This window comes from Actinoplanes sp. NPDC051411 (assembly GCF_040682075.1).
Taxonomy (GTDB): domain Bacteria; phylum Actinomycetota; class Actinomycetes; order Mycobacteriales; family Micromonosporaceae; genus Actinoplanes.
Genome location: NZ_JBFBAD010000005.1, coordinates 1 through 55938 on the forward strand (window position 1 = coordinate 1; position 55938 = coordinate 55938).

A 55938-nucleotide genomic window follows, 5' to 3' on the forward strand; every position below is an offset into this window, starting at 1 on the left:
GCCGGCGGCAGGCATCGCCGAGGTCGGAGCTCCATAGCCCGGCGCGCCGGCGGCAGGCATGCCGGAGGTCGGAGCTCCATAGCCCGGCGTCCCGTAGCCCGGCGTCCCGTAGCCCGGCGTCCCGTAGCCCGGCGTCCCGTAGCCCGGCGTCCCGTAGCCCGGCGTCCCGTAGCCGGGAGCGGCGCCATAGCCCGGCGTGCCTTGGGCGCCCGGCGTGCCGTAACCAGGCGAGCCCTGACCCGACGCGTCATAACCAGGAGCGCCATAGTTCGGCGGGCCGGAAGCCGGCATGCCATAGCCCGGGGTGCCCGACGGCGGCATCCCGTAAGCCGGGGTGTTCGAAGCGGCCGCCCCGTAGCCCGGAGTCGGCGCGCCATAGTTCGGTGCTCCATAGGAGGGCGTGCCATAGGCCGGCGTGCCCGAAGCCGGAGCTCCGTAGGACGGCGCTCCGTAGGACGGGGCCGGTGCTCCGTAGGAAGGCGCGCTCGGCTGTGGATAGCCGTAGCCCGACCCCGGCGCCCCGTAATTGGGCGTCGGGTAGCCCATCGCCGCCGCGTAGCCCCCGCCCGGTGTGACGCCGTAACCCGCGTAGGCCGCCTGGGCGAACTTGATCGGCACCGGCACCACCGGTTCTTCCGGCGGGCCGACCGTGCGGACCACGCCGTCGGGGAAGGCGATCTGGTAGAGCTCGCCGTTCCAGAAGGCGTGCGGCATCTGCGGGTCGCGGCCGGCGAACGACGAGCGGTAGTCGACGATCGCCGCCAGCAGGCGCTGCTCCTCGGCCTCGGCGCGCTGCAGGGCCACCGGCGTGCGGTGCAGGCCGCGCTGCATGCCGTCGCGCAGCAGGGCCAGCTGGGTGGACGCGAACTGGAAGCCCTTCATCGCCCGCTGCCCGGCCGGGCCCGCGACCCGCTTGGCCCACTGCCGGGCCGAGTAGCGCCGGCCCAGACTGCCCAGGGCGGCCACCTCGGGCGGCGCGAACCAGCCGGTGCGCACGTAGAACGGCAGGATGCGCTCGGCGATCCGGCCTTCCCAGCCGCGCAGGGCGATCGCGAAGCCGACCACGGCGAAGAAGAACGGCACCATGAAGCCGAGGTAGCCGTACAGCATGATGAACGGCTGGCTCAGGCTCACCGACAGCGTGGGCAGCAGGTTGAACGTGCCGTGCAGCATCATCGCGACCAGGATGCCGGCGATCGGGGCGAGCCAGCGCACCCGGCGGTCGCCGGAGCGCGACGAGATGCCGAGGCCGATGCCGGTCATCGAGGTGAACAGGGGGTGCGCGAAGCCGGTGAACAGGATGCGCACGATGAAGATGGCGAAGACGTTCTGCAGGCCGGTGGCCGCGCCGTACTGTTCGGCGCCCGCCGCATAGCCGTGGCCGCCCAGGTAGAGGACGTTTTCCACCATCGCGAAGCCGAGCGCGGAGAGACCGCAGTAGACGATGCCGTCGGTGATGCCGGACCACTCCTCGCGACGCCGCCAGAACAGCAGCAGCGGGCCGCTCGCCTTCATCGACTCCTCGATCAGCGGGGCGATCAGCACCGCGACCAGCGACTCGGAGAGGCCGGCCTTGTCGAACAGCCAGGCCGCGCCGGTGTTGACCAGCAGGGCGACCGAGGTGGCGACGGTGGCGCCCCAGGCGAAGCAGAAGGCCAGCAGGTGCCACGGCTCGGGTTCGTAGCGGTCGAGCCAGAGGAACGCGGCGACCAGCAGCGGAACCGGGATGACCGCCGCGACGATGCCGACGACCAGGGCCACGCCGCCGTAGTTGGCGCCGAGGAACAGCAGCATGCCGACCGCGCCGGCGAGGATCAGGGCGGCCACGCCGCCGATCGGCAGCCAGCGCCGCCAGCCGCTGCGGGCCCGCCCGGTCACCGGGTCACGCCAGGAGTCGGGCGCGCTCGCGGCCGCCTCGCTGGGTGCCGGCATGAAAGGAGACGCCGTCGTGAAGGGGGGCGCCGGCGTGAAGGAGGGCGCCGGCGCGAAAGCGGACTCCGGATAGGCCGAGGACGGGTCGGGAGCGCCGGGACCGGGGGCCGACAGGCCGATCGGAGCGGTCTCACCCACCGGAAACGCCGGCGCGGCAGGCTGGGGGGCAGAAGCGGAGGAGGCCGGAAACGCCGAGGTGGGCGCCTCCGGGGCAGGCGGAGTGGCGCCCTGGTCGGGCACCCCGCCCGGTGAAACGTCGGCCATGCCCGCCAGCGTAGTCACCCGGCGCGCGCGAGGCGGCCCCGAGGACCACCAAGAAGATCAAGACCGGCTGGGAATCAGCTCACGGCCGGAAAGTCGGTCACGGCCGCCGGGTGGCTCGGCGGCGGAGCGTACGCGGGTGAGCGTGCCGCCCGACGGCCTGGCGCACCATCCGTACGGCCTCGGAGCTCTCCACCCCGGTGGCGCGCAGCAGGTCGGAGACCGTGGTCCGCACCTGCGCCACGACGACCCCGCCGGAGAAGCCGACCCCGTCGTCGTACCCCCGCATGGCCTCCACCGCGGCCCGCAGGGCCCGTTCCCGGGCCGCGAGTGGCTCGGCGCCCTTGGCCCATTCCTGTCTGAGCAGCGCGACCGCGTCGCCGAGCAGTCCGATCGCATCCGGCAGGCACGGCGGCACCGTCTCGTCGTCGTCCAGCGCGGTCTTCACCCGCCGGATCATCACCCGCACGTTACGCAGGGCATATGTCATGTGGGGCGCGCCGTCGACGTATTGCGCGAGCGCGCCCCGCGTGTGCCACCGGGCGGGCGCGAACGCCACGTTTTCGCGGGCCGCCGTGACCGCCGACGCGAACCCGGCGAACGCCCCCTCGGCCGTCCGCAACCGGGCCAGCGCCGCGGTGACCCGGTCGCCGTCGCGGACCCGCAGCGCCGCCGAGATCTCGTGCAGCCCGTCGGCCAGGGCCTGGAGGGCCGGGTCGGCGGACCGCCGCACCACCGAGAGCGGGTTGAGCGGCAGCAGCACGGTCATCACGGCCAGGCCGATGCCGCCGCCGACCAGCGCGTCGAAGAAGCGGGTCCACGGCTGGCCGGTAGTCGACGTGAGGGTCGCGACCAGCACGGCCGAGGAGGCGGACTGGGTGACCAGCGGGGGCCCGCCGCCGACCCCGGTGGCGATCAGGACCGCCATGATCACGACGAGGCCGATCTGCCACGGCCCGGTGCCGATGAAGTGGATGATCGTGTCGCCGATGCCGATGCCGAGGGCGACCCCGATGACGAGTTCGGTGGTGCGCCGCACGCGCTGCCCGACCGAGGAGGCCAGGGTGATCACGGCCGAGATGGGCGCGAAGAACGGGGCCGGTCGCCCGATCAGGTCGTGGGCGACGAACCAGGCCAGGGCTGCGCCGACGCCGGCCTGGAGGGCCAGCGTCAGGCCGCCGCGTACGCGGGCGAGGACGTCCCTCATGAATAGAGGACCCTACCGGCGGGCGTGACAGGATGGCGGTCGTGACATCCCTGGTTGACCAGTTCCGTGACGCCGCGCGGCAGGCCGGTGCGACCGCCGGCGACGACGATCTGCGGGCGGCGGGTGGCTACCTGCTCGGGCGGTGGTCGGAGCCGCAGCGCCACTACCACACGGTCGACCACCTGAGCGCCGTCCTGGCGGTGGTCGACGAGCACGCCGCCCTGGCGCCGCACCCGGAGCGGGTGCGGCTGGCGGCGTGGATGCACGACGCGGTCTACGACCCTCGCGCGCTCGGCGACGCCAACGAGCGGGACAGCGCCGAGTTCGCCGCGGGCCTGCTGACCACGCTGGGGGTGCCCGGCGCGGCGGCGGCCGACGTGGCCCGCCTGGTCGGCCTGACCGCCGGGCACGCGACCGGCGACGACGACCCCGACGGCGAACTGCTCTGCGACGCCGACCTGGCCGTGCTGGCCGGCGACGAGCAGCAGTACGCGGCCTACACGGCCGCGATCCGCCGGGAATACGCGCACGTCAGCGACGACGACTTCCGGGCCGGCCGGGCCCAGGTGCTCAAGGCCCTGCTCGAGCTCCCGGCGATCTATCGCCTCGAGCCGCTGCGCGAGGCCTGGGAGCAGCGGGCCCGGACAAATCTAGAACGAGAGGTGCTTGGGCCGCCGCAGCCCTGACGCGCGGAGCCGGAACGCCAGCTCGCGGGAGGGCAGCAGCGTCGCCCCGAGCCAGAGCGCGCTCGCGAACCGCGCGTCGGGGATGTCGTAGTGATCACGGTCGAACGCCCGGCGCGGCGCCCCCAGGATCTCGGCGAAGACGTGCAACTCCTCGTATGACAGGTCGCTGACCAGGTGCGACCAGAGCCGCCCGCGAGCCGGCCAGCGCGGCTCGTCGACGAGGATCAACGGTCTCCGGCCGGTAACTCGGCGACGAGGTCGATGCCGCGGTCGGCGGCGAACCCGCGTACGTCGGGAACCCCGATGCGGGCCGCATCGGCGGTGAGATCGTCGGGCATGGTCTGCGACTGCCGCTCGGCGTCGACCCGGGCCCGATAGTGCTCGATCTCGCGCTCGCGGACCGCTTTGTCCCAGCCCAGGACGTCGCCCATCAGTGTGGCCGCGTGCTCCATCGTCTCGGTGCCGCGGTGCGCGGTCTCGATCGAGATGCGGGTGCGCCGGGTCAGCACGTCGTCGAGGTGCAGCGCGCCCTCGGCCAGCGCCGCGTAGGCCACCTCGGCGGCCAGGTATTCGGGGGCACCGGTGAGCGGGGTGGCCAGCTCGCGATCGGCCGCGATCATGGCCAGCAGGTGGACCGACAAGGTTCCGTACCGCTCCAGAAGGTGCTCGACCACTCCGGCGGTGACGCCGTGCCGCCGGGCCGTGTCCTGCCGATCGCGCCAGGCCGCGGCGTAGCCGTCGGCGCCGAGCAGCGGAAGCTGGTCGGTGTGCGAGGGCCGCCGGGGACCGCCGAGCCGCTGCATGGCCCGGTCGATGACGTCGGCCGCCATCACCCGGTAGGTCGTGTATTTGCCGCCCGCGACCAGGATCAGCCCGAGCATCGGCTCGAAGACCGCGTGCTCGCGGGAGAGCTTCGAGGTCGAGTCGGCCTCGCCGGCCAGCAGCGGGCGCAGGCCGGCATAGACGCCCTCGATGTCGTCGGTCGTCAGCGGCCGGTCGAGCACCGTGTTGACCTGGTCGAGGATGTAGCGGATGTCGCGCGCCGAGGCCGCCGGGTGCGACCGGTCGAGCTGCCAGTCGGTGTCGGTCGTCCCGATGATCCAGTGGCCGCCCCACGGGAGCACGAACAGGACCGACGTGGGGGTCCGCAAGATCAAGCCGGCCTCGCCCGTGATCGCCGAGCGGGGCACCACCAGGTGGACGCCCTTGGAGGCGCGCACCCGCATGCCCGGGCGCACACCGACGTCGCTGAGCATGCGCGACATGTCGTCGCTCCACACGCCGGTCGCCGCGACGACCGTGCGGGCGCGGACCTCGAACTCGGGCTCGTCGGGCGCCTCCAGGTCGCGCACGCGCACGCCGACGACCTCGCGGGCCTCGCGCAGGAAGCCGGTGACCCGGGCGCTGGTGACCACGGCCGCACCGAGGCTGGCCGCGGTGCGGGCCAGGTTGACCACCAGGCGGGCGTCGTCGACCTGGCCGTCGTAGTAGCGGATCGCGCCGGCCACCGCGTCGGCCCGCAGGCTCGGGAACAGATGCCGGGCGCCGGCGCGGCTCAGGTGCTTGTGCAACGGCATCCCCCGGCCGGTGCCGAAGACACCGGCGAACACGTCGTACGCCGCGACGCCCAGCCCGTAGTAACCCCGGTGCCAGACGCGGGCGGCCGGGTTGGCGGGCGGGAGCGGCACCAGGATCGGCACCGGGCGCACCAGGTGCGGGGCGAGCCGGGTCGACAGCAGCCCGCGCTCGGTGAGCGCCTCGTGCACCAGGTGCAACTCGAGCTGCTCCAGGTAGCGCAGGCCGCCGTGGATCAGCTTGCTGGAGCGGCTGGACGTGCCGGCGGCTAGGTCGCGGGCCTCGACGAGGGCCACCTTGAGCCCGCGGGAGGCGGCGTCGAGGGCGGCACCGGCACCGGTGACACCGCCGCCGACCACCAGGACGTCGAACTGCTCGTCGCGAAGCCGCCGCAGATCGGCGACGCGGCGAATCGGGGACAGCCGACCGGCTGAGTAGCGGGAGACCGAGGGATCGCGCACCCGTCCCACGTTAGCGCCCGCGCGTGTCACTCCGGCGGGGGAATGTGGCGCGGTCCACGGCGTACGGAAAAGGGCGGGTCGCCGAAGCGACCCGCCCTTTCCTGTTGCTCAGGGGACTGGACTCAGAAGTCCATGTCTCCGCCGCCCGGGGCACCGGCCGGAGCCGGGTTCTTCTCGGGCTTGTCGGCCACGACGGCCTCGGTGGTGAGGAACAGCGCGGCGATCGACGCGGCGTTCTGCAGCGCCGAGCGGGTGACCTTGGCCGGGTCGATGATGCCCGCGGCCAGCAGGTCGACGTACTCACCGGTCGCGGCGTTCAGGCCCCAACCCGCTTCGAGGTTGCGCACCTTCTCCACCACGACGCCGCCCTCGAGGCCGGCGTTCACGGCGATCTGACGCAGCGGGGCGTCGAGCGCGACCTTGACGATGTTGGCGCCAGTGGCCTCGTCGCCGACCAGGTCGAGCTTGTCGAAGGCCGACTTGCCGGCCTGCACGAGCGCGACGCCACCGCCGGGGACGATGCCCTCCTCGACGGCCGCCTTCGCGTTACGAACGGCGTCCTCGATGCGGTGCTTGCGCTCCTTGAGCTCGACCTCGGTGGCCGCGCCGACCTTGATGACCGCAACGCCGCCGGCCAGCTTGGCCAGGCGCTCCTGCAGCTTCTCACGGTCGTAGTCGGAGTCCGACTTCTCGATCTCGGCCCGGATCTGGTTGACCCGGCCCTGGATCTGCTCGGCGTTGCCGCCGCCGTCGACCACGGTGGTCTCGTCCTTGGTGATGACGACCTTGCGGGCGGTGCCGAGCAGGCTCAGGTCGGCGCCGTCGAGCTTGAGGCCGACCTCTTCGCTGATGACCGCGCCGCCGGTGAGGATGGCGATGTCTTCCAGCATGGCCTTGCGACGGTCACCGAAGCCGGGGGCCTTGACGGCGACCGACTTGAAGGTGCCACGAACCTTGTTGACCACCAGGGTCGCCAGGGCCTCGCCCTCGACGTCCTCGGCGATGATGACCAGCGGCTTGCCGCCCTGCATGACCTTCTCGAGGATCGGGAGCAGGTCCTTCACCGCGGAGATCTTGCTGTTGGCGATCAGGATGTACGGGTCGTCGAAGACGGCCTCCATCCGCTCGGCGTCGGTCATGAAGTACGCCGAGATGTAGCCCTTGTCGAAGCGCATGCCCTCGGTGAGCTCGAGCTCGAGACCGAAGGTGTTGCTCTCCTCGACGGTGATGACGCCTTCCTTGCCGACCTTGTCCATGGCCTCGGCGATGATCTCGCCGACCGTGGAGTCACCGGCGGAGATGGAGGCGGTCGAAGCGATCTGCTCCTTGGTCTCCACGTCCTTGGCGATCTGGGTCAGACCCTCGGAGACGCTGGCGACGGCCGCCTCGATGCCCCGCTTGAGGGCCATCGGGTTGGCGCCGGCGGCAACGTTGCGCAGGCCCTCGCGAACCAGAGCCTGGGCGAGGACGGTCGCCGTCGTCGTGCCGTCACCGGCGACGTCGTCGGTCTTCTTGGCGACCTCCTTGACCAGCTCGGCGCCGATCTTCTCGAAGGTGCCCTCGAGCTCGATCTCCTTGGCGATCGACACACCATCGTTGGTGATGGTGGGAGCGCCCCACTTCTTCTCGAGCACGACGTTGCGGCCCTTGGGGCCGAGCGTCACCTTGACGGCGTCGGCGAGCTGGTTCATACCGCTCTCGAGGCCGCGACGAGCTTCCTCGTCAAATGCGATGATCTTGGCCATACGGCGTTGTCCTCCTGGACATTCGCGGTGCCGGGCCGTCTGGCCCTGCCGCTCGTTGCGAAACTGTGCTGCCAGAATTCTTCGGACGTCACCACCTGGCGATGTGACGTCCCAGGTCGAGCCGGATGGCCCGCGACGACCAGCCCCGCGCCCCGGCGCCGATGGCGGCACCGCGACCGGAACCCCACCGTCCCGACCTGCTTGGCACTCACTGGTCGCGAGTGCCAATGACCTGTTTAGCACTCTCAGGGGTCGAGTGCAAGGAAACAGCGTCTTGCGAGAACCCCGTTTGCCGGGACTCAGAACAGCTCGGGGGCGGCCAGTTCCGCCCGCAGGGAAACGCTCGTGACCGGGCCTTCGGCCCGGCGGGCCGAGGCGTACGTGACCAGGGCCGCGACCGCCCAGAGCACGCCGAACACGACCCCCGCCGTGGTCTGCGCGACCGAGCCCCAGGCCGACTCGGCCAACCGGGGCAGCAGGGTGAACGCCAGCGCGGCCACCACGAGCCCGGCGACGCCGGCGGGCGGGGTCCGGGCCAGCAGGTGCACCGCCCGGCTCGGGCCGCGGCCGTGCTCGATCAGCACCACGCAGCCGACCATGCCGGCGAACGCGAGCACCCCGGTCGACGCGAGCACCAGGATGATCCGCAGGGGGCCGGCCACGCTCGGCGCCATGTCGGGCTGCGAGTCGAGCAGCGGCAGGCCCTGGGCGACCAGCCCGAACAGAGCCAGCCAGAGCCAGAGCGGGCGCAACCGGTAGGCGACCAGCGACCAGACCGTACGCAGGCGGGGCCGGGCGCCGTCGGCCGCCGCCGGGACCGCCACCCCGACCGCCCCGGCCAGCACGATCAGCAGCGGCAGCGCCGACACCGCGAAATAGGCAAGCCACATCAGCGGGAGCAGCAGCAGGCCGAAGCCGCCGACCACGTCGGAGAGGGCGGGCGCGGCGATCAGCGTGTCGTCGACGCTGCCGACGAAGAAGTGCGTGGGCAGGGCCGCCAGCAGCGCGATCAGCACCAGCAGGGCCACGTTGCGCAGGAGCACCCCGGCCACCCGGTCGGCCCAGCCGGCGAGCCCGGCGCCCGGCACGAGACGGTCAGGCGGCAGAAGGGCCGCGGGAACCGCCGCCGAGACGAGACCCGGGTGGGGCAGCTCGGCCGTCCGCGACTCCTCGTCGAGGGGGTCGGCACGCTCGACAACCGGCTCGGCGACCATGTGCAGCGGCGGCTCGGCGGGGTTCATAGCTGACCACCTTGCCTCAGTGGTACGCGAGTTGCCACCCCCGGAGCCTCGGACGGATATGCGGCAACCCGGTTGCCGCTCGCCCCCGCACCAGGGTAGGGAGAAGACCATGAAGAGCTGGACCGTACGCCGGGTGACCGTCGCCGACGCGGCCCGCATGCGCGCTCTCCGGCTGGAAATGCTGGCCGACAGCCCGCTCGCGTTCCTCGAGACGCTGGCCCAGGCGGCGGCCCGCCCCCACGAGGCCTACCGCGCCCGCATCACCCAGTCCGCCCGCGGCCGCCAGGTGGCCCAGTTCATCGCCGACACCGGAGGTCGCCTGATCGGGCACGCCGGCGGCACGGTCATGCCCGACGATCCGGCGACCACGGTCGTGTTCGCGGTCTACCTGACCCCGGCCTACCGCGGCGGCAAGGTGCTGGCCGAGCTGATCGACGCGGTTGCCGCGTGGTCCCGCGAGTGCGGCCGCGACGAGCTGATGCTCGAGGTGGTGACCGGCAACGACCGGGCCGTCCGGGCGTACGAGAAGCTGGGCTTCGAGGAAGTCGGCGAGCCGGTGCCGCACCCGGTCATCCCGGTCCTGACCGAGCTGCGGATGCGTCGCCGGATCTGAGCGTCAGACGTCCAGCCGCCACTGGATGACCGACTCGGCGGGCGCGAAGCCGATCTGCCGGTTGATCGCCAGCATGTGCTCGTTGGACAGCGCGTTGAACGTGTCGATGTAGCGCAGCGCGGGCCACCGGTCGCGGACCAACCTCAGGTTTTCCAGCTTGAGCACCATGCCCAGCCGGTGCCCGCGGTCCTCGGGCAGCACCAGGGTGATCTGCTGCCAGGCTCGCTGCGGCTCGGCGAGCAGGCCGGCGATCGCGGTCCAGCCGACCAGCCGGCCGTTGCGGCGTACGCCGGTGTTGATGGTCTCCCGGCCCCGGCTCACGTTGGACGCCTCGGCCCGCCGGATCTGATCGGCGTCCAGCCGCTCGGGTTCCAGCGGCAGGTCGCCGATCGGGGAGTCGACGTTGAGCCGGTTCGCGACCGTGGCCACGTCGTCGATGATCTCGTCGGGCGGCACGCCCACCCACTGCACCAGCTCGTAACCGGCGGCGTGCTTCCACGCCTCGGCGAGCAGGGCGTCGAGGCGGCCCTGGTCGGCGGCCTGCAGGTCGAGCCGGCAGCGGATCTGCTGCAACGCGACCCGGGCGCCGACCGCCTCGGCGAAGGCGGACCCGTCCGGCCGGCTCTGCACCGACATGCCGACCAGGTGACGCCGGCCGAGCGCCCGCGCCCGCTCCCGGGCCAGGTCGAGCAGGGCCTGGCCGGCCCCGCGCCGGCGCTCCCGGGGCAGCACCCGCAGCTCCACCTCGACCAGCGTGCGGTTGTCGTGCTGCGGGAGGCCGAGCACCAGATAGCCGACCGGGGTGTCGCCGGCCCGGGCGAGATATCGCTCGTAGGTCAGGCCCGGCCACGGGTTGTCGAGAGCGGCCAGAAACGCCTCGCGCGGCAGCGCGGGCAGATCCGGCTGATCGAACTCCTGACAGGAACAAACTATGTCGAAAGCGTCGTCGGGAGAATCCAGTGGCCCCGTGGAAATGCGCATGGCCGTCACCCTGCAACGGGCGACGGCCACAGACAATCAGAAAAACGACTTTGGTCGGCAGGGCGGACGCACGGCGCCTCCGGCACCGGGTCGTTGGACCCCTCGAGAGATTGTCACCAAGCTCGAGAAGTGAGGGGTCTCAGTACGGCGTCACGCCCTCCCGCGTAGAGCATCCTGCCCATCGGCCGATCGGTTCGCAAGTCCTCCCAGGATGGAATCTTGAACCGTTGGCAGACGATCAGTCACTCAGAGTCATCCGAGCAGGCCGGCCTCGCGGGCCCCGCGCAGCGACGGCTTGATGCGGTGGGTGGGCCCGACCAGCTCGGCGACCGCCTCCAGCGTCTTGAGCCCTTCGCCGGTGTTGAAGACGACGGTCTCCTTCGCCGGGTCGAGCTTTCCGCTCTCCACCAGCTTCTTCAGTACGGCCACCGTGGTGCCACCGGCCGTCTCGGCGAACACACCGGTCGTCTCGGCCAGGAGCCGGATGGCGGCCCGGATCTCGTCGTCGTCGGCGTAGTCCATCCAGCCGCCGGTCCGCCTGACCGCCTCGATCGCGTACGCCCCGGCGGCCGGGTCGCCGATGTTGAGCGACTTGGCGATGCCGGTCGGCTTGACCGGGACGATCTCGTCGGTGCCACCCTGCAGCGCCGTCGCGATCGGGTTGCAGCCGGCCGACTGGGCGCCGAACACGGTCCAGCCGTCGGCCGGCGCCTCGACCAGGCCGATCTCGACCAGCTCGGAGAACGCCTTGTCCACCTTGGTGAGCAGTTCGCCCGAGGCCATCGGGATGACGACCTGGGCCGGGATGCGCCAGCCGAGCTGCTCGGCGACCTCGTAGCCCAGGGTCTTGGAGCCCTCGGCGTAGAACGGGCGGACGTTCACGTTGACGAACGCGGTGTCCTCGAACTCGTCGGTCTCGATCAGCTCGCCGCAGAGCCGGTTGACGTCGTCGTACGACCCCTCGATCGCGACCAGCTCACCGCCGTAGACCGCGGTCGTGATGACCTTGCCCAGCTCCAGGTCGTACGGAATGAAGACGATGCTCGGAACGCCCGCCCGCGCCGCGTGCGCGGCCACCGAGTTGGCCAGGTTGCCGGTCGAGGCACACGCATAGCGGGTGAAGCCGAGGCCGCGGGCCGCGGTCAGCGCGACCGAGACGACCCGGTCCTTGAACGAGTGGGTCGGGTTGGCCGAGTCGTCCTTCACCCAGAGGGGGGCGGTGATGCCGAGCCGGGCGGCCAGGCCGGGCGCGCTGACCAACGGGGTCAGGCCGGGGTCGAGGGTGACCCGGGTCGCCGGGTCCTGGCCGGCCGGAAGGAGACCGGCGTACCGCCAGATGTTCTTGGGGCCCGCCTCGATCTGGGCCCGGGTCACCCGCGCGAGGGCCGCCGGGTCGTACGCGACCTCGAGCGGGCCGAAACACTCGTAACAGGCGTGCTGCGCGACCAGTGGATATTGGGCACCGCAGGCGCGACAGACGAGGCCCGTGGCCGGGGAGTCGGTGGTGGTGGAGGGTGCGCTGACCGTAGACGTCATCGAGACGTGTCCTCTCATCTTTCCCCGCGGCGACCTGCCGGGCGGGGACGGAATTAGCACCTGCCGCGCGTCAATGCGCGGTGGTTGCCGGGGCTTCGTCGGGCCGTATCCCTCTGCCCCTCTGGATGAGGTATTCAGTTGTTTCCCACACCTTACGCGGCGGTTCCGGCTCCGCCATGGGTTGATCCCGAGGTGTGAGCCACTCCCTTAATCCGCCAAGATCGTCACGCAGCCGATATTGGTCGTCAGCGCACGGTAACCAAGACGCTCGTTGACCGCCAGCATCGGCCGGTTGGCCTCGTCGTTGGCGGTGTACGCGACGGTCGCGCCGGCGCTGGCCGCCCGCTCCAGAGCGGTCCGTTTGATGAGACCCGCCAGTCCCATTCCGCGGAACTCGGGGACGGTCGCGGTCATGTCCGACCAGAGGCGGGTGCCGTCCCGCAGAAGCAGGGTGAAGGCGAGCACCCGGCCGTCACCGTCGACGGCTAGGGTGCTGGACCGGCGGTCGAGGTCGGCGTTGTCCCAGATCTCGTAGCGCCAGGTCTCGTACGGGGCCGGCGCGGAAGGCTGGTCGCCGGGCTCGTCGGTGGCCGCTTCGCCGTCGGCCCGATAGAGCGCCTGCTCATCGACCTCGGCCAGCGGAATCAGGCGCACGCCGGCCTGCTCGGCGCCGCTCGACCTCTCCGCGCTCGACCTCTCCGCGCTCGACCTCTCCGCGCTGAGGTCGAGCGCGGAGTAGCGGACCTCGCGGACCGGTTCGAAGCCGTGGCGGCGGGCGAACTCCAGCGAATCGGGCCGGCTGATCGTGCTGACCCGGCGCACGCCGACGGAGCGCAGGTGGCCGGTCGCCGCCTGGTAGAGGGCGGTCCCGATCCCCCGCCGCCGGTGGTCCGGGTGCACGTGGAGCAGGGAGATCGCGCCGGCGTCGGGGTTGGCCGCGCGCGGGTTACGGGACGCCGCGACCCAGCCGACTATCCGGTCGCGGTCCAGAGCTACGAAAGCGGCCCAATCCTCGCCGGGAGGTGGCGAGGCGATCGTGCGGTTGGTGGCGGTCACGCCGCGTACGAGATAGGGAAAGACCTTCTCCCGCAGGGTGACCACCGCGGCGGCGTCGGCCGGCACGGCCGGGCGGATTGTCGGCATCGGGCCATCGTGACGGCTGAGTCCGGAGTGGACAACGCAATTCGCCGCCGGTGGCGCGCGGCTGGGCCTGGTGCACCGAACAGGAGGCCGCCGACCGGCTCTCGGAGCTGCTGGCCCGGCGGGTCGCCGCGGCGGTCCGGGCCCGAGCCGAGGGCATCGTGGCCTACCTGGAGAACGGGTTCTTCGTCGCCTGACCGGCGACAGCAACAGGCTACGCAGCATGATGTGGCTGCACGCCCGGCGGGTCAGCGGCACCCCGGAGGGGCGAGCTCGGATTCCGGCCGCTGCTCGAGCACGTGTTGTACGAGGAGCCTGACCTCACCGACTGACGCCATCGAGGGCAGCGGCGACGTGCCGGGAAGGGGAACAGCAGTGATTCAGCCCGCGACTGCGACGAACCCGGGAAGAGTGTGGACGCGCGCATTCGCCACGTACTGGAGCGCGACGTCGGTATCGAACCTCGGCAGCGGTGTGAGCGTGGTCGCCCTGCCGACTTTGGCCGCCTTGCAGTTGCACGCCGGGGCGGCCGAGCTGGGTTACCTGCGCGCGTTGGAGGCCGCGCCGTACCTACTGTTCGCGCTCGTCGTCGGGCACCTGGCCGACCGGTGGCGGCCGCTGCACCTCATGATTGCCGCGGATGTGGTGCGGGCGCTGCTGCTGGGCGGCGTGGTGGCGCTCGCCACGACCGGGCGGCTGAATCTTGCGGTTCTGTATGCGAGCGCGTTCGCGCTCGGCGCGTTCACCGTCACGTACGACATCGCGCAGTTCACGGTCATGCCGTCACTCGTCGCGGAGCGGGCGATGGTGCCGGCCAACTCGGCGGTCGAGCTGGCCCGGGGCGCCGCGTTCACGTTCGGCCCCGGGCTGGGCGGCCTGCTCACCGCGCTGCTGCGGGCCGCGCCATCGCTGATCGCCGATGCCGGCAGCTACGTGTTCAGCGCGGTGGCTCTGTCCACGCTGCGCCGCCCGGTGGCCGTGCGACCTCGCGAGCAAGAGGCCGGGCGGCCCACCGACGGGCTGCGCTTCCTGGCGCGGCACGGCCAGCTGCGCGCGATGACTCAGTACCTGGGCGTCAACAACGTCTGCAACCAGGCGTTCCTCACCGGGCTCATCGCCTATCTGGAGGTGGCCGAGCACAGTTCGGCCATCTCGGTGGGGCTCGCGTTCGGCGCGTACGGCGCGGGATTTCTGGTAGCGGCGGCGCTGGCCACTCCGCTGCGCCAGTGGTGGGGCGCCGCGGTCAACGTGATCGGCTCCTCGCTGCTGTCGGGCGCGGGGATCGCGGTCCTGGCCGTCGGCGCCGCGCTGCGCCTGGGGCCCGTCGCGGTCATGGTCGGCGCGTTTCTGGTGGGTTTCGCCGCGCCGGCCTTCAACGTGCAGTCCGTGGCGCTGCGCCTGTCAGTTACCCCGCCCGAGTTGCTCGGGCGGGTCAACGCGGTAGTCAAGCTTGTGTCGCAGGGCAGCCTGCCGCTCGGCGCGCTCGCCGCGGGCGGCCTGTTCAGCGTGCTGTCGCCGGCCACGGCGTTCGCCGTCGTGGCCACGGCAAGCGTGCTCGCCACCGCCATCCTGATCCTGTCTCCCGTCCGCAGGTTGAGGTGACCGCGCGGCCCGCGGCAGGGTGATGCCGGGCCGCAATTCGCCGCCCGGGCCGGAGGACCGGGCGGCGAAGGCAAGGTCAGCGGGACGGGAGGCGGAGGAAGGCGGCTCGCGACCAGAGGATGCCGACCAGCGAGAGGCCGACCGACCAGGCGACCGCGGCGATCCAGGTGGTGCCGAGCGGGGTGCCGGTGAGCAGGGCCCGGAAGGTGTCGATGATCGGGGTGAAGGGCTGGTATTCGGCGAACCAGCGGATGCCCTTGGACATCGCGTCGGGGGAGACGAAGGCGCTGCTCACGAACGGGCCGAACTGGAAGAGCAGGGAGGCCGAGTTGGCGCCGGCGACGGTCTTGGCGACCAGGCCGAAGGCGGCGCACATCCAGCTCACCGCGAAGATGACCAGCAGGGCGAGGCCGCTGAAGGCCAGCCAGTCGAGGAACGACGCCGACGGGCGGAAGCCGACCAGCAGCGCGACGCCGACGACCAGGACGAGGCTCGCCGCGGTGCGGATCAGGCTGCCCGCGACCTGGCCGGCCAGCACCGCGATGCGCGGGATCGCCATCGTGCGCAGGCGGGCGATCACGCCCTCGCTCATGTCCTCGTTGATGTTGATCGCGGTGGCCGCTCCCCCGCCGCCGATCGCCATCATCAGGATGCCGGGGACGATGTAGTTGACGTAGCCGCCCAGGCCACCGCCGCCTATCGCGGCCCCGAACACGTACGTGAAGAGCAGCAGCATCAGGCACGGGAACGCGATGCCGCTGACCGTCATGAGCGGGAAGCGGAGCATGTGCCGCATGTCGCGGCGGAGCATGGTGGCGGAGTCGAGCACCGCTCTGCGGGCCATAGACACTGCGTAGGTCATCGGATGCCCCCGGTGAGTGCGAAGAAGACGTCGTCGAGGGTCGACGCGGCGCCGACCGAGTTCTTGAGTTCGGTCGCGGTGCCGGTGGCGACCAGCGTGCCGTGGTCGAGCAGTGCGATCTTGTCGGCCAGCTGGTCGGCCTCGTCGAGGTACTGCGTGGTGAGGAAGATCGTCACGCCGTCGACCGCGACCAGCTCGCGGATGATCTCCCACATGGTGCGGCGGCTGCGCGGGTCGAGGCCGGTGGTCGGCTCGTCGAGGAGGATCAGCTTGGGGTCACCGATCAGGGTCATGGCCAGGTCGAGGCGGCGCTTCATGCCGCCGGAGTAGGTGTGTGCCGGTTTGTCGGCCGCATCGATCAGGTCGAACCGCTGCAGGAGCGAGTCGACCCGCTCCGCACCGGCATGTCGGCCGAGGTGCCGCAGGTCGGCGATGAGCCGCAGGTTCTCCCGGCCGGTCAGCAGCTTGTCGACGGCCGAGAACTGGCCGGTCACGCCGATCACGCGGCGGATCGCGGCCGGGGACGAACGCAGATCATGGCCGTCGATCACCACCTGGCCGTCGTCGAAGCCGACGAGGGTCGTGAGGATCTCGACCATGGTGGTCTTGCCGGCGCCGTTGGGGCCGAGCAGCGCGAACACGCTGGCCGCCGGCACGTCGAGGTCGATGCCGTCGAGGACGGTCTGCTTGCCGAAGGATTTGTGGAGCCTGCTCACCGAAATCATACGCATACTCTACATACAAGTATGCGTATGCGCTACGTATAAGTCTACGAGGTCACGTCTTTGCGCGTGAACCGCCAAAACGCTGCAGACCAGAACACGGTGGCGTAAACGACCGCGGTGATCGCGCCTTTGACCAGGTCATCGACCTGCGCCGGGGTGGACAGCAGGCCCAGCCAGGCCTCGCTGTAGTGGGTCGGAAGCACGTCGCGGATGCTGCCGAGCGCCGAGATCTGATCGAGGATCCCGGAGAGAATCCAGAGCAGCACCGCACCCCCGACCGCGCCGAGCGCCGCATCGGTCGATACCGACAGCAGGAAGGCCAGGCCGGCCACGATCAGCATGGTGATCGCGAGATAGGCCATGATCCCGAGCAACCGCACGACACCCTGACCAGGGGGAATCGAAGCCGCCACGGTGCTGCCGAGCGGGTGCCAGCCATACCGCAGCGTGCCCGCCAGCAGCGCGGTCCCGCCCAGGATCAGCAGTGCGACCAGCGAATAGAGCAGCGACACGATCAGCTTGACCCCGAGCAGCCGGGCCCGCGGCACCGGAACCGCCAGCAGATAGCGCAGGCTTCCCCAGCTGGCCTCGCTGGCCACGGTGTCGCCGCTGAACAGCGCCACCACCACGACCAGCAGGAAGCCCGACGAGACGCCCAGGCAGCAGAGCGCGAAGTTGAGCCCGCCCGAGGTGGCCAGGTCGACCAGGCTGCCGAACGCCCCGCCGCCGTTGCTGTCGTCCGAGTTGCCGTTCCCGCCGAACTCGAACGCGGCCAGGATGATCAGCGGAAGTACGAACATGAAGCCCAGCGCGAGTTGCGTACGCCGCCGCGTCGCCTGCCGCCGCGCCTCGGCCAGGATGGACAGTGTCCGGCTCGGCCGGTAACCCACAGCGCCTGTCTCAGCGAGCTCAGTGGTCATCGGTCTCCGCTCCCCTTCGAGTTGTCCCCGACCAGGGCCAGGAAGGCGTCTTCGAGCCGCCGCCGGGGCACCACCCGGTCGACGTCCACCCCGGCCCGCACCAGCGAGGCGACCACCTCGGCGCGCGGGGTGCCGTTCATGTCGACGATCAGGCCGGACGGCCCGTCCGGGCTCACCGAGCGGACCCCGAGACTCGTCAGCACCCGCTCGGCGGCCGGCACGTCGGAGACCTCGATCTGCACCGACGGCGACTCGCCGACGATGTCCTCGACCGGGCCGGACGCGACGATCCGGCCCTTGTGCACCACCACCGCGTGGGTGCAGGTCTGCTCCACCTCGGCCAGCAGGTGACTGGAGACCAGCACCGCCCGGCCGTCGGTGGCATACCGCCGGAGGACGCGGCGCATCTCGGCGATCTGCGGCGGGTCGAGCCCGTCCGTCGGCTCGTCGAGCACCAGCAGATCGGGCAGGCCGAGCATGGCCTGGGCGATCGCCAGCCGCTGGCGCATGCCGTGGCTGTATTTGCGGGTCTTGCGGTGCACCGAGTCACCCAGGCCGGCGATCTCGAGCGCCTCCTCGAAGTGCGCGTCGGCCTCCGGGCGCCCGGTCGCCGTCCAGAACGCCCGCAGGTTCTCATAGCCGCTCAGGTGGGGCAGGAAGCCCGGCCCCTCGACGAGCGCGCCGACCCTCGACAGCACCGGCGAGCCCGGGGCCAGCCGGTGGCCGAAGACCAGCGCGTCGCCGGCGGTCGGCATGGTCAGGCCCATCAGCACCCGCAGCGTGGTCGTCTTGCCGGCGCCGTTCGGGCCGAGCAGGCCGACGACCTGGCCCCGCTCGACGGTGAAGCTGACCTCCTCGACCGCGACGAAGCCGTCCGCGTAGGCCTTGCGCAGGTTGCGGACGACCAGCGGGGTGTCGGCGAACTCGGCCATGGTCGGGTCGTGCCGCCGGCGCAGCCGCTGCCGGCGGATCAACAGCACGACCGCCAGGCCGAGCGCGATCGCGACCAGCAGGCCGGCCAGCACCCAGCGCCAGATGGTCTGCGGATCGGCGATCGGCGTGCCGACGACCGTGGGCAGGGCAATCTCGCTGCCGACCTGGACGGTGTAGGTCGCCGGGGCGGGCGGGGACAGGAACGCTTGATCGCTGGTGGCGACCACCACGCGTACGGTATGTCCGGGATCGATCTGCCGGACGATCGCCGGAAGGGTAACCGTCACCGGGGTCGCGGCGGCGATGTCGGCCGGCAGGCCGACGAGCCGGACCGGCGCCACCAGACCCGCGCTCAGCGTCTCGGCGCCCGACTCGTCGACGTCGTAGAGCTTGACGAAGAGCGTCGCCTCCCCGGTCGGCGAGGCGGCTTTCAGCTGCACAGTGGGCGCACCGACGACGTTGACCGTGCTCGCCAGCGGCGTCGACTCGAAGGTCGCGAACTGGCCGGGAATGTCCGACGCGACGCCGCCGAGAAGGGCGCTCAGACGTCCACCGGTGCCGGGCAGAGAGCTCAGGGCGCCCGGATTGCCGTTCGGCGGGTTGGCGACCGGCTGCGCCGGCCCGGTGAGGGAGACCTGGGTGCGACCGGTTCCGGTCACTCCCGGGTACGCGTGGGCCTCGTAACCGGTCGTGACCAGGCCCCGGTCGACCGCGCTGAACCCGGCCACACGCGAGTAGGTGAAGCTCGTGCCGGGCGTCTTGCCGGAGCCCTTCACGTAGTGGTCGAGCCACTGCAGGGTCAGGAAGCGGGTGCGGTCCTGGTCGTTCTGCGGGCCGAGGCCGCCGTCGTGGCCGCCGGTGAACCAGGCGACCCGCACCGGGGTGCCGGCGGCGGCGATGCCCTTGGCGTTCGCGTCGGCTTCGGAGAGCGGGAAGAGCGTGTCGACCGCGCCCTGAATGAGCAGCGTCGGGGCCTTGATCTGGCCGAGGACGGTGTCCGGGCTCGACTTGTGGAGCAGGTCGAGGGTGGCCTGATCGGGGACGCCGCTGGTGGCGAGTTTGAGGTAGGCCGCGCAGACGTCGGCCGCGAAGCGCCCGCAGGCCGGGGTGCCCTGCTGGGCGGTGCCCGGCTGTCCGGCCGCCGCCCCGTTGCCGAAGAAGAGCCCCGCCCAGCCCTTCTTGAAGACGCCGGTCGCGCTGGTGCCGGCCGACTGGGGCAGGAAGGAGCGGCCGAGGTCGTTCCAGGTGATCTGCGGGACGATCGCGTCGACCCGCTGGTCCTTGCCGGCCAGGAGCAGCGACAACGCGCCGCCGTAGGAGCCGCCGACCGCCGCCACCCGGGGATCGCCGGGGCCGTCCAGCTTGATCTCGGGGCGGGTGGCCAGCCAGTCGACGAGCCGGGAAGCGTCGGTCACCTCGTAGTCGGGGCTGTCGAGGTGGATCTGACCGCCGCTGCGGCCGAAGCCCTCGGCGGTCCAGGTCAAGACCGCGTAGCCGTGGTCGGCGAGGGACTCGGCGTCGCTGCTCACCGAGTCCTTGGTGCCGCCGAAGCCGTGCGCGAGCAGCACCGCCGGCACCCGCCCGCCGTGGTCGCGGGGCAGGTAGTAGCGGGCGTCGAGCGCCACCGGCTGGTTGCCGGCCGGGCCGGTCATGACGTTGATCATCAGATTGCGGGCGGTCCAGCCCGGGCGGTCGGGCCAGGCCGCCCAACCGACCAGGGCGGCGACGAGCACCAGCGTTATCGAACCGGCGATGACGCGTCTCTTCGTCACCCGTGGGCGTTTGACCATGCCGCCAAAGCTAATCGGCGCCTTCTGAGCTTCACCTGTGAAGCCTCTCAGCAGCCCGGCGCGCCGGTCTCCAAGATTGAGGCAGGCCCGGCCTCGACCGCCGTCACCTTGCCTCCGGCCAGGCGAAAGAGGAGGGCGAAAGCACCGGTCGGGACATACCAGGCGCGACCGGCGGTCACGCTTCCCTGGGGGTACGCGGTCTTCACGCTCGCCTCGCTCGAACCGACCTTGATCCCGGCGGTCGTCCGCACGGCCGCGGTCGTGATCTTGACGTGCTGGAGCTTGCCCTTCGTCAGGAACAGCGTCGGGCTGCCCCACTTGGCGACGCCGGTGCCCGAATCGCACCCGGTCGCGCCGGCCTTGACCGCTCCGATGAGCTTCGCCGTGGTGAGCGCCGACTCCTCCTGGCCGATCGTGTAGGGCCCGATGCCGACCGCGTTGATGTCGGTGCCGGTGGGAAGCGTCTGGGGATGGCCCTTGACCGCGCCCGCCGGATCGGTCGGGCTCGTCGAGCCGGTCTTCGTCGTCGCGCCCGTCTGGTCCTGTGTCGCCGGCGGGCCCGGTGTGGTCGTGCTCTCGGCCGGTGCGCTCGCGCTCGACACCGGGGCCTGCGCTTGCGGGGCTGGGCGATCATGCTTGTCGCGGCTGCATCCGGCCGCGACGGCGACCGCGAGCACAGTGGTTATGACAACGACACGGTGCCTCATGCTGCTCCCTCATCGGCGATACCGTGTGACCCTAGGACAAACGTGCATACGGAGGCACCTCGGTGGCTGACGAACTGACGCTGACCGTGACATTGCGGCCGGCCGCCCTCGACGCCCGCCGCGGCATCGTGCGACTGCACCCCGAGGTGATGGCCGCCCTGGCCATCAACCCGGGCGACGCCGTACGCCTCAGCGGCCCGCGCACCACCGCCGGACTCGCCGCCCGCGCCGAGGCCGGCGCCAGTCGTGCCCTTCTGTACGCCGACGACCTCACCCTGGGGAACCTCGGCATGCGCGACGGCGGCCAGGTCACGGTCACGCCGCTCGAGGTGGTCGCGGCCCGCCGGGTCACCCTCACCGGGCCGGCCGAGATCGTCGCCGTGGTGTCGCCCGAGATGCTGCGGCTCGCGCTGCTCGGCAAGGTCGTCAGCACCGGCGACGACGTCTCGCTGATCCCGCAGGACGTGGTGCCCGAGGCGGCCAACCGGTCGCTGGTCGAGGCCGCCCGGCGCTCGCTGGCCAACCGGGTCGGCTACGGCTGGACGAGCGCCCTGCTCTCCGTGCTCTCGATCGAGGACGCCGACGCCGCCCTGGTCACGATGGACACCGTGGTCGGCTGGGAGTCGTCCTACTCGACCACCTCCAGCGCCTCGGTCGCCCCGGTCCGGCCGACCGCGCCCGCCTCGACCGACCCCGACGTGCCGCCGCCCAGCCTCGACGACCTGCCCGGCCTGCGGACCCAGGCCAAGGAGCTGGAGGAACTGCTCGACCTCGGCTTCCACCACGGCGAGGTGCTGGCCCGCATCGGCACCAAGGTCTCCCTCGGCGTGCTGATCTCGGGGCCGTCCGGCTCCGGCAAGTCGGCCCTCGTCCGCGCGGTCGCGGCCCAGGTCGGCGCCCGCGTGTTCCCGGTGTGGTCGCCCGAGCTGGCCGCCCTCACCAACGACTCCGCCGCCACCCGTCTGCGCGGCCTGGCCCGCGACGCCCGCGCCGCCGGCCCCGCGGTCCTGCTCTTCTCCGACGTCGAGGCGCTCGCCCCGCGCGACGAACCGGGCCCGCTGGCCACGGTCTTCCACCAGCTGATCGCGGAGACCGTGCGGGCCGGGGTGGCCGTGGTGTGCACGACCAGCCGCCCCGAGTTGGTGGACCGTTCGCTGCGCTCGCCCGACCTGCTCGCGGTCCAGCTGGCCGTGCCCCTGCCCGACGCGGCCATGCGCCGCGAACAGCTGGTGGTACTCACCCGGGGCATGCCGCTGGCCGAGGACGTACGCCTCGACGACGTCGCCGGGCGTACCCCCGGTTTTGTCGCCGCCGACCTCGGCGCACTGGCCCGGGAAGCCGGCGTCCGCGCCGCCCTGCGGCAGAAGGAATCCGAATCGCCGACCGTGACCATGGCCGATTTCGAGGCCGCGCTCGACGTTGTGCGGCCCACCTCGATGGCCGAGTCCACGCTGGAGGTCGCCGCGGTCACCCTCGACGACGTCGGCGACATGGTCGAGGTCAAACAGGTGCTGACCGAGTCGGTGCTCTGGCCCCTGACCTACCCCGACACGTTCGCCCGGCTCGGTGTCTCCCCGCCCCGCGGCGTGCTGCTCTACGGCCCGCCCGGCTGCGGCAAGACCTACCTGGTCAAGGCCATCGCCGGCACCGGCAAGGCCAACGTGCTGTCGGTCAAGGGCGCCGAGCTGCTGAGCAAGTGGGTCGGCGACAGCGAACGGGCCGTACGCGAACTGTTCCGCCGCGCCCGCGAGGCCGCACCCACCCTGGTCTTCCTCGACGAGGTCGACGCCCTCGCCCCGCCCCGCGGCCAGGGCAACGACGGCGGCACCGCCGACCGCGTCGTGGCCGCCCTCCTGACCGAACTGGACGGCGTCGAAGACCTCCGCAACGTCGTGGTGATCGGCGCCACCAACCGCCCCGACCTGATCGACCCGGCCCTGCTCCGCCCGGGCCGCTTGGAGCGCCTGGTCTACGTCCCGCCGCCGGACGGCGACGCCCGCACGGCGATCCTCCGCGCCGCGGCCAAAGCGGTCCCGCTCGACCCGAAGGTCGACCTGGCCGAGCTGGGGGCGTCGCTGGACGGCTTCTCGGCCGCCGACTGCGCCGCCCTGATCCGCGAGTCGGCCCTGGCCGCGATGCGCGACTCCCTGGAGGCCACCACGGTCACGGCCGACAATGTGGCGTCCGCCCGCGCGCGCATCCGGCCGTCCCTCGAGCCGAGTCAGGTCGCCTGGCTGGCGGCGTACGCCTCCACCCACCAGCCCGGCTGACCTACTGGTCGACGGTGAAGATGACCGAGCGCCCGCCGTCGGCCGCGCGCCGATAGAAGCTCCGCACGTCCTGCAGGTAGGTCCAGGTGTATTCGAAGTCCCCGTCGTCCAGCACCCCGTCGTAGTCGTCGGGGTCGATGGCGTCATAGCGCTCCCGCAGCCACGCCTGGTCAAGGCCGTCCAGCGCCGCGGCCACGGCGGTCACCTGCTTGGCTCGGACGTGGGCGACGACGTATTCCTCGCCCTCGTAGTGGTGGGCACCGCCGAGCAGGGCCCGGGCCAGCGGGTCGCCGCCGGACCGGCCGAGCTCCAGGGTGCCGTCACCGAGGCAGCGGTGCAGGGCATCCCAGGCCTTGTCCACCTCGCACAGCCAGTCCCAGTCCCACGCGGCCTCGAGCGCGTCCACGAACTCGAGAACCTCATCGTCGTCCCGGGTGGCGACCAGCGCCGCATCCTGTGACGAGTCCAGCGCGAACAACACCCCACGGCAACCCACGGCCGAATCATAGAGACGGGCTTGACTGGAGTCGCCCCCGACCGGGCGTTGATCAGCGGCGGCGGGTGCGGGCCCTCGTGGAGCGCAGGCGGCGGAGGCGGCCGACCAGCACCGGGTCGTGTTCCAGTGCGGCCGGGTTGTCGAGAACCCCGTTGAGCAGTTGGTAGTAGCGCGTCGACGAGAGCGCGAACGTGTCGCGGATCGCCTGCTCCTTGGCGCCGGCGTGTTTCCACCAGCGGGCCTCGAACGCGAGGATCTGCTGCTCGCGATCGGACAGCGCCGGACTCTTCACCGGCTCGGCCGGCGCCTCGGCGTCCGGTTCGGCGGCTTTGTCGGGCGGGCGGGGAGTCGGGATGTGCTGCTGGTCCTCGGCGGGTTGCATGGCACTCCCAGGAAGCACAGATGTACGAGCGGACGCCAGCATAATCGCCGCCGTCCGCCCCTCGCAGTCCCGGCCGACGTTACATCACGTTATGTCCCGCCTACGGATAGTCCACAAAGCAGCCCCCACAATGACGACAAAAGCCGCTAGCAGCGCGGAGCCCGCCATATGCCATGTGATCGTGAACGTGTCGGGCTGGCAGCCGTTGGTGCCCGAGAAGTTGCAGGCGTCGTAGTCCTCGACGACGAACTTCTGTTTCATCCAGGCCTCGATCCACAACGGCGCGAGATAGGCCTCCGCGAACTTGACCTTCGCGAGTGCCAGCGCCGTGCCGAGGCCGAACTGGAAGACGATGGCCACGCCGATCGCGACACCGAGGGCCATCGCGGTGTGCCGGCCCAGCGAGGCCAGGCCGAAGCCGACCGCGCCCGCGACCACGACCAGGGCCAGGCCGCGGGCCTCCATGATGGCGAGAGACTTCCAGGCACCGGTCGTCATGCTCGCGCTGGTGCCGCGATATCTGGCCACGAGCGCGAAGATGCCCGTCCAGGCGGCCGACAGCAGCACGGTCAGCCCGGTCAGCCCGACCAGGAAGGCGAGCAGCTTGGTGCCGAGCACGCGCAGCCGCTGCGGACGCCACAGCAGCAGATTGGCCATGCCACCGCTGCTCCACTCGGCGCCCACGAACGACGCCCCGATCACGAAACCGACCACCGACAGCAGGGCGGCGAGGGTCGTGACCAGGTCGGGAAACTTCTTCTTGAAGTCGAACGTGGCCGGCAGGTACCACTGCGGGTCGAAGTTGTCCTCGGTCGGCGCGCCGAGGTCGTCGCAGCTGGGCGGGAACTGCGAGGCGTCGGGCGTGCCCTTGGCCGCCTCGCACCTCTTCTTGAAGTCGGCCGCCTCGCCGACGCTGCGCTGATAGTCGGCGTGTGCATGCGCCTTCGCGTCGGCGACCTGAGCCGGCCCGATCTGCTGATTGGTGACGAACATGGCGACCGCGATCGCGGCCAGCACCACCACCGCGCCGAGCGTGAAATAGCGGGTGAAGCGGCGCTTGACCAGGCGGCGGGTCTCCGCGGAATAGAGGCTCATTCGCCCCACCCGCCCCCGGCCGGAGCCATCGCGGTCTGGTCGACTTGACGGTTGCGGCCCTCGACCGGCGCGGTGCCGGTCAACTCCAGAAAGACACTTTCCAGATCGGCGGCGAGCGGCGTCAACTCGTACACAAAGATCTGTTGCTCGGAGAGCAAGCGGGTGATCTGAGCCGGATTACCGGCGTTCCCGACCACGAAGTGGTCTGTCTCGACCGTGATCTGAGCGCCGTTGGCGCGCAGCAGGCCGACCGCCGGGCGCATGTCGACGCCGGGCTCCAGGCGCACCTTGACCGAGGACGACTCGTGCGTGGCGAGCACGTCGCTGACCGACCCGTGAGCGACCCGCCTCCCCGCCGAGATGATCGTGACCGAGTCACAGATCAGCTGGATCTCGCCGAGGATGTGGCTGGACAGCAGCACGGTCATCCCCGACTCGGAGAGCGTGCGCATCAGCGTCCGCATCTCGCGGATGCCGCCCGGGTCGAGACCGTTCGCCGGCTCGTCCAGAATCAGCAGCGCCGGCTCCTTGAGCAGCGCCGACGCCACCGCGAGCCGCTGCTTCATGCCCAGCGAATAGGTCTTGACCCGATCCTTGGCCCGCTCCCGCAACCCGACCAGCTCGAGCACCTGGAAGACCCGGTTGTGGTCGATCCCGCCGGCGTCGGCGAGCAGCGTCAGCGTGTCCTTGGCGGTGAAGTTGCCGAAGAACTGCGGGCTCTCCACAATCGCGCCGACCCGGCCCGCCACCTCGGGCAACTGCCGGGGCACGTCACGGCCGAGGATGGCCATCCGGCCATCGTTGGGGCTGATCAGCCCGAGGAGCGTACGCAACGTGGTCGTCTTGCCGGACCCGTTGGGCCCGAGAAACCCGTGCACCTGCCCCGCCTCGACGACCATGTCGAACCCGTCGAGGGCCTGCCGCACCCCTTTACGGCCGCGATAGGTCTTCCGCAGTCCAGAAATCTCCAGTACCGCTGTCATTCGCGAGACTATAGATAACTCCGTCAATATCTAAAGCAGGATGGACGCAGCGGAACCAACGCTTTACTCATCGTCGATATAGCCATTATGGACGGTGTGGTAAATGGGCTGACCGGTAGGCGCTGGCTTCCAGGCCAGGAAGAGGTCACGAAGGTCAGCACGGTGACACTGAAGCGCGCCGAACGCCCCGTCCCCCACGCGACGACGTCCGAGATGTCGAGGTGGTCGTCGCCGATCTGCACGCCGATGTCGGCGTCGGCCGGCAGCGCTAGGATCCGCCGGAGCAGTTCACTTCGCTTCATCGCGAGACCTCCCTTCATCCATCCGACGCAGACCGTCGACGATCCTGCTCAGGAGCTCCAAATTCGGGCGGTCGGCAAAGCTCGCGCCCGCCGGATAGACGACTCGCGCAACGCCGACCGCCGCGCCGCGCAACATCGGATGCAGCGAGGCACCGGGCGTCCGCCGGCCGAGCGCTTGGCGCGTCATGACTGCCGGGCCGAATCGAGGCATCGGCCCGGGCAGGTCAGCGTGAGGCCGCATCCGGGACACCACCTCCGTTTGGCCTTGAAAGTGAGCAGGGAGGACCTCGATGACGAACCCGACGATCCAGCGGCGACGGCTCGGCATCGCGCTCAAGCGGGCGCGCGAGGCGGCCAAGATGACTCAGGACGAGGCCGCGCTGGTCATCGACGCCGCAGCCTCAAAGATCAGCCGTCTTGAGCTGGGCCAGTCGGGCGTGCGGTCGATGGATCTGAATGCGCTACTCGCGCGCCCGAGATGACTTTCGTGCTGAGCGAGTCCGCGATCCGGCGCACGGTCGAGGGGCCGATGACCATGCGGGACCAGATGCGGCATCTCGTTGAGCTCGGCCGCTCGCTGCCGCATGTCTCGATCCAGGTCCTGCCGTTTACCGCCCGCAGTTATGTCGCGGCGTCGTTCGGCTTCACGATCTTGCGCTTCGGCGGCGACGCATCGTCGGACGTTGTCTATACGGAAAACTTCACGACCGGCGACTATCTCGACCGGCCCGAAACGGTCAAGGCATACTCTCGGCTGTGGGACGACTTGCGAGCCGCGGCGCTTGGGCCCGCAGAATCCAGCCTCCTGATCTCACAGGCAGCTGACGAGTTCGAGAAGAGTGAGCCATGAACACCCCAGACCTGACTCACGCGGTATGGCGTAAGAGCACGCGCAGTGACGCGAACGGCGGCCAGTGCGTCGAAGTCGCCGACTTGCCGGGCGGCGGTGCCGCCGTCCGGGACTCCAAGGACCGCGACGGCGCGGTCCTGCTGTTCACCACGGGCGAGTGGGCGGCCTTCGTCGGCGGCGTCAAGGACGGCGAGTTCGACCCCGCCTGACGCGATCCCAAGCCAGGATGCCGGCGTTCTTCAGCGCGGCCGTCAGTTGGTCGGCCTCGAACATCTGGCGGATGGCCAGGACAACCGTGCCGTCCGGGCAGTCGTCCCGGGCGCTCTCGTAGGACGCGGCGAAGTCCATGCCGGTACTACGCCGGGAAGGCCGCGCCCGCTCACCGTTACGCGGAAATGACCTGGACTCCGGCCTCGCGGAAGGCGGCGATCGTCGCCGGTGAGGCACCCGAGTCGGTGACCAGGGTTTCGATGCGGCTGATCGGGCAGATGCGGGCGAACGCGTGCCCGCCCAGCTTGGACGAGTCGGCGATGACCACGACGCGTTTGGCCCGGGCGACCATCAGGCTGTTCATCGCCGCTTCGCCTTCGTGGTGGGCGGCGGCGCCGAGTTCGACGTCGAGCGCGTCGACGCCGAGCAGGACGATGTCGAGCGTGACCTCTTTGAGCAGCGCGCCCCCGAGCGGTCCGACCAGCTCGTAGGACTGGGGGCGGACCACGCCGCCGGCCACCACGATCTTCATGCGGGAGCGGACCAGCAGTTCGTTGGCGATGTTCAGCGCGTTGGTGACGACCGTGAGCTGGGAGCCTTCGCCGCCCGCGTTCAGGTCGGCGCGTACGGCCAGGGCCCGCGCGACCTCGGTCATCGTGGTGCCGCCGTTGAGGCCGACGACCGTGCCCGGTTCGACGAGGCGGGCCGCCGCCTCGCCGATGCGCTGCTTCTCGGCCGAGTGTTTGGCGCTTTTGTAGCGCAGCGGCAGGTCGTAGGAGACGCCGTTGGCGACCGCGCCGCCGCGCGTCCGGGTGATCATCTGCTGCTGGGCGAGCTGGTCGAAGTCGCGGCGGATGGTGGCCTGGGAGACGTGCAGGCGGTCGGCCGCGTCCTCGACGCTGACCCGGCCGGTCTCGGCCAGTAGCTCGAGCAGGGCATTCCACCGCGCGTACCGGTCCACCGTCACCCCCTGCTGCTCGCTCCGTGATAAGTGTGTGCACATTAGTGCGCGAAAGCCCCCCAAAGCAAAGGCCGGGGCTGCGCACAAGAAAAATCAGGCTGTTGCATCGACGCCGAGCCTCCACGCAGAATGACGCTCGAAAGTAGTGAGAACCGAGCGCTTATGCGCACGGAGCGAGGAAATCGCCGGAAGGGTGGCCCATGACGTTCGTCAAGGAGGAGATCGCCAGCCAGCCCGACTGCTGGCGCCTGGCCGCCAAGGCCGCCGACGCGCCGGGCCTGCCCGGCGCGGGCGAGCGGGTCGCGGTGGTCGGCTGCGGCACGTCGTGGTTCATGGCCAAGGCGTACGCGGCCCGCCGCGAGAGTTTCGGCCAGGGCGAGACCGACGCCTTCCAGCCTTCCGAATTTCCTCGCCGGCGGCGGTACGACCGGGTCGTCGCGATCACCCGCTCCGGCACCACGACCGAGATCGTCGACCTGCTGCGCGAGCTGGACGACCGGACGCCGACCACCGTGCTGACCGCCGACCCCGCGCAGCCGGCCGCGGCCCTGGCGACCGACGCGATCGTGCTCGACTTCGCCGACGAGCGGTCGGTCGTGCAGACCCGGTTCGCCACCAGCGCGCTTGCCCTGCTCCGGGCCCACCTGGGGGAGGACATCGACCCGATCGCGTCCGACGCCGAGGTCGCGGTGCGGGTGCCGCTGCCGGTGCACCCGGCGCTGGCCGAGCAGATCACTTTTCTCGGCCGCGGCTGGACGGTCGGACTGGCCGAGGAGGCCGCGCTGAAGTGTCGCGAGGCCGCGGCGTACTGGACCGAGGCCTATCCGGCGATGGACTACCGGCACGGCCCGATCGCGATCGCCGGGCCGCGCCGGGTGGTGTGGGCGTTCGGTGACATCCCGGCCGGGCTGGCCGACGACGTCGAGGCGACCGGGGCGCTGTTCGTGCACAGCCGGCATCACGGCGGCTACGGCTCGCTCGGCAAGTGGTGCGGTGGCCGCGCCCCGATCGACCCGATGGCCGACCTCGTGCTGGCTCAGCGGGTCGCGGTGCTGCTCGCCACCAGCCAGGGCCTCGACCCGGACCATCCCCGCCACCTGACCCGTTCGGTCGTCCTGACGTGAGCGAGCCGGTCGTCGTCGCCCTGGACGTCGGCGGAACCGGCATGAAATGCGCCCTGGTCCGCCCGGACGGCACGGTCTATCACTCCGAGCGTCATCCCACCCTGGCCGAGCGCGGTCCCGAGGCGGTGACCGCCAACATCATCGACGTCGCGGCCGGCCTGGCCGACCGGGCGAGAGCCGACGGTCTCGAGCCGGTCGCGGTCGGTGTCGCGGTTCCGGGCGTGGTCGACGAGGAGAACGGCGTGGCGGTCTGGTCGTCGAACGTCGGCTTCCGCGACGTACCCCTGAGAGCCCTTTTGTCGGAGAAGCTGGGCCTGCCCGCCGCGCTCGGCCACGACGTGCGGGTCGGCGGGATCGCCGAGGCCCGCCTCGGCGCCGGGCGGGGGCAGCGACATGTCCTGTTCGTCGCGATCGGCACCGGCATCGCGGCGGCGTTCGTGCTCGACGGCGCCGGATATGCCGGAGCGCACGGGGCGGCGGGCGAGGTCGGACACATCATCGTGCGACCGGGTGGCACGCCCTGCGCGTGTGGCGGCAAAGGCTGCCTGGAGGCCATCGCATCGGCCCGGGCGATCGGCCGCCGCTATGCCGAATTATCGGGGATTTCGGGCGCGACGGCCCTTGATGTGGTCACCCGGGCCGGCGAGGGCGAGCCGTTGGCCGAGACGGTCTGGAACGAGGCGGTGGACGCGCTCGCCGACGGCCTCGTCACCTGTCAGGGCCTCTATGACGTCAGCGTGCTGGTGCTGGGCGGCGGGCTCGCCGAAGCCGGTGACGCGCTGCTCACACCGGTCAAGACGGCCTTCGAGCAGAAGATCACGTTCCATCGGCGGCCCGAGATCGTCCGCGCCGAGCTCGGCGACACCGCCGGGTGCCGGGGCGCGGCCCTGCTGGCACTCGACCATCTGAAGGAGACGCAGGCATGACACGGATCAGCGGCCGGATCGTCCGACCCGGAGCCGTCGTGCCCGGACACGTCGAGGTCGACGGCCCGGCGATCCTGGCGGTGACCGAGGACGCCCGGCACGCCGGCGACGACGTGATCGTGCCCGGCTTCGTCGACCTGCACTGCCACGGCGGCGGCGGCCACTCCTTCACCACCGGCGACGCCGCGGCGGCCCGGGGCGCGGCCGCCTTCCACCTCGGCCACGGCACCACGACCATGCTGGCCAGCCTGGTGAGCTCCCCGTTCGAGCTGATGCGCGACGCGGTGGCCGCGTTCCGCCCGCTCGTCGCGGCGGGCGTGCTCGCGGGTGTGCACTTCGAGGGGCCGTACCTCTCGGGAGCGCGCTGCGGCGCGCAGAATCCGGAGTTCCTCCGGGACCCCTCGGTGGACGAGCTGGGCGCTTTGATCAAGCTGGCCGAGGGCACCGTACGCCTGGTGACGATCGCCCCCGAGCTGCCCGGAGCCCTGGACGCGATCTCGTTCCTGCGCGACCACGGGGTGCTCGCCGCGGTCGGCCACACCGACGCCTCGTACGAGCAGGCGCGCGCCGGCGTCGAAGCCGGCGCGACCGTCGGCACCCACCTGTTCAACGGCATGCGGCCGATCCACCACCGCGAGCCCGGTCCGGTGATCGCCCTGCTCGACACCCCGCCGGCGGTCTGCGAGCTGATCGCCGACAACATCCACCTGCACCCGGGCGCGCTGGCGTTCGCCGCCCGGGCGGCCGGCCCGGACCGCACGATGCTGGTGACCGACGCGATGGACGCGGCCGGCATGGCCGACGGCGAGTACGACCTGGGTGGTCAGGCGGTCGTGGTGGCCGACCGGGTGGCGCGGCTGGCCCGCAACGGCTCGATCGCCGGCAGCACCCTGACCATGGACGCGGCCCTGCGCAACACCGTGGCCGCCGGCATCCCCCTGCCCGACGCGGTGGCGATGGCCTCGACCACCCCGGCCCGCCTGCTCGGCCGCGGCGACGAGATCGGCGCGCTCGAGGCCGGCCTGCGGGCAGACCTCGTGGTGCTGTCGAAGGATCTCGAGGTCAAACGCGTGATGAGGGCGGGAGCGTGGCAGTGACCAGGTCGTCGATGAACTGGTCGGTGATCTCCTCGCCGGTGACCAGCGCCCGGTAGTAGATCGGCCCGACCAGCCGGTCGAAGAGCGCGCCGTCGGTGAAACCGGCGCGCTCTTTCTGTTTGTCGAGGTATTCGGTGCGGAGCCGCCCGGCCAGCGCCGGGTCGTGCTGCGCCTCGGCCATCAGCGCGCGAAACACCGCGCCGGCGTCGGACCGGGTCAGAAACCAGGCCAGCCGCCGGAGGTCGGCGGCCACGTCGGCGGCGCCGCGCGGGTTCAGATCTTCGACCGCGTCGGTCAGGAACGCGTCGAGCAGGATCTCGGTTTTCGACGACCACCAGCGGTAGATGGTCTGCTTCGCCACGCCCGCCCGCTGCGCGATGCCCTCGATCGTGAGCTGCGCGAACCCCTTCTCGGCCAGCAGGTCGTCGGCCGCCTCGAGCACGCTGAGCCGCGCCTGTTCGCTGCGCCCGTGCCGGTTCCCGCGATGCATGGCCCACCCTAACCCGCCCTTGAGTAGACGCAACGTTGCGTCTATTCTAGCGGCCATGACGACATTGCAGAGTGCGGAGTTCCGAGCCGTCCTGGCCCGGCTCGAAGCGGCCGCCGAGGGCGACGACACCCTCGATTTCCCCATGGCACGGCTCGAGGGAGGGAACGCCCAGGAACGCGCCGACCTCATGGCCGCGGCCTATCTCCCGGTTTCACCGGAGGCCGGTCATCTGATGTACGCGCTGACCCGTTCCGCCCGCCCGGCCACCGTCGTCGAGTTCGGCACGTCCTACGGCATCTCGACCCTGCATCTGGCGGCGGCGGTCAAGGACAACGGTGCCGGCCACGTGGTCAGCACCGAGCTGAGCGAGGTCAAGGTGGCGGCCGCCCGGGCCAACCTGGCCGCGGCCGGCCTCGGCGACGTGGCGACGGTGCTGGCCGGCGACGCGCGGGAGACGCTGGCCGACCTGCCCGGCCCGATCGGCGTCGTGCTGCTCGACGGCTGGAAGGACCTCTGCCTGCCGGTGCTGCGGCTGCTCGAGGACCGGCTGGCCCCGGGCGCGGTGGTGCTCGGCGACGACACCGACCTGCCCTCGCTCAAGCCCTACCTGGACTACGTGCGCGACCCGGCCAACGGCTATCTGAGCGTGAACTTCCCGGTCGGCGACGGCATGGAGATCAGCTGCCGACTGTGAGCCGGGACGGCCGGTTCCAGCCCTTCAACGACGGCAGCGGGATCGCGTCCCACGGGACGCGGTCGATCAGGCGGGTCAGGAACAGGCCGAGCAGCACGCCGGCGACCGAGTCGGTCAGCCAGTGGAAGCCGGTGTAGATCGTGGTGCAGAAGAGGATCGCCACTGGCAGGACGCGGATGAGGAACCACTCCCGGCCGGTCAGTGGACGGCCCAGTAACGCGGCCACCAGCAGGGCGATCACGCCGTACCAGACGAGCGAGTTGCCCATGTGGCCGGAGGGATAGCTCATCGCGGCCGCCCCCGAGGCATGGGGGTTGAACATCTCGGTCTTGTCCGGGCCCTCGAAGCGGGGCGCGGCCCGGCCGGCCCAGATCTTCAGCGGGCCGATCGTGATGTACGTCAGCACGAACGCGGCGATGAACGGAAAGACCGCCCGCACCGAACGGGTGCGCCAGGTCAGCCACGCGGTCAGGATGATCGACACCGGCATCAGCAACTGGCCACCCTGGCCCAGGGTGTTGAAGACCCGGGCCGTCCAGTAGATCAGCCCCGGCTGGTGCGCGAACGCCCAGTCGGCCACGTGCTGGTCCCACACCAGCAGGTGGCCGTCGATCAGGACGGCGGTCAGAGCGGCGAACGCCGCGACCAGAACCAGGTCGATCCACCAAGCCATACTGGGAGAGCTCTGTCGGGACACACCTCAAAACCTAGAGGAGCTTGGCCAGCTTGGCCGCGAGCAGGTCGGCCCGGACCCCCGAGTTGGGGCAGCCGCCGAAGTGGTGCAGGGCCACCACCTTGTTGGTCTTGCGCGAGATCACCGGGGAGCCGGAGGAGCCACCCTCGGTGTCGCAGAGGTACGAGACGTCCGAGCCGGCCGCGTACCCGGTGTAGTTGGGGTCGATGACCGCGCAGTTACCGGCCTTCTCGCCGAGCGAACCCGCGATCCGGGTCGGCTCGCCCGCCGGGTGCTGGGGAACGTAGAGCTCCTGCCCCTTGACCGGCCGCGCGGTGTCGAGGGTGAGAGAGCCGTACTTCTGGATCGCGGCGAAGTTGCCGACCGAGAACAGCGTGTAGTCGTAGGTGTGGTCGGTCGACAGCACCTGCGAGCCCCACACCTTGGTCGGCTGGAAGACGTCGTAGCCGCCGCACTGCGCGCACTGGTAGTTGAACCACACCTCGGTGTTGGTCGCCTCGGCCGACGTGGTGAAGCAGTGGTTGTTGGTGAGCATGCGGTTGTTGGGGCCGACGCGCCAGCCGGTGCACAGCTCGGTGCCGTTGATCAGCAGCCGGGCGATCGCCTTCGACTTGGTGTAGGCGACCGGGTCGGACGACTGGTAGCAGACCGCGTCCTTCGAGGTGTCGGTGCCGCAGACCGACTCCTCCTTGCCGGTGCGGTCGGGCGGGAGCATCTGGTTCTCGGGCTCGGCCTGCTGCTGCGTCCGGGTGAAGCCCTTGGCGACCTGGTCGACGCCGACGCCGAGCGTGCCGAGCGCGCTGCTGACGGCGTTGCCGGCGGCCCGGTGCATCTCCAGCACCGCGCTGTCACCGGTGACCGACATCGCCCACTTGTCGGCCCGGACCGACTCGGCGTCGTAACGGTAGGACTCGGTGCCGGAGGGGTTCGACACGGTCACGTAGTCGCCCGGCAGCATCGCCATCCGGTCGAAGTGGAGCTTCACATAGGACGCTCCCGGATAGGAGAACGACTCGGTCTCCGGCCCGGCGGCCAGATATCCGAGCAGCTTGTCGACGTGCAGCAACTCGCCGACCCGCTGGCGGCCGTCGTCGGTCACTCCGGCCGATTCGGTCACTGGTTCCCGCGTACGGGAAGGGGCCGTGACCGGCGCACTCAGCTCGCCGCTCTCCTTGACCTTCGCGCCGGGTGCCGAGGCGCCCGGCGCCGGAGCGACACCATCGGGTGCTTTCGCGACGGCAGCGACGGGCGTACGCGAAATGTCCGGTTCCTGCCATGTGCCGACCGGCTTGCCGTCGTCCGAGGCGTAGTTGAGCGCGGCCGCACCGGAGGAGCCGGCGAGCACCAGGGCGGCACACACTCCCAGGACAATGCCTGTCTTACGTCGCATTTCGCTTCCGCCATTCGCGTCATATCAGGGGCATATCGACTGTTCCGGCGACTTCGCTTCTGTGTAACGAGCCACGTGCGGCGGCGACGCGCGCCCAGGAACATGCACACTTAGCCGGTGCGCATCACTTCCGCCCTCGTCGACCCGGCGCTGCTGGATCTGCCGTGGGCCGTCCCGCTCGAGGAGTGGCCCGCCGACCACCTGGTGGCCCTGCCCCAGGGCATCTCCCGGCACATCGTGCGGTTCGTCAAACTCAACGACGTCGTCTACGCCCTGAAGGAGACCCGCGAGCGCATCGCGGAAAAGGAATACGACCTGCTCCGCGCGCTGGAACGGATCGACTTCCCGGCCGTCGAGGCGGTGGCCATCGTCACCGACCGGCAAGATCCGTCCGGCGAGCCGCTCGAGACCGTGCTGATCACCCGGCACCTGCAGTTCTCGCTGCCCTACCGCGCGCTCTTCTCCCACGTGCTGCGACCCGAGACGATGAACCGGCTGCTCGACGCGCTCGCCGCGCTGATCGTGCGGATGCACCTGACCGGCTTCTCGTGGGGCGACTGCTCGCTGTCCAACACGCTCTTCCGCCGCGACGCCGGCGCGTTCGCGGCCTACCTGGTCGACGCCGAGACCGGCAACCTCTACCCCAAACTGTCCGAGGGCCAGCGCAGCGAGGACATCGAGATCCTCCGGCTCAACATCTTCGGCGAATGCCTCGACCTGCAGGCGGCCGAACTGCTGCACGAGTCGATCGACCCCGAGGCGGTGGTCGACGACATCGTGGCGCGCTACGACCGGCTGTGGCATGAGGTCACGTACGAGCAGGAGGTGCCGGCCCGCGACGCCCGGCACGACATCGAGCGGCGCATCCGGCGGCTCAACGAGCTCGGGTTCGACGTGGCCGAGGTCGACATGTCCACGGTGGACGGCGGCATCCGGGTGCGGCCCAAGGTCGTCGACGCGGGCTATCACACGCGGCGGCTGCTGCGCCTGACCGGCCTCGACGCCGAGGAGAATCAGGCCCGCCAGCTGCTCAACGACCTCGACACCTACCGCGCCGAGAGCGACCTCACCGACGAGCAGCAGGCCGCCCACCGCTGGCTGACCGAGGTCTTCGAACCGGTGGTGCGCGCGGTGCCGGCCGGCATGCGCAACAAGCTCGAACCGCAGGAGATCTTCACCCAGATCATCCAGCACAAGTGGCTGCTCTCCGAGCAGGCCGGACGCGACGTCGGCATGGCCCCGGCCGTGCAGTCGTACCTCAACGACATCCTGGCCAACAAGCCCGACGAGCAGGCCGTGCTCGGCACGACGGTCGAGTCACTGAGCTCCGTCGACGCGGGCCTGCTCTAGCCGCTTCGCCTGCTCTAGCCCCTTCGCCTTCTCCAGCCGCTTTAGTCGACGCGGGCCTGCTCTAGCGGTGGCGTCGCCTGCTCGACCAGGCGCCGCAGCCCGGCCCGGCGGGCCACCAAGACGACCTCGTCGCCCGCCGCGAGCACCCGGCGGTGATCGGCCGTCCAGTCGACCCACTCCGAATCGGCCTGCGACATCGCGATCACCCGCGCGCTGTCGGGCCGGTCGGCCCGCTCGAGCGGCGCGCCGTCGAGCTCCGACCCGGGCAGCACCTTGACCGCGGCGACCAGCAACGCGTGCCGGTCGACCGGGATCGTGGCCAGCACCTCGCGCTCCAGCATCGCCGCGGCGAACGCCGGCGCGCACAGCCGGGAGACGCTGCGGGAAATATTGATGTTGAAGGCGTCCTGGACCCGGCGCGCGAAGTCGTCGTCGAACAGCCGCAGCACCACCCGCAGATCGTCCCGCACCGCCCGGGCGTGCAGGGCCGCCTGCAGGTTGACCGCGTCGTCGGTCGAGAGCACGACCAGGGCCTTGCAGGTTTCGATCGAGGCCGCGCGCAGGGTTTCCTCCCGGGACGCGTCGGCCACGATCAGCGGCACGCCCAGCCGCTCGGCGGCGTGCGCGCCGCGGGCGTCCGGCTTCTTGTCGATCGCCACCACGTCGACGCCGAGGTCGGTCAGCAGGCGCATCACCCGGGTGCCGACGTTGCCCAGCCCGACCAGGACGATGTGGTCGGCGTGGACCCCGCGGATCTTGTCGCTGTTGATCGCCAGCCGGGCCTTGACCACCCCGTCGACGACCGCCGCGGTGATCAGCGGGAGCAGCGCGACGCCGGAGATCGCCAGCACCAGCTGGGCGGCCTGGGCGACCGGCGACCCGTTCGGCTCCACATCGGACGATCCGATCGCGGTCAGCAGCGTGACATAGACCGAACGCCAGACGCCGCGCACACCGGTCAGGTGGGCGAGCAGGCTGCCGGCCAGCACGGTGACCGTGAGGGTCGAGAACACCGCGATGCCGAGCTTGCGGTTGAGGGCGCCCCGCAGCGCGCGGCCGGCCCCGAGCAGACTCCGTCGGCGGCGGCCGGCGCGGGCGAGATGGCGGGCGGCGACGGCCTGGGCGTTGTTACGGCCCGAACCCTCGGCCAGCACCAGGTCTCGGGGATCGTGCCCGGTCTCTTGCCGCGGAAGCACGGCGGCTCCGCTGGTCAGCGCGAGCACGACGCTGTCGGCCGCCACGTCACCGCGGCGGGCGACATAGAGAGTGCGCCCGGCATAACGGAAATGGGTCGGCGCCACCTCGCCCAGGGCCGACGCGACGAAGGCGGGAGCGGCCATCGCGGCGTCGGACATCACGGCGCAGTCGGCGAAAAGCTTCTTCACGCCGTGCCCGAGGCTGGTGTTGAACATCCGGACCACCAGGCGCAGGTCACCCTCGACCGCGCGGGCACACAGCGCCGCGTGCAGATTGACCATGTCGTCGGGCATGACCAGGGCCAGCGCGGTGGCGCCGGCCAGGCCGGCGTCGCGGAACGCCCGCTCGTCGAGCCGCTCGGCGTGGATCACGCGGACGCCCCGGGTGCGCAGATCGCCGAAATCGGGCACCTCCGGCCGCACCCGGGTCGGCGTGATCACCGTGAGCCGGATGCGATGCCCGGAGTTGGCCAGCTCCTCGGCGAGCGTGTAGACCAGCGCGTCGGCCCCGCACACCACGAAGTGCGGGCGGGCGTCACCGTTCCGCCCGTTTCGCTCGCGCAGCCTCGTCACAAGAGACCGCCGCGCGACCTCCTTGGACGGTTCGGCATTCACGCCGCGAGCGTAGTCGGCCGGAACCCCCCGGTGGGGCCACTCGTTTCCCCTTCCGATGCTTTCGTCCGAATTGTTCTGGAGGAGATCAGTGCGCAAGTTATGGTTTGCCGGAGCGGCGATGGCGAGCGGGATCTTCCTGTTGTCCGCATCCCCGGCCCAGGCCGACGACCAGCCCTCCTCCCCCCAGTTGCTGCCCGGCAACTCCGTCGCGCCGCCGGTCGGCGACCTGCTCTCGGGAGCCGGCGGTAACGCACTCGACTCGGTCCGCGGGGCCGGCAGCATGGCCATGGCGGGTGCCGTCAACGGTGCTTCCGGCGCCGCCCAGCAGGCGAACAACGGCCTCGACCGCGTACGCCGCCCGACCAACAACCTCCACGTGACCGTCCCGCTGGACGGCAGCCGGCCGCTGACCCAGATTCAGCCCGGCACCAACTCGCCGGCGCTGCTGCCCCGGGCGGCTCAGGACCGGCCGCCGGCCAGCGTGATCGGGCCCCTGCAGCCGCAGACCTCGCTCAACGACGATTCCGGGCTGTTCGGAGGGATCCCGGTGCTCGGCGGCCTGCTGCCGAGCGGGCAGCAGCAGCAACCCTTCAGCTCCTCGTTCGACCCGTCGTTCGACCCGTCGGCCGATCCGTCCTCCGTCGACCCGTCGTCACTCGACCGGCCCGTCGCCGGCTCGACCGAAAGCTTGCCGCTGCTCGGCGGCGTGCTGCCGACGCCCGGCACGCCGTCCGTTCCTTCCGTCTCCGACGTGAGCGGCCTGCCCGGCGGCGGGATGGCCGTGCTGGCGCCGGCCATCGGCGGCCCCGACAAGGCCCCTTCCGCCGGTGCCGCGTCCTCGCCGGCCGCCGATCCGCGCCTTCACGAGGAGCCGATCGACCCGAGCGAGCGCACCTTCTCCCCCAACACCCGCCCGGTCGCCGGCATCGACCAGCAGTACAAGTAGGACATCTCGGCGCTGTGAGAGCTCGCTCAGCCCCCAGGGCGAGCTCTCACCCCACCGGGTCAGGAACCCTGCGGCCCAACGTGACCAAGATGGCCACCAGCACCACCAGAATCCCGGCAATCACCTTGATCGACTCCGGCCCGAGCGGTGCCAGCAGAATCAAAACCGTCCCGACCGGGAAAACGACCAGCATCGGCCCGCTCTGATGCGGCCGCAGATGCAGCAACCACACGAAGAACAGATAGACCGCGACCGGCACCGCCACGGCATACCCGTTGAGCGTGTCCGAGATCTCGGCCGCCTCGGTAGCGTGATCGACCGCGACTGACAGCCCCGCCCCCACCGCGGCCGCCGCCGCGAAGATGAAGTAGTGGCCGTATCCCCACATCATCGATCCGCGCAACGTGTTCAACAGGTTGTGGGCCGAACGGTCGAAGTAGATCCACCACAACGCGAAGACGATGACCAGCCCGGCCACGGCCAGCTCGAGCAACGGCGCCGTCTCGTGACCGCCCTGGTCGAGGACACCCCGCACGGCCAGCGTCGCCGCCGACACCGTCTCGCCGAGCACGATCAGCGTGAACAGGCCGTATCGCTCGACGATGTGATGCGGATGGAACGTCGTCGGGCCGCCCCGCGCCCGCTCGGCCCAGATCGGCACGGCCAGCTCGGCCACCACCAGCGCGAGGAAGGCGGCCAGCAGCAGCGCGTCCGGCAGCAGCAGCCGAAGAATCCACAGAACCTGCACGATGGCCACCCCGACGGCGTACCGCAGCGCCACCGGCCGCCGCTCCCGATCGGCCCGCGCCGCCCGCAACCACTGCCCGACCAGCGCCAGCCGCATGATCACATAGCCGATCGTGACCACGCGGAAGTCGCCGTTGTCGAACGCCGGCTCGATCCCGGCCGCCAGCACCAGAGCTCCGGCGATCTGCACCAGCGTCGTGATCCGGTAGACGTCGTCGTCGGTGTCGTACGCCGAGGCGAACCAGGTGAAATTCATCCAGGCCCACCAGATCGCGAAAAACACCAGCAGGAAATGCCCCACCCCGAACGCCACCCGATGCTCGACGAGACTGTGATGCAGGGGCACGCCGGCGGCTGCCACCGCAACCACAAAACACAGATCAAAGAACGCCTCGAGCGGCGTCGACGCCCGATGCGGCTCCTGCGACGACCGCGCCCGCATCGGGCTGATCCAGCTGCGCACCGGGCTAGACATTCTCCACCAGATCCCAGTTGAGCAGCACGAACTCGGCTTCCTCACCCGCCCCGGCCCGCCGGTAGGTCGCCAGCGCCGCCTCGTTGTCGGTCTCGGTGCCCACCCACATGCCGTAGCACCCGCTCACCCGCGCGACCTCAGCCAGCGCCGCCACCAGCCCCGAGCCGACCCCCTGCAGCCGCGCCGCCGGAGCCACCCCCAGCTCATAGATGAACATCTCAGTGCCCTTGTCGGGATGGGTCATCTCCACCCCCGAGATCATGCCGACCGGCCGCCCCGAATCGTCGTAGGCGAACAGAAGATGATGCCCCGGCGCGGCAAGAAACTTCTCGGTAGCCGCCGGAAGCGGCGGCGAATCAAAGAGATCAGCCCCCCGCAACACCGCCGCGACGTCCCCGACCCGCTCGATACGCATGCGGCCAATCTAGGGCTTACCCGGCCAGGCGGCCCGCCGCCGGCTCCCCACAAAATACGAGGCCGTCCAACACTCCCACTCCCCAACGCCCAGCACCGCCGCTGCCCACCCTCCGCACGCCGCCGCCGGGCGGGCCCGCCCGGTCACCCCGCACCCCACCCCAATCACCCCGCCCTCCACCCGGCCGCCGCAGGCCGCCCACCCCGATCACTCCGCAGGGCCTGCACCCACCCCATCGCGCCACCCCATCCCGGCCGCGCCCGGCCCCGGCCACCCCCACGGCGCGCACCCCACCCATCGCGCCGTCCCACCCCAGCCGTTGCGTCGCCCCCACCCTGGCGCGCACTTCAACCAACGCTTCGCCCAGCCCCCGGCCCAAGTCCCAAGCCATCGCGTCGCCACCACACCGGCCCCCATGCGCTCTGCACCCCAGGTATCGCGTCGCCCCACCCCGGCCCCACCCCAGCCATCGCGTCGCCCGACCTAGGCCCTCCACATCCCAGGCATCGCGTCGCCCCACGCCGAGACCCGCATGCCGGCCATCGCGGTCGGCCCGTTGAGCTGCGCTGTTACATGGGGCGCGCCGCACTACCGGTCCCGCATCGACTACTCCGACGAGGCGCGGCGGGAGGCGCGGGGCCTGGGCGCATCGACGGCATCGTGCAGCAGGCCGTCGAGGTGGTCGGCCGGGCCGGCCCAACGACATCCCGCCGTCGTTCGCCGCCGCGAAGAACGACGATCCAGGCCGGGCCCACATCTCAAGCCGGCCCGCAGCCCACCCCGGGCCCGCATCCCACCGCGCAGCCCCACCCCAGGTCCACATCCCAGCCACCGCGCAGCCGACCCCGGGCCCGCATCCCAGCCACCGCGCGGCCCACCCCCAGGCCCGCATCCCAGCCGTCGCGTCGCCCATCGCGGCCCCGCACCCCAGCCATCACGTCGCCGCAGCCCTCGGCCCGTACCCGAGCCTTCCCGTCACCCAACCCCGGCCAGCCCGAGGCCCCGCCCTGGCAATCGCGTCGCCCTATTCCGCCCAAACCACGGCGCCGCCTCCGGCAATCGCGCGGCCCCTACCCAGACGGCGCCCCGGTCCGGTCCGGGCAACCCGCCGCTCGCACCCGGGCACCCCGGTTCACGCGTTCCGGTCAGGCACGCCGCGGCCGAGCTCGGTCCCGGCAACCCACCCACCCCACCCCTCCACTGGGTGGGCCGAGTTAAGCGGCCAGGTCTGACATTTTTCGGCGGTTGTCCACAACCATGGGATCGATTTGTGACACCTCGGACGAACCCACCCGGGCTTGCATCCGGGCCCCACGCTGCTGGTGCGGGCTTCGAAGCGTGTCGGGGGTGGGCCGTAGAGTGTCGGCCGAGACGGATGTGGCGGAAGGGTGAGCGGCATGTTGCTCGGCGTCGATCTGGGCACCTCGCACACTGTCGCGATGCTGCGGCGGCCCGACGGGCGCACCCGGCCGCTGCTCTTCGACGGGCGGCCGCTGCTGCCGTCGGCCGTCTACCTCGACAGCGCCGGGCGGCTACACGTGGGGCCGGATGCGTTGCGGCTCGGGCACGCCGAACCGGGGCGGCTCGAGCCTCACCCCAAGCGTCACATCGACGAAGAGGCCGTCCTGCTGGGCGACGCCGAGGTGCCGGTTGCCGACCTGCTGGCGGCGGTGCTCGGGGCGGTCGCGCGGGAGGCGGTCGCGACGGCCGGGTTCCTGCCGCCGGCCGTGCTGACCTATCCGGCCAGCTGGGGCGCGCCGCGCCGGGAAGTGCTGGTCGGGGCTTTGGAGCGGGCGGGCTGGCCGCGCGACACCGGGCTGATCCCCGAGCCGGTGGCAGCCGCGCGATACTTCGCCGACGTGCTCCGGCGGCCGGTGCCGGTCGGCTCGTCGCTGGCGGTCTTCGACTTCGGCGGCGGCACGCTCGACGTGGCCGTGGCCCGCAACGACGGGCCGCATTTCACCGTGACCGCCTCCGGCGGCGACGACAACCTGGGTGGCCTCGACCTCGACGCGGCGCTCGTCGACCACCTGGGCAAATTGTTGTCGGGCGGTGAGCCGCAGGCCTGGCGCGCACTGACCACCCCGGCGACGCTGGCCCAGTGGCGGGCGCGGCGCGAGTTCTGGGAGAGCGTCCGCGGCGCCAAGGAGATGCTGTCCCGCAACTCGTTCGCCCCGGTCCCGGTTCCCGGCGTCGAGCAGGCGATCCACCTGACCCGGGACGAACTCGAGGCCGCCGCCAACCCGCTGATCCACCGCGCGGTCGCCGAGGCCCGCTCCGTGATCGCCGCCGCCGGCATCGCCCCACCCGACCTGGCGGGCCTGTTCCTGGTCGGCGGCTCGTCCCGGGTCCCGCTGGTGGGCCGCCTCCTGCACAGCCACCTCGGCATCGCCCCGACCGTCCTCGAACAGCCCGAATTCCCGGTCGCCGAAGGCGCCACCCTGGTCGCCTCGACCACCGCCGCGCCAGACCAGCTGGGCCACCCGAGCCAGCCGAGCCAGCCGAGCCAGACCGGCCAGCTTGGTGAGCCCGATCGGCCCGGCCAGGTCGGCCAGCCCGGCCAGCCCGGCCAGCCCGGCCAGGTTGGTCAGGCCGGCCAGCTTGGCCAACCGGGCCAGGCCAGGCCCTCAGTGGGTGCGGATCGGTCAGGGCCCCCGGGGACGGCCGGGGACGGCGATCCGCGGGTGACGCGATTCGCGCCCGGGGTGGCCACGGCGGCTACGCCCACTCCGACTCCGAGGACCGTGCCCACCGAGCCGCCGCCGATCACCGACACCCGGGCCGACAGCGCGCCCATCACGCCGACCATGCCGGGAAGCGACGGCGTTGTTGCCGTTGGAGCGTCACTCAGCAGCGGCGCACCGGCCGGCGATCCGGCAGCGTCAGGCAGACCAGGCCCGATCAGCGCCGGCCGGGACGGCGGTCCAGCCGCCGCCGTCGGCGACAGCGCAAATCATCGGAACGGAGATGAGCCGGCCGCGAGCGGCGGAAACGCCCCACGTCCAACCGCGGCCGACGAAAACGGAAAGCAGCGAAGCGCGAGCAACGGAAAGCAGCCAGCCGCGCGGGACGGAAACGAAAGGCCGCCGGGCGCCCGGAACGAGCGCCCAGCGGCGAGCGGCGGACACCCACGGCATCCAGCCGTGGTCCCGGCTCCGCGAGCGGCCGGCCACGACGACCGGGTTTATGCCGAGCCGGTTGACCCCTGGGCCACCGGGGAAGCGGCCGCGATCGCCGCCGGTGGGCACGGGCTGTTTCCGAGTTCGCCGGCGGCCTTTCACAACGGACCGTCAAGAAACGACCACGACGCTGAGAGCGGGCCGGAGAAACCCCGGGGCGACCCCGGGACCGACGGACGCAAGCCTCAGGCGCGGCGGAGAGCGTACGTCCTGATGGCCGGCGCCGTGGCGGCGCTGCTGGTGATCGGCGGGGTTTCGGCCTGGTATTTCTGGCCCGGCTATCCCGCTCTGGACTATCAGACGCTCGGCCTGGTCGGTCGGGTGTCGGCGGTGGTGCCGATCAGTTACCGGTTCGCGGACGCTGAAGTGATCGGCGACCGGGTCTATTTCGCGAGTTCCGACGACTCCGGCCGCATCGGCGTCGTCGCCACCGATTCCGATGCGAAGACGCCGACGTGGAAGAGCGCCGAAGCCGGCCAGGCAGACCAATGGGAGTCGATGACGGCCCTGCCCGGCGGGGTGGCCCTGCTGTCCGGGACCGACCTCAACAGCCAGCGCAAACTAGCCGTGCTCCGCGCCAAGGACGGCAAGCTGGCCTGGTCGCGCGTCATCGGCAGCAACGACGACGTCTACTACGTGGGCGACGTCGCCGTCATCGCCGACAACACCACGCACAAGCTGCTCGGGCTGCGGCAGAGCGACGGCACACCGAAATGGCCGCCGCTCGACGACCCGAAAACCGGCTACGGCAGCACCGCCGTTTTCCCCGCCACCACCAAGAAAGACCTGGACGGCCCGGCGACCGTGACCGGGCGGCCGCTCGACCCCGACGCGAGCGACGACACCCGCATCGTGCAGGTCAGCGCCGACCGGTCGGCCCGGGTGATCGACGCGGAGAGCGGCAAGGTGCTGACCGGGGCACCGGGGGTGGCCGGCACCAGCGACGGAGTCGTGGTCAACGACGGGCGGCTGATCGTGCGGCAGTCCGAGGACACGCAGCGAATCGTCGCGTACGACCTGGGCAAACTCGGTGAAAGCGAACCTACGGTGCTCTACACCGCGCCCGAGAACGGCTACCTCAGCCACCTCACCCCCTGCGGCGACCGGATCTGCTTCGTCGAAGACACCGGCTCGGACGCGAAAACCGACGTCGTCACCGCCCTCGACCTCGACAAACACGGCCGCGCCTGGACGCACCCGCTCGCCCGCGTCGACGGCCTGGTGCCCGTCGGGTCGTCGCTGCTCGTCGACAACTCGTCCCAGACCACGCTGCTCGACGGCAAAGGCAAAACTGTGTGGACCAACGGCGGCGTCGCGGCCCGCCTCGACGGCGGCAATCTGCTCGAGTTCGCGAAGCCGCTCTCCGGCTCCTCCGACGACCCGGCCCTCGCCGGGCAACACCTCGGCGACCAGCCGGTGCAACTCGGGCCGCTCAACGACGTCCGCACCGACACCTGCTCGTGGAACAAATCGGTCATCGCCTGCGTGTCCGACAAAAGCGACGTCAAAGACTTCGTGATCCTCAGGTTCGCCAAATAAAACGGGCGGCCCCTGAAGAGGCCGCCCGTCCCAACGAAACCAGATCAGATGCGCTGGCCGGTCGTGGCGTTGAACAGGTGGATGGCGCTCGTCTGCGGCTGCACGTAAACCGTCTCGCCCATGCTCGGCATGTTGCGCCGGTCGGTGCGGACCACGAACCGCTCCGAACCGCCGTCCATCGCCGCGTGCCCGTAGACGTTCGCGTCCGAACCCAGGTCCTCCACGAGGTCGACCACGATCGGCAGCGCTTTCGTCGACTCCGACACCAGGTCGGCCGCCTCCGGACGGAACCCGACCGTCACCTTGCCGTTGCCGCTCTGCGCCTCCGCGATCTGCTCCCGGGTCAGCGGAATGTCCAGAGCACCGAACGTCGCACCCGTCTCGGTCAGCGGAACCGTCTTGATGTTCATCGCCGGGGAACCCATGAAGCCGGCCACGAAAACGTTACCGGGAGTGTCGTAGAGCGCCCGCGGGGTGTCGACCTGCTGCAGCACACCGTCGAGAAGCACCGCCACGCGGTGACCCATCGTCATGGCCTCAACCTGGTCGTGCGTCACGTAAACCGTCGTGACACCCAGCTTCGCCTGCAGCGTCGCGATCTGCGAACGGGTCTGCACCCGCAGCTTCGCGTCCAGGTTCGACAGGGGCTCATCCATGAGGAACACCTGCGGCTCACGCACGATCGCGCGGCCCATCGCGACACGCTGGCGCTGGCCACCGGAGAGCGCCTTCGGCTTGCGCGAAAGGTATTCCTCGAGCTGCAGAAGCGCCGCCGCCTCCTTCACCCGGCGGTCGATCTCCGCCTTCGAGGTCTTACGCAGCTTCAGCGCGAACGCCATGTTCTCGTACACCGACATGTGCGGGTACAGAGCGTAGTTCTGGAACACCATCGCGATGTCACGCGACTTCGGAGGCAGGTTCGTGACGTCCTTGCCCTCGATCAGGATGCGACCCTTGTCGACATCCTCAAGGCCGGCGAGCATGCGCAGGCTGGTCGACTTGCCGCAACCGGAAGGACCGACCAGAACGAGGAACTCGCCGTCACCGATCTCCAGGCTGAGCTCGTTGACAGCCGGACGCTCAGAGCCCGCATAGATCCGGGAGGCATGGTCGTAAGTAACGGTGGCCATGATTGAACCAACTTCCTTTCCACCGGCAGGAACGTGCCGGACGATCCGAGTGGAGGAACAGCGCTGTAAACGTAAAGCTTTTTACGTGACCTGCCAAGCAGGCCGCCGAGATCCGGGACGTTATGCTGACCCCCACGCCCCTGTAGCTCAGTTGGCCAGAGCACCCGTCTTGTAAACGGGAGGTCGTCGGTTCGACCCCGACCGGGGGCTCGCCGGAGGTGGAGTCTGCCCGCATACCGCTCGGGCCGGTCCGTCTCGCATGCTTGCCTGGGGGGCGACCCCCCAGACCCCCACGGTGCGGTGGTTGCTCTTGGTGGGGATGTTGCGGGTGGGGTGGGTACGCCCCACGAGGCAAAAACCAGAGACCCAAAAAACCAGAGACCAGAGTGGGTGGACGTTCTTTTCGGAAATTGTTGGCTGGGCCTTGCGGGGGTGGGACGGCCTGCAGATGGTCTGGGTGGGGAAAGGCCGGGCCGCGGTGTGCGGGGGCCCGGCCTTTTCTGTCGGTGGGGTATTAGGGGGTTAGCTGTGGGCCACCGGGGTGGTGACGTGGGTGAAGTGGTTTGTGGCGGAGCCGGTGACTTTGGCGGGGCCGGTGATCCAGATGCCGAAATGGTTGGCGGTTATGTGGTTTTCGGTTATCTGGATGGCGAGGGGGGCGACCGTGGCGACCAGGACGCCGGTGGTTTCGGTGTCGATCGCGGGCGCGAAGTCCTTGTCGCCGTTCAGGTTGTTGGTGCCGATGGTGTTGGCGCGGATGACGTTGTTGTTCAGGAACTGGCCCGGCGCGTGGCTGTGGACCGTTACGCCGGAGAGGCCGTTGCCCTGGATGTCGTTGCCCTGCACCAGGTTGTTGTAGACGGCACCGCCCGGCACGCCGGTGGCCAGGACCACGCCGGCGCCCTCGGCGATCAGGCCGTTGCCGGAGATGCGGTTGCCGATCACGTCGTTGTCGAAGGTGCCGGCGACCGACGGGGCCGGCACGCCGTTCGGGGCGGCGGCCGGGTTGTGGCCGACCACCGTGATGCCGCAGGCGGTCAGGTTGCCGGTGACCGTGTTGCCGACGATCCGGTTGTGCGCGGCCGGCCGTCCCTCGTCGCTGACCAGGATGCCGCCGCTGTTGCCGTGGCTGACGTTGCCCGCCACCGTCGACCACGAACTGCCCATCAGGTGGATGCCTTCGCCGCAGTCGCCGGGGACGCCCTGGTTGGCCTGGCATTCGGGATAGGTGTTGGGCACCGGGTCGGTCGGGGCGCCGCCGAGGTCGTTGTGGGCCACGACGTTGCCGGTGACGGTCGCGTGGTCGGCGCCGTTGACCAGGATTCCCTCGCCGATGGCGTTGCGGACGGTCAGGCCGCTCACGGTCACGCCGGCGGCGGTGACCGCCACGCCGGTGATCTTGCCGGTGGCGTCCACGGTCGCGCCCGGGCGGCCCGCGACGGTCAGCTTCCTGGTCACGGCCACCCCCTCGTGGTAGGTGCCGGCGCACACGATGACGCTGCCGCCGGTCGGTGCCGCGGCGACCGCCGCGCCGATCGAGCCGTACGCCGCGGTGGCGCAGTTCCGGTCGGCCGCGTGGTGCCCGTGAGCGCCCGCCGACACGTACAGCGGCGCGGTCCGGGTGTGGGCCTGAGCCGGTCCCGAGATGAGCAGCGGAGCGATTCCGATCGCCAGTCCAGCGGTCGCCGTGGCGACCGTTTTGAGCTTGTTCACACAGCCCCCCAAATGGTGAAACGCGAATGGGGTCTACCGGTAGGCCGAGGCCTATTCCACGCTCGCCTTGTCGCTGCTCCAAGCGATTGTGACAACCCTCGCAAGGAAGAACTTTACGGCTCGGAATGCGTAGTCCGTGGAGAGGTGAACAAAAAGCCGCCCCGGAAATGAATCTCCGGGGCGGCTGAAGTGCGTTCGGCCTATTCGTAGAGGCGGCGGCGCGTCACCTCGGCGAGGGTCACCGCGGCGGCGACGCTGGCGTTGAGGGATTCGACGTCGGACGACATGGGGATGCGGACCCGCAGGTCGCAGGTTTCGCCGACCAGGCGGGAGAGGCCGCGGCCTTCGGAGCCGACCACGACCAGCAGCGGGCCCACCGCGGCTTCCAGCTCGTAGAGGTCGGTTTCGCCGTCGGCGTCGAGGCCGATCGCGGTGAAGCCGGCCTTCTGCGCTTCCTTGATCGCCCGGGTCAGGTTGACCACCTGGGAGACCGGGACCCGGGCGGCAGCGCCGGCGCTGGTGCGCCAGGCCGTGGCGGTGATGCCGGCGGCGCGGCGCTCGGTCATGAACACGCCGTGGGCGCCGAACGCGGCCACCGAACGGATCACCGCGCCCACGTTGCGCGGGTCGGTGATGCCGTCGAGGGCGACCAGCAGCGGCGCCGTCTGCTCGAGGGCGGCCGCCAGCAGGTCGTTGAAGTCCTCGTACGCGAACGGGGGCACCTGCAGGCCGATGCCCTGGTGGAGGACGCCGCCGGTCATCCGGTCGAGCTCGTTGCGGCTGATCTCGAGGATCGGGATGCCCTTGTCGCCCGCGGTGCGCACGATCTCGGTGACGCGGTCGTCGATGTCGATGCCCTGGGCGACGTAGAGCGCCGTCGCGGGCACCGCCGCTCTCAGCGCCTCGACCACCGGGTTGCGGCCGAGCAGCAGCTCGGGGCCCTCGCGGGTCGGGTTGGACTTACGGCCGGGGGCCACCCGCGGCCCACGGTTGGGGAGTTTGCCGCCCCGCTGCTGCATCGGGCGGCCGGTGGCGCGCCCGCCGCCGCGGCCCCACGTGGTGTCCTTGCTGCCGGGCAGGCCGATCTTGGGCGCGCGGCCCTCGGCCGCCGCCTGGCGACGCTCCTTGTCCTGCTTGCGGGCTGTCTTCTCGGGCAGTTTCTCGGTGCCCGAATAGCCCTTGTGCCACGGCCGCTCGTCGGCCGGCAGGGTCTTGCCGCGGCCTTTGAGGGAGTCGCGGTTCTTGCCGCCCGAGCCGCGGGCGGTGCCCTTCTTGGACGTGACCCGCTTGCTGGCATTACGCGAATTTCCTGGCATCAGTGCTGCTCTCCTACCGTCCATCGCGGACCGGCCGGAGTGTCCTCCACCTGAATTCCCGCGTTCTTGAGCTGATCGCGGACCGCGTCGGCGGCCGCCCAGTCCTTGCGTGTGCGGGCCTGCGCCCGCTGCTCGAGCGCCAGCTTGACCAGCGCGTCGACGACCGGCTTGAGGTCGCCCTTGTCCTGCTTGCCGCGCCAGGCGGCGTCGAGCGGGTCGAGGCCGAGCACGCCCAGCATCGCCCGGACCGCGGTGAGCGCTCCCCGGATGCCGGCCTCGTCGCCGGTCGTCAGCGCGGTGTTGCCCTCGCGGATCGTGTCGTGCACGACGGCCAGCGCGGCCGAGGTGTTGAGGTCGTCGTTCATAGCGGCGGCGAACGACGGCGGCACGTCCTTGGGCCGGCCCGGGCCGACCACCTCGACTGCCCGCTGCACGAAGCCCTCGATGCGCCGGTAGGCCACCGCGGCCTCCCGCAGCGCATCGTCGGAGTAGTCGATGCGGGACCGGTAGTGCGGCGTACCCATGTAATAGCGCAGCTCGACCGGCCGGATGCCCATCGCCTGCACCGCGGCCAGGTCGATGACGTTGCCCAGCGACTTGCTCATCTTCGCCTCGCCCAGGTTGAGCAGGGCGTTGTGAACCCAGTAGCGGGCGAACGGCAGGCCGGCCGAGCGGGACTGCGCGAGCTCGTTTTCATGGTGGGGGAAGGTGAGGTCGAGGCCGCCCCCGTGAATGTCGAACTCGGGACCGAGGTAGCGGCGGACCATCGCGGAGCACTCGATGTGCCAGCCGGGACGCCCGCGCCCCCACGGCGAAGGCCATGCCGCATCCTCCGGTTCGCCGGCCTTGGCGCCCTTCCACAGAGCGAAGTCGCGATAGTCGCGCTTGTCGGGCTCGCCGCCGTCGGTCGGCGGCCGCATGTCGTCCGGGTCCTGGCCCGAGAGCGCGCCGTACTCCGGGTATGACGGGACCGAGAAGTAGACGTCGCCCGAGCCGCCGGCCGCCGGGTAGGCCCGTCCGCGCTCGACCAGCTCGGTGATGAGCTCGTGCATCTCGGGGATGTGACCGGTCGCGAGCGGCTCGTAGGTCGGCGGCAGAACGTTCAGGGCACGGTAGTCCGCGTCGAGAGCCAGCCGGTTCTCGTACGCGAGCGCCCAGTACGGCCGGCCCGACGCGACCGATTTGTCGAGGATCTTGTCGTCGATGTCGGTCACGTTGCGGATGAGGGTGACCTCAAAGTTGGTGTGCAGGAGCCAGCGCCGCAAGATGTCGTAGTTGATGCCGGACCGGAGATGACCGATGTGCGGGCTTGACTGCACGGTGAGACCACACTGGTAGATCCCGACCTGACCGGGCGTCAGGGGGACGAAGCCCCGGACGGATCGGGTCGCGGTGTCGTACAAGCGCAGAGTCACCGTACAAGGGTACCGACCTGGGTCAGGGGCGGGTCATGCGGAGCACGTCGAGGGCCTCGTCCAACTGTTCCTCGGTGAGCGTGCCGTTGGCGACGTGGCCGCGCTCGATCACGACCTCGCGGATGCTCTGCCCACCGGCCAGTGCCGCCTTGGCGATCGCGGCCGCCTCGTCGTAGCCGAGGAAGCGGTTGAGCGGGGTGACGATCGACGGCGATCCCTCCGCGTACGCCCGGGCGACCTCCACGTTCGGCGCGAGGCCCTCGATGCACCGGTCGGCGAGCAGCCGGGCCGCGTTGGCCAGCAGCCGGATCGATTCGAGCAGGTTGCGGGCCATCACCGGCAGCATCACGTTGAGTTCGAAGTCGCCCTGGGTGCCGGCGAACGCGACCGTGGCGTCGTTGCCGATGACCTGGGCCGCGACCTGGCGGACCGCCTCGGGCACGACCGGGTTCACCTTGCCCGGCATGATCGACGAGCCGGGCTGGAGGTCGGGCAGGCGCAGTTCGCGCAGGCCGGCCCGAGGTCCGGAGCCCATCCAGCGTATGTCGTTGACGATCTTGTAGAGGCCGACCGCGATCGTGCGGAGCTGGCCCGACGTCTCGACCAGCGCGTCGCGCGCGCCCTGGGCCTCGAAGTGGTTGCGCGCCTCGGTCAGCGGCAGGCCGGTCACCGAGCGCAGCTTGTCGATCACCGCCGAGGCGAACCCGGGCGGGGTGTTCACGCCGGTGCCGACCGCGGTGCCGCCGAGCGGCAGTTCGGCCAGCCGGGGCAGCACCGACTCGAGCCGCTCGATGCCGTTGGTGACCTGCTGCGCGTACCCGGAGAACTCCTGACCCAGGGTGACCGGGGTCGCGTCCATGAGGTGGGTCCGGCCGCTCTTGACGACCTCCGCCCAGGCTGAGGCTTTCGCGCCCAGCGCGGAGGCCAGGTGATCGAGCGCGGGCATCAGATCGCCGGTCACCGCCGCCGCGGCGGCCAGGTGGATCGAGGACGGGAAGACGTCGTTGCTCGACTGCGACGCGTTGACGTGGTCGTTGGGGTGAACCGGCCGGCCCAGCTCCCGGGCGGCCAGGGTGGCGATGACCTCGTTGGCGTTCATGTTCGACGAGGTGCCCGAGCCGGTCTGGAACACGTCGATCGGGAACTGGTCGTCGTAGCCGCCGTCCGCGACGTGGGCGGCCGCGGTCGCGATCGCCTCCGCGAGATCCTGGTCGAGCACGCCGAGTGAGGCGTTGACTGAAGCGGCCGCGCCCTTGATCTGGGCCAGCGCCCGGATGTGGGCCGGCTCGAGGCCGCGCCCGGAAATCGGGAAGTTTTCCACCGCTCGCTGTGTCTGCGCCCGCCAGAGGGCGTCGGCCGGCACGCGGACCTCGCCCATGGTGTCCCGCTCGACCCGGAATTCAGAAGTCACGGTGCCATCCTCCCTCCTTTTCGGCGACACAAAAGGGGCGGACCGGTATTGCGATGATCACGCACGGTTGGACGAGCCGGGTCGCGGAACGTACCGTCGGGCGGGTTTGGACCCCGACGACGAAGGATCCCTCATGCGACGCGCCCTGCTGGTCGTGCTCGCCGGCAGCCTCCTGCTGCCGGTGGCCGCCTGCGACAACGCGAAGAAGAGCACCGCGGCTCCGGCCGTCTCCGTCGCACCCCCGGAAACTCTCCCCACGCTGCCCGACTACACGGTCGACACCCAGATGGTCTGCACCCAGCTGCAGTCCGTCTACAGCGGTGAGCTGCGCCAGTTCGGCACCGCGATGGGCAAGCTGGTCTCGCTCAAGGAGGCCAAGCAGACCGCCGACGCCGAGAAGGCGGAGACCGACGCGGCCACCAAGCTCAAGGCCGCCGGCGCCAAGATCCGCGAGGACACGGCCACCGCCAAGGACCCCGACTTCCAGGCGGCCGGCGAGACCTCGGCGGCCAAGTTCGAGCAGAGCGCGACCGACCGGAAGTATTTCGATCGGGTGAAAACGCTCAAGGACCTCAACAGCACGCTGCAGCCTCAGATGGCGCAGTGGTTGACCCCGGTCTCGTCCTTCTGCGAGTCGACCTCCTGAAGCCGCGCCGCGGCCTCGTATCGCTCGGGCACCCGTAACCGGGTGAAGATCTCCGCCGCGGCCGTCCAGTGCGCCCGGGCCGTCTCCGCGTCGGTCGCGCAGTCGCCCAGGCCCAGGTGGGCCCGGGCGACCTCGTACGGCTGGGAAGCTCCCTGCGCCATCTGAAGGGCCCGCCCGAAGTCGGCCTCGGCGCGGGCCCGGTCCCCGGCCGCCCACCGGGCCCGGGCCAGCGTGTTGAGCGCCTGGGCGTAGATGCGGTGGTCGTCGAGCCGGTCGAAGGTCTCCAGCCCCCGCTCGACCTGGTCGATCGCCTCGGCGTGGCGGCCCAGGGAGCTCAGCACGTCGCCGAGCTCGGAATGCGCCTCGGCCTCGACCTGGCCCATCCGCTGGCGTACGGACAGCCGCAGCACCACCCGGTAGGCTCGCTCGGCCGCCCGGTCGGAGATCCGGCCGGCCCGCCGCCGGATCAGGATCAGGTGGAAGAGGCTGTAAACCGCGCCGCTGCGGTCCGCGCGGTCGATCATCGACATCAGCCGCCGGCGCTGCAGGATGAGGGCCTCCTCGTGCCGGCCGAGCCGGGACATCAGCAGCGACCGGCTGTCCAGATGGCTGCTGACCGCCTGGGCGTCGCCGGTCGTCTCGGCCAGCCGCAGCGCCTCCAGCGAGACCTCGGTCGCCTCGGCGAACCGGCTGGTCGTGCTGTAGATGCCGACCAGGTTGCTGAGCGAGTAGGCGAGCGCGACCGGGTTGCCGAGCCGCCGGCGCAGCCGGATCGACTCCTGGAGCAGGGCGAGGGCGTCGTCGTACTGGGCCCGGCGGAAGTGGACCGAGCCGAGGTAGTTGGCGCTGATCGCCTGGCCGAGCTCGTCCCCCAGCCGGCGGGCGATCGCCCCGGCGGTGGTGAACAGCGCCCGGACGTCGTCGTTGTATCCGTCGCCGAACAGCTGCCGCCAGGCGGCCCGGCCCAGCTGCCAGGAGTATTCCGGCCGGCCCGCGTCGACCGCCGCCGCGACCAGGGAACCGAGGTAGGGACGCATTCGCTCGAGCCGGGCCGGTGGTTGGGCGATGGCGGCGACCAGGGTGGCCGCGGGAAGGCCGGGCACGCCGAGCTCGCGCATCATCGGCCGGCGGACCGGCTCGGGCACGGTGGCCAGGGCGGCGCCCAGCTCGAGGTCGAGCAGCCTCCCCAGCGCGGCCCGTCGCCCGCCGGTGGGCAGCTCGGCGGCGAGGGCCGACGCATATTCGTGGAGCAGGTCGTGCATCCGGAAGACGTCCGGCTCCGGCTCCTCGACCAGGTGCACGTCGACCAGATCGTCGAGCAGCTCCCCGGCCTCGCCGGCCGGCAGATCGGCGAGCGCGGCCACCGCGGGGACGTCGAACAACCGGCCCGGGTGCACGCCGAGCAGCCGGAACACCCGCTGGGCCGGCTGCGGCAGCTGGCCGAAGGAGAGCGCGAACGCCCCGGCCACCGTGCGGTCCTCGGCCGCCAGCTCGGGCAACGCGGCGTCGCCGACCCGCTTGACCAGATCGGCGACCTGCCAGCGCGGGCGGTGCGCGAGCCGAGCCCCGGCCAGCCGGATCGCGAGCGGCAGCCCACCGCAGCGCCCGACCAGATCGGCCGCCGCGCCCGGCTCGGCGAACACCCGGTCGCCGGCGATCCGCGCCAGCAACTCGACTGCCTCCGCCTCGTCGAGCACCGGCAGCGATTCCGGATGCGCGCCGTCCAGCCCGAGCAGCCGCCGCCGGCTGGTCACCAGCACCAGCGAACCGGGCGACGCCGGCAGCAGGTCGACGACCTGCCCGCTCGACGCGGCGTTGTCCAGGATCACCAGCGCCCTCCGCCGGGCCATCTCGGCGCGCCACAGGTGGACGCGCCCGTCCGAGTCGGCCGGCACCTCGTCGGCGCCGATGCCGAGCCGGCGCAGCAGCACCAGCAGGGCGCCCGCCGGGTCGAGCGGCTCCCGCTCGCTGTGCCCGTGCAGATCGATGTAGAGATGCGCGTCCGGGTAGCGTTCGCCCAGCTCGGCGGCCACATGCAGGGCGAGCGTCGTCTTGCCGCTGCCGGCCATGCCGTCGAGGGCGATCACGGCCGGTCCGCCTGCGGCGGCCCGCGCCGCTATCCGGGAGATCAGGTCGGTGCGGCCGGTGAAGTCGGCGACCGTACGCGGCAGGCTCCGCACCGGCCTCACCACTCGGGGTGGCGGCGCCGCCTCGCCGGCCAGCACCCGCCGGTGCAGCTCCTGCAGCGCCGGCCCCGGCTCGAGCCCCAGCTCCCCGCGCAGGGTCGACCGGACCCGTCGGAACTCGGCCAAGGCGTCGCCGGTCCGGCCCGCCCCGGCCAGCGCCCGGATCAGCTGGCCGCGCAGCCGTTCGCGCAGCGGAAACCGCTCGACGAGGTCGGTCAGTGGCCCGATCAGATCGCGTTCGTGCCCGGCCGCCAGTTCAAGCTCGGCCCAGTCCTCCAGCGCGGCGCCGCGCGCCTCGTCCAGGGCCACGGCCGCCCGGCGTACGGTCTCGCTCTCGATCCCGGAGAGCGCGTCGCCCCGCCAAAGATCGAGCCCCCGGCGCAGCAGCACCGCGTCGCCGTCACGGCGACCGGCCGCCGCCAGGCGGGCGAAGACCAGCGAGTCGAGATCATCCGGACCGATGGTGATCCGATAGCCGGCCGGGTCGCTCGCGATCAGCCCGGTGGCAGGGCCCGGCGCAGGCGCGAGACGCAGGTCTGCAGCTGGCCTCGCGCGGTGGCCGGTGGGTTGTCGCCCCAGACCGCTTCGATCAACGCTCCGGCCGGCACCACCCGGCCGGCCTGCAACAACAGCGCGGCCAGCACAACGCGGTCGCGGGAGGCCGTGACCGCGACCGGCCGGCCGTCCACAGTGACCGAAAGCGGCCCGAGGATGCGGAACCTCATGGCGCCGCCAGCCGGGCGGCCGCGACGTGCCGCTCCGGCACCTCGAGCCGGGT

The 55938-nt window shown here is 71.2% G+C and carries 50 protein-coding genes, 1 tRNA gene, 1 pseudogene and 1 riboswitch (1 of these 53 only partly in view); of the genes and pseudogenes, 17 read left to right on the forward strand and 35 right to left on the reverse strand.

All coding sequences use genetic code 11. The annotated features are described in order from the left end of the window. Positions 1-609: 609 nt before the first annotated feature. Together AB0M88_RS03825 and AB0M88_RS03830 are read right to left on the reverse strand one after the other, a co-directional pair. Positions 610-1932 (reverse strand): annotated as a pseudogene (locus AB0M88_RS03825) (PrsW family intramembrane metalloprotease); the annotation flags it as partial. A gap of 361 nt (positions 1933-2293) precedes the next feature. Beyond that, complete coding sequence (locus AB0M88_RS03830; RefSeq protein WP_364094920.1) at positions 2294-3400, reverse strand: FUSC family protein; 1107 nt, start codon at positions 3398-3400, stop codon at positions 2294-2296. A gap of 32 nt (positions 3401-3432) precedes the next feature. Between AB0M88_RS03830 and AB0M88_RS03835 the strand changes: the two genes are divergently transcribed. Further along, positions 3433-4086, forward strand: coding sequence for a metal-dependent phosphohydrolase (locus AB0M88_RS03835; RefSeq protein ID WP_364094923.1), 654 nt, complete (start codon positions 3433-3435; stop codon positions 4084-4086). Here AB0M88_RS03835 and AB0M88_RS03840 read toward each other — a convergent pair. The 4 genes from AB0M88_RS03840 to AB0M88_RS03855 all read right to left on the reverse strand — a co-directional run bounded on the left by AB0M88_RS03840 (position 4051) and on the right by AB0M88_RS03855 (position 9108). Then, positions 4051-4314: a DUF4031 domain-containing protein gene (locus AB0M88_RS03840; RefSeq protein WP_364094925.1), complete on the reverse strand. Its 264-nt coding sequence runs from the start codon at positions 4312-4314 to the stop codon at positions 4051-4053. The genes AB0M88_RS03835 and AB0M88_RS03840 overlap by 36 nt on opposite strands. Next, a complete protein-coding gene (locus AB0M88_RS03845; RefSeq protein ID WP_364094928.1) occupies positions 4311-6122 on the reverse strand; it encodes a glycerol-3-phosphate dehydrogenase/oxidase in 1812 nt (603 codons plus the stop codon). Before AB0M88_RS03845 ends, AB0M88_RS03840 begins: the two co-directional genes overlap by 4 nt. 122 nt (positions 6123-6244) lie before the next feature. After that, a complete protein-coding gene (gene groL / locus AB0M88_RS03850) occupies positions 6245-7867 on the reverse strand; it encodes a chaperonin GroEL (RefSeq protein WP_364094931.1) in 1623 nt (540 codons plus the stop codon). A 299-nt stretch (positions 7868-8166) separates the two neighbouring features. After that, on the reverse strand, positions 8167-9108 hold the full coding sequence (locus AB0M88_RS03855) for a hypothetical protein (protein WP_364094934.1): 942 nt from the start codon (positions 9106-9108) through the stop codon (positions 8167-8169). 109 nt (positions 9109-9217) lie between these two features. Between AB0M88_RS03855 and AB0M88_RS03860 the strand changes: the two genes are divergently transcribed. Then, positions 9218-9721, forward strand: a complete 504-nt coding sequence (locus AB0M88_RS03860; protein WP_364094937.1) for a GNAT family N-acetyltransferase — start codon at positions 9218-9220, stop codon at positions 9719-9721. 3 nt (positions 9722-9724) lie between these two features. Here the strand turns inward: AB0M88_RS03860 and AB0M88_RS03865 are convergent, their stop codons facing one another. The 3 genes from AB0M88_RS03865 to AB0M88_RS03875 all read right to left on the reverse strand — a co-directional run bounded on the left by AB0M88_RS03865 (position 9725) and on the right by AB0M88_RS03875 (position 13381). After that, complete coding sequence (locus tag AB0M88_RS03865) at positions 9725-10702, reverse strand: GNAT family N-acetyltransferase (RefSeq protein ID WP_364094939.1); 978 nt, start codon at positions 10700-10702, stop codon at positions 9725-9727. 252 nt (positions 10703-10954) lie between these two features. After that, positions 10955-12238: a threonine synthase gene (gene thrC / locus AB0M88_RS03870; RefSeq protein ID WP_364094940.1), complete on the reverse strand. Its 1284-nt coding sequence runs from the start codon at positions 12236-12238 to the stop codon at positions 10955-10957. Between the two features lie 11 nt (positions 12239-12249). Continuing rightward, a riboswitch (SAM riboswitch) is annotated at positions 12250-12370 on the reverse strand. A 75-nt stretch (positions 12371-12445) separates the two neighbouring features. Then, complete coding sequence (locus tag AB0M88_RS03875) at positions 12446-13381, reverse strand: GNAT family N-acetyltransferase (protein ID WP_364094942.1); 936 nt, start codon at positions 13379-13381, stop codon at positions 12446-12448. 50 nt (positions 13382-13431) lie between these two features. On the opposite strand from AB0M88_RS03875, the gene AB0M88_RS03880 reads away from it, so the two are divergent. Further along, complete coding sequence (locus tag AB0M88_RS03880) at positions 13432-13575, forward strand: hypothetical protein (protein WP_364094944.1); 144 nt, start codon at positions 13432-13434, stop codon at positions 13573-13575. A 214-nt stretch (positions 13576-13789) separates the two neighbouring features. Continuing rightward, positions 13790-14980: an MFS transporter gene (locus tag AB0M88_RS03885; protein WP_364094947.1), complete on the forward strand. Its 1191-nt coding sequence runs from the start codon at positions 13790-13792 to the stop codon at positions 14978-14980. Between the two features lie 76 nt (positions 14981-15056). On the opposite strand, the gene AB0M88_RS03890 is transcribed toward AB0M88_RS03885, so the two are convergent. The 5 genes from AB0M88_RS03890 to AB0M88_RS03910 are packed head-to-tail and all read right to left on the reverse strand — an operon-like array spanning position 15057 to position 20917. Continuing rightward, entirely contained in the window at positions 15057-15824 is a 768-nt protein-coding gene (locus AB0M88_RS03890; protein ID WP_364094950.1) for an ABC transporter permease, read from the reverse strand. A gap of 14 nt (positions 15825-15838) precedes the next feature. After that, positions 15839-16567 carry an ATP-binding cassette domain-containing protein gene (locus AB0M88_RS03895; RefSeq protein WP_364094953.1) on the reverse strand — a complete coding sequence of 243 codons (729 nt, stop codon included), beginning with the start codon at positions 16565-16567 and terminating at the stop codon, positions 15839-15841. Positions 16568-16611: 44 nt separating this feature from the next. Then, positions 16612-17487, reverse strand: coding sequence for an ABC transporter permease subunit (locus tag AB0M88_RS03900; protein ID WP_364094956.1), 876 nt, complete (start codon positions 17485-17487; stop codon positions 16612-16614). After that, positions 17484-20210 (reverse strand): alpha/beta fold hydrolase, encoded by a 2727-nt coding sequence (locus AB0M88_RS03905; protein WP_364094959.1) that lies wholly within the window; start codon positions 20208-20210, stop codon positions 17484-17486. Before AB0M88_RS03905 ends, AB0M88_RS03900 begins: the two co-directional genes overlap by 4 nt. A gap of 47 nt (positions 20211-20257) precedes the next feature. After that, positions 20258-20917: a hypothetical protein gene (locus tag AB0M88_RS03910; protein ID WP_364094962.1), complete on the reverse strand. Its 660-nt coding sequence runs from the start codon at positions 20915-20917 to the stop codon at positions 20258-20260. Positions 20918-20979: 62 nt separating this feature from the next. Between AB0M88_RS03910 and AB0M88_RS03915 the strand changes: the two genes are divergently transcribed. Next, positions 20980-23187: an AAA family ATPase gene (locus tag AB0M88_RS03915; RefSeq protein WP_364094964.1), complete on the forward strand. Its 2208-nt coding sequence runs from the start codon at positions 20980-20982 to the stop codon at positions 23185-23187. 1 nt (position 23188) lies between these two features. Here the strand turns inward: AB0M88_RS03915 and AB0M88_RS03920 are convergent, their stop codons facing one another. From AB0M88_RS03920 to AB0M88_RS03940, 5 genes are all read right to left on the reverse strand, one after another. Then, positions 23189-23683, reverse strand: coding sequence for a YfbM family protein (locus tag AB0M88_RS03920; RefSeq protein ID WP_364094966.1), 495 nt, complete (start codon positions 23681-23683; stop codon positions 23189-23191). Between the two features lie 52 nt (positions 23684-23735). Then, complete coding sequence (locus AB0M88_RS03925) at positions 23736-24065, reverse strand: DUF3263 domain-containing protein (protein ID WP_364094969.1); 330 nt, start codon at positions 24063-24065, stop codon at positions 23736-23738. A gap of 84 nt (positions 24066-24149) precedes the next feature. Next, a complete protein-coding gene (locus tag AB0M88_RS03930) occupies positions 24150-25160 on the reverse strand; it encodes an ABC transporter permease subunit (RefSeq protein WP_364094972.1) in 1011 nt (336 codons plus the stop codon). Beyond that, entirely contained in the window at positions 25157-26143 is a 987-nt protein-coding gene (locus AB0M88_RS03935; RefSeq protein ID WP_364094975.1) for an ATP-binding cassette domain-containing protein, read from the reverse strand. Before AB0M88_RS03935 ends, AB0M88_RS03930 begins: the two co-directional genes overlap by 4 nt. Before the next feature lie 23 nt (positions 26144-26166). Next, entirely contained in the window at positions 26167-26445 is a 279-nt protein-coding gene (locus tag AB0M88_RS03940; RefSeq protein WP_364094978.1) for a hypothetical protein, read from the reverse strand. A gap of 290 nt (positions 26446-26735) precedes the next feature. On the opposite strand from AB0M88_RS03940, the gene AB0M88_RS03945 reads away from it, so the two are divergent. The 3 genes from AB0M88_RS03945 to AB0M88_RS03955 are packed head-to-tail and all read left to right on the forward strand — an operon-like array spanning position 26736 to position 27504. After that, the gene (locus tag AB0M88_RS03945) at positions 26736-26927 is read left to right on the forward strand and encodes a helix-turn-helix domain-containing protein (RefSeq protein ID WP_364094981.1); all 192 of its coding nucleotides are present in this window, start codon (positions 26736-26738) and stop codon (positions 26925-26927) included. Then, on the forward strand, positions 26924-27295 hold the full coding sequence (locus tag AB0M88_RS03950; RefSeq protein WP_364094984.1) for a DUF5753 domain-containing protein: 372 nt from the start codon (positions 26924-26926) through the stop codon (positions 27293-27295). The genes AB0M88_RS03945 and AB0M88_RS03950 overlap by 4 nt, the downstream gene beginning before the upstream one ends. Beyond that, complete coding sequence (locus tag AB0M88_RS03955) at positions 27292-27504, forward strand: DUF397 domain-containing protein (protein WP_364094987.1); 213 nt, start codon at positions 27292-27294, stop codon at positions 27502-27504. The genes AB0M88_RS03950 and AB0M88_RS03955 overlap by 4 nt, the downstream gene beginning before the upstream one ends. Here the strand turns inward: AB0M88_RS03955 and AB0M88_RS03960 are convergent. Next, complete coding sequence (locus AB0M88_RS03960; RefSeq protein WP_364094990.1) at positions 27476-27643, reverse strand: hypothetical protein; 168 nt, start codon at positions 27641-27643, stop codon at positions 27476-27478. The genes AB0M88_RS03955 and AB0M88_RS03960 overlap by 29 nt on opposite strands. Positions 27644-27680: 37 nt before the next feature. Further along, complete coding sequence (locus tag AB0M88_RS03965; protein WP_364095296.1) at positions 27681-28466, reverse strand: DeoR/GlpR family DNA-binding transcription regulator; 786 nt, start codon at positions 28464-28466, stop codon at positions 27681-27683. Positions 28467-28666: 200 nt separating this feature from the next. Between AB0M88_RS03965 and AB0M88_RS03970 the strand changes: the two genes are divergently transcribed. The 3 genes from AB0M88_RS03970 to nagA are packed head-to-tail and all read left to right on the forward strand — an operon-like array spanning position 28667 to position 31613. Beyond that, the gene (locus AB0M88_RS03970; RefSeq protein WP_364094993.1) at positions 28667-29590 is read left to right on the forward strand and encodes a sugar isomerase; all 924 of its coding nucleotides are present in this window, start codon (positions 28667-28669) and stop codon (positions 29588-29590) included. After that, the gene (locus tag AB0M88_RS03975; protein ID WP_364094996.1) at positions 29587-30516 is read left to right on the forward strand and encodes an ROK family protein; all 930 of its coding nucleotides are present in this window, start codon (positions 29587-29589) and stop codon (positions 30514-30516) included. Before AB0M88_RS03970 ends, AB0M88_RS03975 begins: the two co-directional genes overlap by 4 nt. Continuing rightward, positions 30513-31613, forward strand: coding sequence for an N-acetylglucosamine-6-phosphate deacetylase (gene nagA / locus AB0M88_RS03980; RefSeq protein WP_364094999.1), 1101 nt, complete (start codon positions 30513-30515; stop codon positions 31611-31613). Before AB0M88_RS03975 ends, nagA begins: the two co-directional genes overlap by 4 nt. Here nagA and AB0M88_RS03985 read toward each other — a convergent pair. Further along, entirely contained in the window at positions 31579-32103 is a 525-nt protein-coding gene (locus AB0M88_RS03985) for a TetR/AcrR family transcriptional regulator (protein ID WP_364095002.1), read from the reverse strand. The genes nagA and AB0M88_RS03985 overlap by 35 nt on opposite strands. 55 nt (positions 32104-32158) lie before the next feature. Here AB0M88_RS03985 and AB0M88_RS03990 point away from each other — a divergent pair, with 55 nt between their 5' ends. Further along, positions 32159-32797, forward strand: coding sequence for a class I SAM-dependent methyltransferase (locus AB0M88_RS03990; protein WP_364095005.1), 639 nt, complete (start codon positions 32159-32161; stop codon positions 32795-32797). Here the strand turns inward: AB0M88_RS03990 and AB0M88_RS03995 are convergent. Together AB0M88_RS03995 and AB0M88_RS04000 are read right to left on the reverse strand one after the other, a co-directional pair. Next, the gene (locus AB0M88_RS03995) at positions 32781-33470 is read right to left on the reverse strand and encodes a phosphatase PAP2 family protein (protein WP_364095008.1); all 690 of its coding nucleotides are present in this window, start codon (positions 33468-33470) and stop codon (positions 32781-32783) included. The two genes, AB0M88_RS03990 and AB0M88_RS03995, sit on opposite strands and share 17 nt — an antisense overlap. Positions 33471-33504: 34 nt before the next feature. Further along, a complete protein-coding gene (locus AB0M88_RS04000) occupies positions 33505-34881 on the reverse strand; it encodes a serine protease (protein WP_364095010.1) in 1377 nt (458 codons plus the stop codon). Between the two features lie 117 nt (positions 34882-34998). Between AB0M88_RS04000 and AB0M88_RS04005 the strand changes: the two genes are divergently transcribed. Beyond that, positions 34999-36231 (forward strand): DUF4032 domain-containing protein, encoded by a 1233-nt coding sequence (locus AB0M88_RS04005; RefSeq protein WP_364095013.1) that lies wholly within the window; start codon positions 34999-35001, stop codon positions 36229-36231. Between the two features lie 41 nt (positions 36232-36272). Here the strand turns inward: AB0M88_RS04005 and AB0M88_RS04010 are convergent, their stop codons facing one another. Next, the gene (locus AB0M88_RS04010) at positions 36273-38042 is read right to left on the reverse strand and encodes an NAD-binding protein (RefSeq protein ID WP_364095016.1); all 1770 of its coding nucleotides are present in this window, start codon (positions 38040-38042) and stop codon (positions 36273-36275) included. Positions 38043-38160: 118 nt separating this feature from the next. Here AB0M88_RS04010 and AB0M88_RS04015 point away from each other — a divergent pair, with 118 nt between their 5' ends. Next, the gene (locus AB0M88_RS04015; RefSeq protein ID WP_364095019.1) at positions 38161-38988 is read left to right on the forward strand and encodes a hypothetical protein; all 828 of its coding nucleotides are present in this window, start codon (positions 38161-38163) and stop codon (positions 38986-38988) included. A gap of 46 nt (positions 38989-39034) precedes the next feature. Here the strand turns inward: AB0M88_RS04015 and AB0M88_RS04020 are convergent, their stop codons facing one another. Both AB0M88_RS04020 and AB0M88_RS04025 read right to left on the reverse strand, forming a co-directional pair. Further along, the gene (locus tag AB0M88_RS04020) at positions 39035-40210 is read right to left on the reverse strand and encodes a low temperature requirement protein A (RefSeq protein ID WP_364095022.1); all 1176 of its coding nucleotides are present in this window, start codon (positions 40208-40210) and stop codon (positions 39035-39037) included. Continuing rightward, the gene (locus tag AB0M88_RS04025) at positions 40203-40625 is read right to left on the reverse strand and encodes a GNAT family N-acetyltransferase (protein ID WP_364095024.1); all 423 of its coding nucleotides are present in this window, start codon (positions 40623-40625) and stop codon (positions 40203-40205) included. The genes AB0M88_RS04020 and AB0M88_RS04025 overlap by 8 nt, the downstream gene beginning before the upstream one ends. 1397 nt (positions 40626-42022) lie before the next feature. On the opposite strand from AB0M88_RS04025, the gene AB0M88_RS04030 reads away from it, so the two are divergent. Further along, positions 42023-45343, forward strand: a complete 3321-nt coding sequence (locus AB0M88_RS04030; protein WP_364095027.1) for an Hsp70 family protein — start codon at positions 42023-42025, stop codon at positions 45341-45343. A gap of 44 nt (positions 45344-45387) precedes the next feature. Here AB0M88_RS04030 and ugpC read toward each other — a convergent pair whose 3' ends face one another. After that, on the reverse strand, positions 45388-46473 hold the full coding sequence (ugpC, locus tag AB0M88_RS04035; protein ID WP_364095030.1) for a sn-glycerol-3-phosphate ABC transporter ATP-binding protein UgpC: 1086 nt from the start codon (positions 46471-46473) through the stop codon (positions 45388-45390). Between the two features lie 136 nt (positions 46474-46609). On the opposite strand from ugpC, the gene AB0M88_RS04040 reads away from it, so the two are divergent. Then, positions 46610-46683: transfer RNA gene (locus AB0M88_RS04040), tRNA-Thr, on the forward strand. Between the two features lie 312 nt (positions 46684-46995). Here the strand turns inward: AB0M88_RS04040 and AB0M88_RS04045 are convergent. The 4 genes from AB0M88_RS04045 to AB0M88_RS04060 all read right to left on the reverse strand — a co-directional run bounded on the left by AB0M88_RS04045 (position 46996) and on the right by AB0M88_RS04060 (position 52328). Further along, positions 46996-48186, reverse strand: coding sequence for a right-handed parallel beta-helix repeat-containing protein (locus AB0M88_RS04045; RefSeq protein ID WP_364095033.1), 1191 nt, complete (start codon positions 48184-48186; stop codon positions 46996-46998). A 200-nt stretch (positions 48187-48386) separates the two neighbouring features. Continuing rightward, on the reverse strand, positions 48387-49502 hold the full coding sequence (gene rlmB / locus AB0M88_RS04050; RefSeq protein WP_364095036.1) for a 23S rRNA (guanosine(2251)-2'-O)-methyltransferase RlmB: 1116 nt from the start codon (positions 49500-49502) through the stop codon (positions 48387-48389). Next, entirely contained in the window at positions 49502-50917 is a 1416-nt protein-coding gene (gene cysS / locus AB0M88_RS04055; protein WP_364095039.1) for a cysteine--tRNA ligase, read from the reverse strand. Before cysS ends, rlmB begins: the two co-directional genes overlap by 1 nt. A 22-nt stretch (positions 50918-50939) precedes the next feature. Further along, entirely contained in the window at positions 50940-52328 is a 1389-nt protein-coding gene (locus tag AB0M88_RS04060) for a class II fumarate hydratase (RefSeq protein WP_364095041.1), read from the reverse strand. A 133-nt stretch (positions 52329-52461) separates the two neighbouring features. Between AB0M88_RS04060 and AB0M88_RS04065 the strand changes: the two genes are divergently transcribed. After that, positions 52462-52974, forward strand: coding sequence for a hypothetical protein (locus tag AB0M88_RS04065; RefSeq protein WP_364095044.1), 513 nt, complete (start codon positions 52462-52464; stop codon positions 52972-52974). Here AB0M88_RS04065 and AB0M88_RS04070 read toward each other — a convergent pair. The 3 genes in view from AB0M88_RS04070 to AB0M88_RS04080 are tightly spaced (each overlapping or abutting the next) and all read right to left on the reverse strand, a layout consistent with a single transcriptional unit that may run on beyond the window. Beyond that, positions 52920-55739, reverse strand: a complete 2820-nt coding sequence (locus tag AB0M88_RS04070) for a BTAD domain-containing putative transcriptional regulator (protein ID WP_364095298.1) — start codon at positions 55737-55739, stop codon at positions 52920-52922. The two genes, AB0M88_RS04065 and AB0M88_RS04070, sit on opposite strands and share 55 nt — an antisense overlap. Continuing rightward, positions 55655-55885, reverse strand: a complete 231-nt coding sequence (locus AB0M88_RS04075; protein WP_364095301.1) for a winged helix-turn-helix domain-containing protein — start codon at positions 55883-55885, stop codon at positions 55655-55657. The genes AB0M88_RS04070 and AB0M88_RS04075 overlap by 85 nt, the downstream gene beginning before the upstream one ends. Beyond that, a protein-coding gene (locus AB0M88_RS04080; RefSeq protein WP_364095047.1) for a BTAD domain-containing putative transcriptional regulator crosses the window boundary here: on the reverse strand, positions 55882-55938 show its 3' end. 2820 nt of this gene lie beyond the right edge of the window; the window shows 57 of its 2877 coding nt (coding positions 2821-2877); its start codon lies beyond the right edge, outside the window — the gene reads right to left on this strand; it ends in the stop codon at positions 55882-55884. The genes AB0M88_RS04075 and AB0M88_RS04080 overlap by 4 nt, the downstream gene beginning before the upstream one ends.

Coding starts and splice junctions, on each gene's coding strand:
- AB0M88_RS03930 (WP_364094972.1), bottom strand. CDS start 25,160: ATGAGCCTCTATTCCGCGGAGACCCGCCGCCTGGTCAAGCGCCGCTTC.
- AB0M88_RS04000 (WP_364095010.1), bottom strand. CDS start 34,881: ATGCGACGTAAGACAGGCATTGTCCTGGGAGTGTGTGCCGCCCTGGTG.
- AB0M88_RS03935 (WP_364094975.1), bottom strand. CDS start 26,143: ATGACAGCGGTACTGGAGATTTCTGGACTGCGGAAGACCTATCGCGGC.
- nagA (WP_364094999.1), top strand. CDS start 30,513: ATGACACGGATCAGCGGCCGGATCGTCCGACCCGGAGCCGTCGTGCCC.
- AB0M88_RS03875 (WP_364094942.1), bottom strand. CDS start 13,381: ATGCCGACAATCCGCCCGGCCGTGCCGGCCGACGCCGCCGCGGTGGTC.
- ugpC (WP_364095030.1), bottom strand. CDS start 46,473: ATGGCCACCGTTACTTACGACCATGCCTCCCGGATCTATGCGGGCTCT.
- AB0M88_RS03970 (WP_364094993.1), top strand. CDS start 28,667: ATGACGTTCGTCAAGGAGGAGATCGCCAGCCAGCCCGACTGCTGGCGC.
- AB0M88_RS04065 (WP_364095044.1), top strand. CDS start 52,462: ATGCGACGCGCCCTGCTGGTCGTGCTCGCCGGCAGCCTCCTGCTGCCG.
- AB0M88_RS03985 (WP_364095002.1), bottom strand. CDS start 32,103: ATGCATCGCGGGAACCGGCACGGGCGCAGCGAACAGGCGCGGCTCAGC.
- AB0M88_RS03865 (WP_364094939.1), bottom strand. CDS start 10,702: ATGCGCATTTCCACGGGGCCACTGGATTCTCCCGACGACGCTTTCGAC.
- AB0M88_RS03905 (WP_364094959.1), bottom strand. CDS start 20,210: ATGGTCAAACGCCCACGGGTGACGAAGAGACGCGTCATCGCCGGTTCG.
- AB0M88_RS03955 (WP_364094987.1), top strand. CDS start 27,292: ATGAACACCCCAGACCTGACTCACGCGGTATGGCGTAAGAGCACGCGC.
- AB0M88_RS03855 (WP_364094934.1), bottom strand. CDS start 9,108: ATGAACCCCGCCGAGCCGCCGCTGCACATGGTCGCCGAGCCGGTTGTC.
- AB0M88_RS03890 (WP_364094950.1), bottom strand. CDS start 15,824: ATGGCCCGCAGAGCGGTGCTCGACTCCGCCACCATGCTCCGCCGCGAC.
- AB0M88_RS03950 (WP_364094984.1), top strand. CDS start 26,924: ATGACTTTCGTGCTGAGCGAGTCCGCGATCCGGCGCACGGTCGAGGGG.
- AB0M88_RS04015 (WP_364095019.1), top strand. CDS start 38,161: ATGGCGAGCGGGATCTTCCTGTTGTCCGCATCCCCGGCCCAGGCCGAC.
- AB0M88_RS03900 (WP_364094956.1), bottom strand. CDS start 17,487: ATGACCACTGAGCTCGCTGAGACAGGCGCTGTGGGTTACCGGCCGAGC.
- AB0M88_RS04020 (WP_364095022.1), bottom strand. CDS start 40,210: ATGTCTAGCCCGGTGCGCAGCTGGATCAGCCCGATGCGGGCGCGGTCG.
- AB0M88_RS03990 (WP_364095005.1), top strand. CDS start 32,159: ATGACGACATTGCAGAGTGCGGAGTTCCGAGCCGTCCTGGCCCGGCTC.
- AB0M88_RS04075 (WP_364095301.1), bottom strand. CDS start 55,885: ATGAGGTTCCGCATCCTCGGGCCGCTTTCGGTCACTGTGGACGGCCGG.
- AB0M88_RS03835 (WP_364094923.1), top strand. CDS start 3,433: ATGGCGGTCGTGACATCCCTGGTTGACCAGTTCCGTGACGCCGCGCGG.
- AB0M88_RS03960 (WP_364094990.1), bottom strand. CDS start 27,643: ATGGACTTCGCCGCGTCCTACGAGAGCGCCCGGGACGACTGCCCGGAC.
- AB0M88_RS04025 (WP_364095024.1), bottom strand. CDS start 40,625: ATGCGTATCGAGCGGGTCGGGGACGTCGCGGCGGTGTTGCGGGGGGCT.
- AB0M88_RS04030 (WP_364095027.1), top strand. CDS start 42,023: ATGTTGCTCGGCGTCGATCTGGGCACCTCGCACACTGTCGCGATGCTG.
- AB0M88_RS03995 (WP_364095008.1), bottom strand. CDS start 33,470: ATGGCTTGGTGGATCGACCTGGTTCTGGTCGCGGCGTTCGCCGCTCTG.
- AB0M88_RS03860 (WP_364094937.1), top strand. CDS start 9,218: ATGAAGAGCTGGACCGTACGCCGGGTGACCGTCGCCGACGCGGCCCGC.
- AB0M88_RS03945 (WP_364094981.1), top strand. CDS start 26,736: ATGACGAACCCGACGATCCAGCGGCGACGGCTCGGCATCGCGCTCAAG.
- AB0M88_RS03925 (WP_364094969.1), bottom strand. CDS start 24,065: ATGCAACCCGCCGAGGACCAGCAGCACATCCCGACTCCCCGCCCGCCC.
- AB0M88_RS03940 (WP_364094978.1), bottom strand. CDS start 26,445: ATGAAGCGAAGTGAACTGCTCCGGCGGATCCTAGCGCTGCCGGCCGAC.
- AB0M88_RS03895 (WP_364094953.1), bottom strand. CDS start 16,567: ATGATTTCGGTGAGCAGGCTCCACAAATCCTTCGGCAAGCAGACCGTC.
- thrC (WP_364094940.1), bottom strand. CDS start 12,238: ATGACGTCTACGGTCAGCGCACCCTCCACCACCACCGACTCCCCGGCC.
- rlmB (WP_364095036.1), bottom strand. CDS start 49,502: ATGCCAGGAAATTCGCGTAATGCCAGCAAGCGGGTCACGTCCAAGAAG.
- AB0M88_RS03910 (WP_364094962.1), bottom strand. CDS start 20,917: ATGAGGCACCGTGTCGTTGTCATAACCACTGTGCTCGCGGTCGCCGTC.
- AB0M88_RS03830 (WP_364094920.1), bottom strand. CDS start 3,400: ATGAGGGACGTCCTCGCCCGCGTACGCGGCGGCCTGACGCTGGCCCTC.
- groL (WP_364094931.1), bottom strand. CDS start 7,867: ATGGCCAAGATCATCGCATTTGACGAGGAAGCTCGTCGCGGCCTCGAG.